Annotated in this window: 31 protein-coding genes and 1 riboswitch (1 of these 32 only partly in view); of the genes, 19 read left to right on the top strand and 12 right to left on the bottom strand. The window is 43.2% G+C overall.

The window, feature by feature from the left end:
* The first annotated feature begins 1,241 nt into the window (after window positions 1-1,241).
* The 6 genes from DWW91_RS16960 (at window position 1,242) to DWW91_RS16930 (ending at window position 20,259) form a co-directional block, all read left to right on the top strand.
* Window positions 1,242-6,371, top strand: coding sequence for a DUF6383 domain-containing protein (locus DWW91_RS16960; RefSeq protein ID WP_122328415.1), 5,130 nt, complete (start codon window positions 1,242-1,244; stop codon window positions 6,369-6,371).
* A 309-nt stretch (window positions 6,372-6,680) separates the two neighbouring features.
* Window positions 6,681-13,367 carry an MBG domain-containing protein gene (locus DWW91_RS16955; protein ID WP_122328414.1) on the top strand — a complete coding sequence of 2,229 codons (6,687 nt, stop codon included), beginning with the start codon at window positions 6,681-6,683 and terminating at the stop codon, window positions 13,365-13,367.
* Between the two features lie 19 nt (window positions 13,368-13,386).
* Window positions 13,387-17,100 carry an MBG domain-containing protein gene (locus tag DWW91_RS16950; protein WP_122328413.1) on the top strand — a complete coding sequence of 1,238 codons (3,714 nt, stop codon included), beginning with the start codon at window positions 13,387-13,389 and terminating at the stop codon, window positions 17,098-17,100.
* 110 nt (window positions 17,101-17,210) lie between these two features.
* Window positions 17,211-18,182 (top strand): T9SS type A sorting domain-containing protein, encoded by a 972-nt coding sequence (locus DWW91_RS16945; RefSeq protein WP_122328412.1) that lies wholly within the window; start codon window positions 17,211-17,213, stop codon window positions 18,180-18,182.
* Window positions 18,183-18,275: 93 nt separating this feature from the next.
* Window positions 18,276-19,400, top strand: a complete 1,125-nt coding sequence (locus tag DWW91_RS16940) for an aldose epimerase family protein (RefSeq protein WP_007654855.1) — start codon at window positions 18,276-18,278, stop codon at window positions 19,398-19,400.
* 499 nt (window positions 19,401-19,899) lie between these two features.
* Window positions 19,900-20,259, top strand: coding sequence for a hypothetical protein (locus tag DWW91_RS16930; protein WP_007654854.1), 360 nt, complete (start codon window positions 19,900-19,902; stop codon window positions 20,257-20,259).
* Between the two features lie 6 nt (window positions 20,260-20,265).
* Here DWW91_RS16930 and DWW91_RS16925 read toward each other — a convergent pair whose 3' ends face one another.
* Together DWW91_RS16925 and DWW91_RS16920 are read right to left on the bottom strand one after the other, a co-directional pair.
* Window positions 20,266-22,257, bottom strand: a complete 1,992-nt coding sequence (locus DWW91_RS16925) for an OmpA family protein (protein ID WP_122328410.1) — start codon at window positions 22,255-22,257, stop codon at window positions 20,266-20,268.
* A 70-nt stretch (window positions 22,258-22,327) separates the two neighbouring features.
* The gene (locus tag DWW91_RS16920) at window positions 22,328-23,545 is read right to left on the bottom strand and encodes an S-adenosylmethionine:tRNA ribosyltransferase-isomerase (RefSeq protein WP_010801999.1); all 1,218 of its coding nucleotides are present in this window, start codon (window positions 23,543-23,545) and stop codon (window positions 22,328-22,330) included.
* A 118-nt stretch (window positions 23,546-23,663) separates the two neighbouring features.
* Here DWW91_RS16920 and DWW91_RS16915 point away from each other — a divergent pair, with 118 nt between their 5' ends.
* From DWW91_RS16915 to DWW91_RS16905, 3 genes are all read left to right on the top strand, one after another.
* Complete coding sequence (locus DWW91_RS16915; RefSeq protein ID WP_122328409.1) at window positions 23,664-24,737, top strand: DUF2027 domain-containing protein; 1,074 nt, start codon at window positions 23,664-23,666, stop codon at window positions 24,735-24,737.
* A 203-nt stretch (window positions 24,738-24,940) separates the two neighbouring features.
* Window positions 24,941-25,417, top strand: a complete 477-nt coding sequence (locus DWW91_RS16910; protein WP_010802001.1) for a CYTH domain-containing protein — start codon at window positions 24,941-24,943, stop codon at window positions 25,415-25,417.
* 24 nt (window positions 25,418-25,441) lie between these two features.
* Entirely contained in the window at window positions 25,442-27,601 is a 2,160-nt protein-coding gene (locus DWW91_RS16905; RefSeq protein ID WP_122328408.1) for a S46 family peptidase, read from the top strand.
* Between the two features lie 123 nt (window positions 27,602-27,724).
* Here DWW91_RS16905 and DWW91_RS27865 read toward each other — a convergent pair whose 3' ends face one another.
* From DWW91_RS27865 to DWW91_RS16890, 4 genes are all read right to left on the bottom strand, one after another.
* Window positions 27,725-27,895 (bottom strand): hypothetical protein, encoded by a 171-nt coding sequence (locus DWW91_RS27865; protein ID WP_007654848.1) that lies wholly within the window; start codon window positions 27,893-27,895, stop codon window positions 27,725-27,727.
* Window positions 27,888-28,487, bottom strand: coding sequence for a zeta toxin family protein (locus tag DWW91_RS16900; RefSeq protein WP_007654847.1), 600 nt, complete (start codon window positions 28,485-28,487; stop codon window positions 27,888-27,890). The genes DWW91_RS27865 and DWW91_RS16900 overlap by 8 nt, the downstream gene beginning before the upstream one ends.
* A 115-nt stretch (window positions 28,488-28,602) precedes the next feature.
* Window positions 28,603-29,730, bottom strand: coding sequence for a radical SAM family heme chaperone HemW (gene hemW, locus DWW91_RS16895; RefSeq protein ID WP_122328427.1), 1,128 nt, complete (start codon window positions 29,728-29,730; stop codon window positions 28,603-28,605).
* A gap of 76 nt (window positions 29,731-29,806) precedes the next feature.
* Window positions 29,807-30,043, bottom strand: a complete 237-nt coding sequence (locus DWW91_RS16890) for a hypothetical protein (RefSeq protein WP_052329213.1) — start codon at window positions 30,041-30,043, stop codon at window positions 29,807-29,809.
* 196 nt (window positions 30,044-30,239) lie between these two features.
* Here DWW91_RS16890 and DWW91_RS16885 point away from each other — a divergent pair, with 196 nt between their 5' ends.
* Window positions 30,240-32,396: a translation factor GTPase family protein gene (locus DWW91_RS16885; RefSeq protein WP_122328407.1), complete on the top strand. Its 2,157-nt coding sequence runs from the start codon at window positions 30,240-30,242 to the stop codon at window positions 32,394-32,396.
* Window positions 32,397-32,484: 88 nt separating this feature from the next.
* On the opposite strand, the gene DWW91_RS16880 is transcribed toward DWW91_RS16885, so the two are convergent.
* Complete coding sequence (locus tag DWW91_RS16880) at window positions 32,485-32,967, bottom strand: YkgJ family cysteine cluster protein (protein ID WP_007654842.1); 483 nt, start codon at window positions 32,965-32,967, stop codon at window positions 32,485-32,487.
* 132 nt (window positions 32,968-33,099) lie between these two features.
* Between DWW91_RS16880 and DWW91_RS16875 the strand changes: the two genes are divergently transcribed.
* The 3 genes from DWW91_RS16875 (at window position 33,100) to DWW91_RS16865 (ending at window position 38,489) form a co-directional block, all read left to right on the top strand.
* Window positions 33,100-33,903, top strand: a complete 804-nt coding sequence (locus DWW91_RS16875; protein ID WP_122328406.1) for a UDP-2,3-diacylglucosamine diphosphatase — start codon at window positions 33,100-33,102, stop codon at window positions 33,901-33,903.
* The gene (locus DWW91_RS16870) at window positions 33,900-35,054 is read left to right on the top strand and encodes a glycosyltransferase family protein (RefSeq protein ID WP_122328405.1); all 1,155 of its coding nucleotides are present in this window, start codon (window positions 33,900-33,902) and stop codon (window positions 35,052-35,054) included. Before DWW91_RS16875 ends, DWW91_RS16870 begins: the two co-directional genes overlap by 4 nt.
* Window positions 35,055-35,462: 408 nt before the next feature.
* Window positions 35,463-38,489: a DUF6383 domain-containing protein gene (locus DWW91_RS16865; RefSeq protein ID WP_122328404.1), complete on the top strand. Its 3,027-nt coding sequence runs from the start codon at window positions 35,463-35,465 to the stop codon at window positions 38,487-38,489.
* Between the two features lie 288 nt (window positions 38,490-38,777).
* Here the strand turns inward: DWW91_RS16865 and DWW91_RS16860 are convergent, their stop codons facing one another.
* The gene (locus DWW91_RS16860) at window positions 38,778-40,058 is read right to left on the bottom strand and encodes an O-acetylhomoserine aminocarboxypropyltransferase/cysteine synthase family protein (protein WP_007654833.1); all 1,281 of its coding nucleotides are present in this window, start codon (window positions 40,056-40,058) and stop codon (window positions 38,778-38,780) included.
* A 119-nt stretch (window positions 40,059-40,177) separates the two neighbouring features.
* Window positions 40,178-40,381: riboswitch (cobalamin riboswitch) on the top strand.
* Window positions 40,382-40,511: 130 nt separating this feature from the next.
* Here DWW91_RS16860 and DWW91_RS16855 point away from each other — a divergent pair.
* Window positions 40,512-42,863: a TonB-dependent receptor gene (locus tag DWW91_RS16855; protein WP_122328403.1), complete on the top strand. Its 2,352-nt coding sequence runs from the start codon at window positions 40,512-40,514 to the stop codon at window positions 42,861-42,863.
* A 19-nt stretch (window positions 42,864-42,882) separates the two neighbouring features.
* Window positions 42,883-44,163, top strand: a complete 1,281-nt coding sequence (locus DWW91_RS16850; protein WP_122328402.1) for a hypothetical protein — start codon at window positions 42,883-42,885, stop codon at window positions 44,161-44,163.
* 296 nt (window positions 44,164-44,459) lie between these two features.
* On the opposite strand, the gene DWW91_RS16845 is transcribed toward DWW91_RS16850, so the two are convergent.
* On the bottom strand, window positions 44,460-45,023 hold the full coding sequence (locus DWW91_RS16845; RefSeq protein ID WP_007654827.1) for an ORF6N domain-containing protein: 564 nt from the start codon (window positions 45,021-45,023) through the stop codon (window positions 44,460-44,462).
* Between the two features lie 81 nt (window positions 45,024-45,104).
* The gene (locus DWW91_RS16840) at window positions 45,105-46,436 is read right to left on the bottom strand and encodes an MATE family efflux transporter (protein ID WP_007654825.1); all 1,332 of its coding nucleotides are present in this window, start codon (window positions 46,434-46,436) and stop codon (window positions 45,105-45,107) included.
* A 507-nt stretch (window positions 46,437-46,943) separates the two neighbouring features.
* Here DWW91_RS16840 and DWW91_RS16835 point away from each other — a divergent pair.
* From DWW91_RS16835 to DWW91_RS16820, 4 genes are all read left to right on the top strand, one after another.
* A complete protein-coding gene (locus tag DWW91_RS16835) occupies window positions 46,944-49,982 on the top strand; it encodes a SusC/RagA family TonB-linked outer membrane protein (protein ID WP_122328401.1) in 3,039 nt (1,012 codons plus the stop codon).
* 13 nt (window positions 49,983-49,995) lie between these two features.
* Window positions 49,996-51,720 carry a RagB/SusD family nutrient uptake outer membrane protein gene (locus DWW91_RS16830; protein ID WP_122328400.1) on the top strand — a complete coding sequence of 575 codons (1,725 nt, stop codon included), beginning with the start codon at window positions 49,996-49,998 and terminating at the stop codon, window positions 51,718-51,720.
* Window positions 51,721-51,836: 116 nt separating this feature from the next.
* On the top strand, window positions 51,837-53,609 hold the full coding sequence (locus DWW91_RS16825) for a DUF6057 family protein (protein WP_122328399.1): 1,773 nt from the start codon (window positions 51,837-51,839) through the stop codon (window positions 53,607-53,609).
* Window positions 53,610-53,612: 3 nt separating this feature from the next.
* The gene (locus DWW91_RS16820) at window positions 53,613-55,121 is read left to right on the top strand and encodes a PD40 domain-containing protein (RefSeq protein ID WP_122328398.1); all 1,509 of its coding nucleotides are present in this window, start codon (window positions 53,613-53,615) and stop codon (window positions 55,119-55,121) included.
* 157 nt (window positions 55,122-55,278) lie between these two features.
* Here DWW91_RS16820 and DWW91_RS16815 read toward each other — a convergent pair whose 3' ends face one another.
* Complete coding sequence (locus tag DWW91_RS16815) at window positions 55,279-57,078, bottom strand: hypothetical protein (RefSeq protein WP_007654823.1); 1,800 nt, start codon at window positions 57,076-57,078, stop codon at window positions 55,279-55,281.
* A 9-nt stretch (window positions 57,079-57,087) separates the two neighbouring features.
* Window positions 57,088-57,671, bottom strand: partial view of a tetratricopeptide repeat protein gene (locus DWW91_RS16810; RefSeq protein ID WP_122328397.1) — the final stretch only. It continues 2,416 nt past the right edge of the window; 584 of the gene's 3,000 nt are visible here — the last part of the coding sequence; the start codon falls outside the window, past its right edge; it ends in the stop codon at window positions 57,088-57,090.

The raw sequence follows: 57,671 nt of genomic DNA, 5'->3' as shown, positions 1-57,671 counted from the left end.
GGAACGAAAAGAGATTCATTTTTAACCTCCATTGAGCGAGTCCATCGTTCTGTAAACCACCCTCCAATAAAGTTTTCAAACTTCACCTTTCAGATTTCAGGATAGATAACTGGTTGAAAAATAGCGGACCCGCCTGAAGGATGCCTTACACAGGAAGTAGATTCCGATAAGTAGGCATCCGTTCGCCAACGAATAGTTATCCGTTGGCCGGCGGGAAGTTATCCGTCCTAAAAGCATAGATGTTCCGAATTGTCAAGACAGCTTTTGGGATGACAAGTGTATATATTTGAAGACAAAAGTCTTCTATTTTGCCGGCAGCTATTTAACCTTGAATTCTCGTATATATTTTTTAGCAGTTTCCTCCCTTCAGCCGGACGTATTGAAAAACATTCCATCCGGAACATCTGAAAGCTGAAGGCAATAGTCTGCAATTCATAAGGAGGGCGAATCGGATAACAAACAGACTTGTATTATAGACTCTTGTATTTGATTCCGGGAATAGTTGTTTTCCGAGTATAGAAATCGTTGAATCTACTTTTCCCTTGATCTTTTGGTTACTGACAAATCTTGAACCAACCCGTATCTCCGTTAGCATGTTGAACTGATTTATTTGATGGGAGGTGACAGAATGATAATCGGGAGATGTAGTCATAGTGTGCATATTACATTTATATAAATGCAGATAATTTTTTATTATACTGCTTGGAGGTATGGATAATTTTGGATATATATTTATTAATATTAAAGTACAGGTACGTTAGTTTTATGTACTTACAGACCATTTTGGTTGAGTAAAAAAAGATGCTTTAACAAATAGGCTGAATCCTTTGTGTTGAATATGAATCAAAGGCAGAGGTCGAATTTTGAATGACTAAAAAAAACGTTCCTTTTTTTCTTGCAGCAAAAATACGCATTCCTTTTGAACCTGCAATTCTTTTCAGAACTTTTTTCACTTTTCTATCTGCTTTCTTATCAGTACGATACGGAAACAAGGACAAAATACCCTATTCCTGTTACAAAAGTAAAAGAATCTTAAACGCGTGGCGAGAAAAAAGGAACGTTTAAACTCGCCAAATCGGTAATCGATGAGTAAAAAAGATGCCTATATACAGGCATTTAACAGTTCCCCTGAAATGCTTTTTCTTGTGTCCTACGGGTTTAGGCGGTTGAAATGAGCTAAATGGACGAAAAATAGTCAATTTGAGTATAGATCATAATTTTATTAATTAAATGTTTTACGTATGAGAAAAAGTACTTTGGTAAAAGGCGGGTCGGCCGCTCTTTTATGTGCTATGGCTTTTTATGGCTTGTCTCCGATGCTGAATGCAGCAGGTGAAGACTATGCTAATATAAAAGCAAAATGGTATGAAAATGTGAGCTCCGAATCCGCGTGGAATGACGAATCGGCACTGGTTGGTGAAGGTTTGTATAATTTCAAGCCACTCGACAAGGTGAATGTGCACAATCATTGGGAAGCTAATTCAACTTCTTATGGTAACTATGAGTCGTTGATCGACTTCACAAAGATGAATGCAGGTTTAATGAACGGTGCTTTCGTGACCTTCTTCAATCTGGATGACAGTGATGCTCCTAACTATTTGAAGCCTTTTACCGGAAAGTATCTGGAAATGGCTTATTCGGATATTAAGAATCACGAAGAAATGAACACTGCCGAATATCTGAAATTTACGGATGATAAAGGCAATACAGGTTTGGGTATTTATCAGAATCAGACAGCCAGTTCACGCGTAGACTTCCTGTATAGCACAAAAGGCTTGACAGGTGTTGAAAGCGTAGAAATGGACGTTCGTGCTTTCGGTAATGTTGATCTGGTAAATCGTAAGATCGACTGGACATATGACGTATATGTTTATGATTTGTCAGGTGAATATGTAGGCCAGATGGTTAGCGACCGTGCAATTTTCACGGCAAGCAATCATGAAGTAGCTACAGCGCATACACATCATATTAAAGCGCATGTTTCTGATGCTGATAATACAAATGCTAATTCCTGGCAACAAGGTTCTCTGGATAACAAGATCATTCTTGTTATGTTCAAAGGAGCTAAATCGGTTGCTGACGATGCAGTTTCTTCTACAGGCTCAAAGAACACAGAACCGTTGACAGTATTTACAAATGCTCGTTTGGCGTTCAATCGTCCTGATGTTGCTTTTGGTGCTGCAAATACGAAAGTGTTTGAAGCGGGTGCCGGACGTAATACTTCCTGTGTTGCCGATACATTGGTAACAACTGTGGAATTGTGGAATACATTGTATAAGAATAATAAGGATAACAATGAGTATACAGCAACTTTCAGCGGTGCAACCCGTGATGTCCTTGCTACTATAGACGGAACTCAAGGTCCGAAAGACGAATTAGCCTATTACGAATTGAACGTTGAATATCCGTTTATCGTCGATGAGATGGAAATCTCTCAGGCAAATGATCTGTCGAAAGTTCAAGGATGGGTTTCTCTGAATGAGATGGCTACGAGCAGTCCTGCAAAAGTCATCAGAAAAGGTACACCGGGTGTTGATAAGAAAGTTACTTATCTGATTCCTCGTGAATTCTTTGTTCAGACTGATGCTTCAGACGATCGCGATTGCAAATCAAGCGCTCGTTTCACTTACTATTTCGCTCCGCAGGAAGTTGCGAAGTTTGAAAAAGCAAATTATATCTGGTCTACAATCACAGCTGAAGCTTCAGATACAGCTCGTTACGAACTTCAGGGTTCTTCTATTCCTGAATATAGCGAATTGAACGATCTTCATTTCGACGAATATCTGGACTTCAAGACTGCACAGGTTAGCTTCAAGAACTTACCTTACTTTAATTCGGTAATCGGTCGTACAGACAATTATACTTTATCGGAAGATCTGTTCGGTGGATTGACGTTGGAAAATCGTACCAAAGCTCCGAAGCATTCAACAGGCCGTTATGATGACGATGTGAATCTTAAGGGTTGGAAGATCGTCTTCATAAATGAAGAAGGTAAGAAGGATTCAACTTATTACGAAGGACGTTTCTTGCCTATGTCTCTTTACGGATATAGCTATACCGATTGGAAAACATGGTTGGAAGCAAATGGTTGCCCTGACTGTTGTATCGAAGACGGTCCTGAAGAAGTTGGTAACTATGCAGAAGTCGATGTAATTGATTGTGACGGTAATATCAACAAGAATATCATCAGTATCAATGCAATCTTTAAATATCACCGTGGTGATGTAAACATCGGTGACGACGAGTCTAAATATGTAAATGAAACATATACAATCGCTCCGCGTCTGGTTTACGATGCTTCTGTTGCAAGATATAATGTAAATGAAGATGTACTGTCTGGTACGACTTATACTTACAGCGGTCAGGATCTGATCAACAAAGTAGGTGATGCAGTTTACTCAGGCCCGATCAAGATCTTCGGTAACAATACATTCGTATGGTTCCAGGATACCGACCAGTCTCTGTTAAGCCACGCTATGGGCGTAATGAGCTCTGAATTATTGAAATATTTTGAAAAGATCGACCGTAAGGACTTCTTCTTCGCTCCGTACGATGAGTGGGATGGTTACAAATATGAGTCAAGACCTCACACTGTGAAGGTATTTGCTACAGGTTTGAAACCTGATGTAGAAGGTGGTACAGTTGCTTCTATCAAGATCTTCAAAGAACAATTCTCTAAGACTGAAGGCATTGACGATGCAGTTTATCATACAAATGCATTCATGTTCTCTGCAGAAAGCCTTGATTTTGCAAAAGTATATGTGAAGAAAGGTTCTCAGGAAAAACCGATCGAAGAATATAACGGTGCCGTATTCGGTAAGTTTATCGGTATGAGCGTTGGTGATACTCTGGTTTACAAGGTTGACCTGGATGACGACTATGCAGTACAGTATGTAGAAGAAACAGGTCTTGACATGACTGTTAAGTATGTACCTTACAATGACGTGAACCTGGTTCCGATCGTTGCTGAAAGCTGGAACTCTTGTTTCGAAGGTACTCCTAATATCTTCCACCATGTAGCTCAGTTCGGTGCAACTACAGCTAACAATAAGGGATGGAACGAATTCTATACATTCGGTACTACCGACAGAGGTTTGGTAACCACAATGAATGCAGATAAAGTGATCGGTTCTTATACCAGCTTCTATTCATTCCTGACTCAGCAGTTCGGTTCTTGCAACACTTGTGGTGGCGGTAGTCTGCCAACTTTGAATTCTTCCAGCAGTTCAAGTGAAAACTGGGTTCCTGCTCCTAACTTCATCTATAACGAAATGTTCCGTAAGGATTACAAGACCCGTTATGTAAATACTTGCTATCCGGTACGCGACGGTCAGTTCATCATCGCAGGTTTGAACATCGTTGATCCGGTTGACATGGAGGTATTCTCTAACAAGAAAGGCGCATTCGAATATGAAGTAACAGTTCTGGGCGACATGAACGGTGAGGCTTATGGTAGAGTAGATACAGTAGGTACTATGGTTCAGATTTCTCCGAACAAATACGGTGAAGTATTGGCTCTCGTTTCTGCTAAGTTCGATCCGAAAGATCGTAACGGTATTGAAATGACTATCGATACGATTACCAGTGGTTCTGAAAAGGGCATGTGGGCTCGTTACTATGCGAAAGACTCTATCCGTCTGGCTCCGCAACAGCATGGTGCCGACGTAGAAAAGTATAACCGCGTATACTTCTTCGACCTGGATGATTACAAACATAATCTGACTGTTAACGACGAAAGATGGGCACATCTGGGTGTTTGGGCTCCTTACGGAATCAATGTAAACGATACGCTGACTGCCGGTATCAAGGGTGACGTGAAAGTTCCTGAAGTATGGTTCAGTTCTGACGCTGCCGGTAAGAATAAGATTGATGCCTTCCAGTTCGGTGTTGTAAATGGTGGTGCTTCTAAAGATTCTGTATTCTATATCCAGGGTCGTGACCTGCCTCATTACGGTACTACTGTAAGTGGTGAAGAATCTAAGATAGAACAGGAAATCAACTTGTTGAGTGCTTCTGACTTGTTCACATTCGGAACAAACAAAGCAAAAGAAGTGAAACTGTTCATCCGTGAGAAATCTATGGAACTGGCTGCAACAGCAGAAGAAAATCCTTATACATTCAAGGGTGGTGAAAACGACCTGGTGAACGATGTTCTTCGTGGCGACGTAGCTGCTAAGATCGATGTTCGTGCAACTCCGAATGTAGAAGATCTTTGCGATGTAGAAAACGCATTGTCTCTGTCGGCTGTATGTGATGTACAGAAGGATCTGCCGCTGGCATTCACTGCCGGTCTTGAAATGCCGTATATTAAAGATATGGAACCAGGTGACGTAGGTGGTAGCGATGCTCGTATCAAGTGGACAGCCACTCCGGGTGCTCAGTACTATCAGGTTGCTGTAGGTCGCTTCACTCCGAAGTACACTTCTGAAGATGTATTTATGTCTGAAGTACGTGCTGACGATGCAAGCAAGACTATTTGGGTTGAATTGTTCAACGCAACAGGTGATGTTATCCACCGTGATAACAAAGTTAACTACTGGTTGGAAGTAACTAAAGAATATACAGATGCAGCAGGTAAACCGCAGAAAGAAGTAACTAAGGTAAGTGTAGACAACTTCGAATTGCAGGGTAATACGCAGCCGATCGACAGAAACTGGGGTTATGCTCCGATTGCCCACCAGATGGACAACATGGAACTGACTACAGACATCACGAAACCGGTTAAATATACGATCCGCCTGATGGAAGGATTCCAGACAGATGCACATCAGATCGATATCTATCTGTTCGATACTCCTGCAACATGGATGGTTAGAAAACCTGTTCCGGGTATGCCTATCAACGGTGGCGAGTTCAATACAGGTGACTGGAGAACAGAAGTAGGTTCATTGCCTACAGCATATTACGAATGGCAGGATGATATCAACTTCGACGGTGAAGAATCGTTCAAGGTTTCTGCAACATCCACTTCAATAGCTGTTCATAACCTGATCCCGCAAACTGCTTACACGGCACGTGTACGTGCATTCAACGAATGTGTAGGAGGTGAAGAAATGATTCCGTCGGAAGATTATTATGACTTCGCTACATCTAAGACTGCTACCTCTACAGGTGACATCTACTTCGATGAAGCTGACGAACATGATCCGGTATCCAACGAATCTATCAATACAACTGACGTAACAGTTCTGGGTGGCCAGGGTAAGGTAACGATCCTGAATGCTGCTAACAAGAATGTTGTCATCAGCAACGTATTGGGTCAGACAATTGCTAACACGACAATCAATTCCGACAATGTTACATTCAATGCTCCGGCAGGAATCGTAGTTGTTGTAGTTGATGGAACAACAGTGAAGGCTGTCGTTAAGTAAGACAATGAATAACTATTGATATAAAGAAGTTTATAATCAATAATTTAAAATAGATAACCGCGCGGCGGCAGTAGAGGTGTTGCTTGCAATGCCTCTACCTGACACCAACTAATCCGTGAGGACGAAAAAGCGGGTATTAATACTAAAGTAATGAAATATAAATTCTTCCGCCCTAGCTCTGTGAAGAATGAAAGCGGATATAAACCCTGGCGGAGTTTCTTTTGTCAGGGTTTATATTATGTTATATAACTTGATTATAAGCACTTACTATCTATTGATTGAAGTATAAACTAATAAAAATAATAGCGTATGAAAAAAGTATACTTGATCGATGTGAGTAGGCGACTACTTATATTCGTGCTACTATTGGGAGGGTATATTACACAAGCGGCTGCAGCAGACATTTATGTCCCCGTAAAAGATGTCCTGTCATATTATGAAGGAACCAGTGACGCTAATGCGGAGCAGTTAAAATCCCATATCCAAAGTTTATTGCAGGGAGTTGTCGATCAGAGTGATCAGGCAGCGATTATATCCGATGTTACTATCAGAGGTAACGGTGGGGATCAGACCGGTGATTTGGTGGCAGGAAGTTATAACTACACTTTTAAAGTGACTTCCACCAGTTCCATTACGTTAAATTTTGAACGGACGATCGGTACAGGGAATATAAATCCTGCAACTCTGTTCGGCGAACTGGATCATGATCAGGTAGTTGTATCAAATGCTATCGAGATCAAAGCCCGCCAGGCAGTCGGTGATTTGAAATTCCCGGCTAACTGGGGGAATTATGTGTATGGAACATCTGTTAGTGATTTACATTCTAAAATACAGGTGCTCGATATGCCCGGAGTTTCATTTAATGATGCTTCGGTTTTTCTGGTTAAAGACGGCGTTTCCGCTCAATATACCGGAAATAATATGTTGGAAGCCGGAAAGTATGATGTGGTTATTACATTTCCTCCGACAGATCAGTTTGCTTATGAACCCGGTTTGACCAATTGTACCAAGCAGGCGACAGGTTCTTATATTTCAACCAAGCAACTGATTGTAAAGGAAAAGCCGATCGATAATACGGTATTCCCTGTGTTTGCGGAAAAGGTTGGAGGCTTAGGCGAACTGGATCCGGCATCCAATCTTAATTTGAACCGGATAAAGAATCTGATCAGGAATAATATAACTTCATCCGATGATTTTATTTCCGAGATAAAAATATATTCAGGTAATGGTTTCACCAGTGAAATAACTACGGGGCGGTTAGTTCCGGGTAATGTATATAGTTATCGCGTGGTGCTTCTACCGAATTATGGTGCAGGCAGCAATGTCTCTGCCGGCGTAGGTGGAGCAAGCGTTTCTTTAAATACTACTGAATGGAGCTATGATATTGTAAGCGCGATTGCGATTGGGAAAAACACGTTACAGGTGAAGCTTCCCGATTTTGTTTCAAGCCCGATCCGTATTGGCGACTATGCTGATAACACTGCTACGGCTACGATGCTGAAACGTCTGATTCAGGATATTAATCCGGAGATGGTGGACCAAAACCTGGTTCCTCAGGTTGAGGTAACAGGTGGTACGGTATCTTCCGGTATGGCAGATAACACCTATCTGGGTTATAAAGTGACGGTCCAGGGTGATCTGGCTCAGACAAATTCGAATTTTGTAACAAATGGGAATGTCTCATCTGCTAATCTGGTTGTAAATGGAAATGTTTGTACGTTTAGTAACTCTCTGTTATTCGTAACAACATTGCCAACCACCCATTCATTGATTTATCCGGGTAACTATCAGATCGACTACGAAAAAGATATGCTGCCGAATGCGGTCATCCGCCGTATCAAGAGCGATCTGTTGGTTCGTAATGCCGGCGTTTTAGGAAATGAAACGTTCGTTGTTCGCCTGATCAATAATGACCTGAGCAATAAAAATGCGATAGCGGAAACAGACGATTCGTTCGGTTATAAGATCATCATCACGAAGAGCGCAACCTTGCAGGAAATAGAAACTCCGACTAATCAGCGGATCAATATCGTTGATAAAGGTACGACAATCGAGATCACTTATTCTAAAAGCATTGCTATCGTTCCCCGTCCGGCGATCAACTTTACATTCGGTGAATATACCGTTCAGTATGTGAAGGATATGACCCGGGAACAGGTTGCGGATAAGGTTCGCGAATATATCTATCTGGCAAATCCGTACAATATTGAGTACATAGAAAATGTACAGATCACGAATAACCGGATTAGGGAAAATATGGGTACGGCTACTTACCGGGTAACGTTAAGTGGCGACCTGGATGCCCTGTTCTCTGAAGTAACAGTGAACGGACAGCCGCATAGCCCGACAACGTTTGAAGGAACAGTAAATATCACGCCGCGTCCGATCGCAAAAGTGAAACTTTACAAATATGAGTTCAAGAAAGAAGGCGCTTCCAATGAAATGATCGAAAAAGCGATCATGGCTGACCTGCTTTTGAAGAACCCGGATATGCAGGGGGCTTACATTTCCAGCCTGACATTGGTGCCGGCAATCGGTAGAGATCTTTACTCTTATACGGTAGTATTCAATCCGAATGATAATATTCAGAAGATTGAAGTAACGAATGAAGATGGAGGTCTTATCATCCCGATAGAATTGTTCGGTTATACAACAGCTACTTATCTCCGTTCTGTACGGTTGACCGATAACGGCCAGTCGCTGGCTGAATATCCGCTTCCGATCAATGTGCAACTGCCATTGTGGGAACGTCCGTTCGGACAGACGGCCGATGAGTATGCACTGGCTCTGCTGAGTGACTTCAGACTGACTCCGGGTGCCGACCGTGTAACGGTTCCCGACCTGAATAACTGGGGAGTGAAGACCTATCTGATCAACAACGAAACTTCTACAGGCGATGTTCCGGTGCGTATTGCCGGCGAAAGCTATCCGCAGGTTTCCGACTTGTATGGTTACGAAGTGGTGACAAGTTCAAATACTCAGTTCTCGGAATACTATACATTAAATTATATAGCACCAAGCAGTATCCATCTGACTAAAGACGGTAATGATGTAATTGCGAAACTGGCTCTCCGCATCGTGAAAGCGAAACGTACGCTCACTTTGCCGGAAGTAAATGTGACTTATAGGGATATCAATACAAAAGTCGCTTTACTTGACTCTGTAAAGAAGGCTGTATTGGAAGACCCGGCAAACGAAGAGTTCTTTGAACTGGTAACAAAGACGGGTGTTAAGCCTCAGAAGAGTTTCACCGTTACTATTAATAATATAGAAGAAGAAGGAACAACCGCTGTTAAGACATATACTTATTCGGTTGCATTCGTTCAGAAGGTAACTGATAATATCGAAATAAGAGAAACCGGTGCGAAGACATTGGTCGTAAATGCAGCTCCGGTTGTATTCACTTTCCCGACGGATATCTCTTATCGTTACGGAAAACGCAAGGTTGCTATCGAAGCAGACATCCTCAGTCAGTTCCTGGCTGCCAACGAAGGTTTGTTGAGTAGTTATACTTGTTTTGAAAATCCGGCCGACCTCTTCAAGGTAATGCTGACAACAGCTGATTGTCAGGCTGAAGCAACGGAAACGATGCCGAAGAACGGTGATTACGGTTACAGAGTGGATGTGCTCGACCCGGCATTGTTGTCAAACTTCCAGCTTGACAATCAATTCGGAAGCAACTTCCATAACGTACAGAATTCTGTGCAGATCGGTCAACGTAAACTGACTATTACTTTGCCTACTTATCTGGCTGCAACAGCTGAAGAAGAAACTGCAGCGAAAGCTGTGTTCACCTTCGGTAAGGCGACAAAAGCCCAGATCGTTCAGCAGATCTATGATGATATCGTGGCTCTGAACGGAAGTAAGATCAAGAGTGACTATACATTGGTTGTCGACCTGGTGACTGCCAAAGCTCAACTGGATAAACAGAATCCGGTAATCGGCGAATATGACTATACAGTAGATCTGACATCTGCCGACTATACCTTCGTTTATGCAATTGAGGGTGCGGAAGTTACAACAGAACCTGATACCGAGGTTATTACTGCCGTTAAGGCTGTGAAAGTCGTTGCTCCGGGTGTTGTGGTGACATTCAACGAAAAAGAGCTTAAGGGTATCTGGACGATTATGAGCGGTGCTCCTGTTTATGATCTGACTAACCTGACGCTGGCGGCTGATGATTATGGTTTTAGCCTGGTTTCCCTGGTGGAAGATCCGGAAACCCCGACCGCTGCAATGACGAAAGCCCGTTGGGATAAGCTGTTCAGTACGAATAAACTGCACTGGGCATTGTACCGCAACGATAAACTTCAGTTCCACGGCAATACGTTGAACAGTGTATTGGTTGACTCAATCAAAAATAATGTAACTCAGGGAACATTCAAACTCCGTATCATAGACGCTTCTACTTTGAAGGCTGCTATCGGTAACTTTGAAATCCAGCTGGATACCGATCTGGCTAACCTCAAAGTGACTCCGGCAACCGTAGAAGTGAAAACTGCAAAGGATACGTATACAAAAGTATATGGTACAGAGGTAACAAAAGACTCCGACCTGAATGCAAAACTTGTATTTGCAACAGAACCGAAGCTGACTGCTGCAAAATTGCTGGCAGACAAGAATGTAATTGACTTGTTCGAAACGCTTCTGCCGAGTGAGGTGAGTGTCTACGCGGCTGATGCTCCGGTAGGAGACTATCAGATCCGTGCAGTCGGTGCAATGGTGAAAGAGATGCTTACTCCGGTTATCGGTGTTAAGTTTACCGCTAGTGAAACGCAGGCAAAAGTAACTGTGACTCCGGCTCCGTTGACAGCAGCAGATTTGACTATCACTCTTTCTGTAACCCGTGAATATGGGGAAGATGCAACAGATGCCGACGTTTATGCCGCTGTGACAGGTGAATTATCTGACGCATTCCAGGCAGAGATCAGCAAATTGCTGAATGCAGAAAATGTGAACCGTACAAGCTGGCTGGATTTGTCGGGTGTTAATAAGAAAACAGATGTTGGTACGTATGAATTACGTCTGACTTCTTCGGCTGCCGCACAGATTGCAGCATTGCTTCCGAACTTCGATATCACAGGTGCTACTATTGTTAATGCAGGTCTGACGGTTACGAAGGCTCCGTTGACAGTACGTGCGAAGAGTTATAGCCGTCCGTATGGCGGTGGTAATCCGGCTCTTGAAATCGAATATATCGGTTTGAAGAATAATGAATATGAAAATCTGGCAGACGTATTCTCGGTAATGCCGAAGATCGCTACGGATGCTAAATCCGATTCACGTGGTTCTTACGATATCTACTTCACGACAGAAGGTGTTGCACGCAACTATACGGTAACGCATGAAAACGGAACATTGTCTATCGACAAGATCCGCCGTACGATCATCTGGCCGGAAGATCAGCGTAATCTGGTCATACCGGTTGGTGAAACAGTTGAGTTGTCTGCTTATCTGAAATCGGAAGCTGACGGCAAGCCGTCTATCAATGATATCCGTTACGAACTGTCGGGCAACGACCGCGAACGTGTTATCCTGTCTGAAGTTGCCAGAGGCAAGTATGCTGTAACAGGTCATGTACGTACGGAAGGCGACGATTATGTAACCATCACGGTATATGCAGACGGTGACGATACGTACGAAGATGCAACTCCTGTAACAGGTACGATCAAAGTGATCGCTCCGGAAGGTGACGCAGCTAAAGTAAATGTAATCGTTTCCAACGTAACAAGTATTTACGACGGCAATCCGAGAACTGTCAGCGTGAAGGTGACCGACGTAGAAACAGGTGAAGAAGTGAAAGACTTCAGTATCTATTATGAAGGCGACCAGCTGGGTTCGGTACCGACAACTTATCCGTCATCACAGGATGCTCCGACAGATGCCGGCGTATATACTGTAACGGTGAAGGCTACACTTGGTTCTGTCACTTATGCTTACACTGCTAAGAATAAGATGGTGATCGCTCCGAAGGCTGTTGTTGTAACTGCCCGCAGTTTCGATATTAAGTACGGCGATGAATTGCCTTCTTATGCGAATGCTTACGATTATAATAAGAATGACTTCCTGAATGGCGAAGACTTCAAGGTGGGACAGGCTCCGGTTGTACGTATTGAAGCATACAACGGCAAGGCCGGTTCTTATAAACTGACTCCGTATTCGGCACAGGACTTCGGTCGCAATTATGTGGTTACTTATGTTTCCGGATTCCTGAAAGTCAGCAAAGCTGCTTTGACGATCCTGGCAGATAATAAGGAATCGGTTTACGGCAAGGAGCTGGAAGAACTGACTTATACAGCTACAGGTTTCGTGAAAGGTGAGACGTTGAAAGATCTTGGTTTCGCTCCGCGTATCAGCTCGACTGTTACAAGAACATCAGATGCAGGAGTTTATCCGATCACATTCTCTGATAACTATACTTCAGACAACTACGAAGTTTCTTACGTGGACGGCAAATATTCTGTTATCGCCGCTTCGCAGAAGATTACATGGAATCCGGAAAGCGTGATCGACGTAGAAGGTGGTGATGTTATTCTGACCGCTTCTGCTTCAAGTAAACTTCCTGTAACATTCAATTCGTCTAACGATGCAGTAGCCTATGTGAACCAGATTGGAGATGCATGGATTCTGACTCCGGTTACTTCCGGAACCGTAACGGTTACAGCTATGCAGCATGGTAACAAGAACTATAACGCAGCTGAACCTGTAGTGGTAACATTCCTTGTAGACGACGAATATCTGTCTGTCGATAACGAAAAGATCACAGTAACAGACTACATCGAAGTATATCCGAGACTGTTTACCCATTCTGTAACAGTGGCCGCTCCTTCTGAAATCAAGCAAGTTGAATTGCTGTTGATGAACGGTACGTTACAGAAAGTAATTCGCAAACCGGGATCTGTTATTGATCTGTCATCGTTTGGATCAGGTATCTATCTGCTCAATGTAACATTGGAAGACGGAACCTTCAAATCTGTGAAGATCATTAAGAAGTAACCTGTAAAACTAATTTAGTATGAAGAAATATATTAAATCAATATTAACATCGAGGAAGCAGCTTATGCTGCTTCCCCTGATGCTTGTTTCAGGCGGTATCATGCAGGCGCAAACGGCTGTTCCCGATACCATATATGTAAGTTTCAATGCCGCTGATCCGGTAACGATGACGTATGGACAGGACATGAATACGGTTGTTTCCGATGCTGGCTTGACAGGTAGCAGTTTTAGTTATCTGTATGTGAAAGCAGAGGACGGAACGACCAGCGGTTTGAATGGAACCGTATCTTTCAAGGACGGTGCTACCGTAGCCAGTGTATTGAAATTTTCTGCGACGCCGACAGTCGGAGGCGGACAGGCTCTTGGGTTTGTAGCCGATAATCTTTCGGATTATTTTAGCTATACGGCAAATGGTGAGAATGTAGTTTTCTTTACCAGTAATCGGAGTGATGCTACTATAACTCGAACATTGACAGTGAATAAGGCTACATTGAGCATTGCAGCCAAAGACACCAGCCGTTTCTACGGAGACGAAAACCCGGCGACTCCCTGGTCTGCCAAAGACTTTGTGTTCAGCGGGTTCGTGAATGATGATACGGAGGCTATCTTTACTAATTCACAAGTGAATGTATTGCCTACGGTTTCTTATTCGGGAGCAGATAAAAACTCCGTTCCCGGTACCTATGTAATCGAATTGGCCGGTGGACAGGCTGCTAACTATAATCTGGATTTGCAGGTATGGTCGAATAGCTGGCCCGATAGAGGTTTATTGATTGTAAAGAAGTCGCCTTTGACATTGGCTGTTCCCGACAGTGCACGTTTGTATGACGATGCAAATATCGCAACAGTTCCCGGTAGTAAACTCGTTATTACCGAAGGGGTACTGAAAAATGAACAGACGCTGGAAGGTTTATTCCAAGGAGATAATCTAGCGGTAACTCATACGGCTATTTCTGCTGCTGTGAATAAACCGAAGAGTGACGTAGGAACATACAGTTATGAACTGAATGAGGCTTCAGTAACTCAGGTTGCCTATCGATTGTCAAACTACGATATCCAAGCTATCGCTGCGGGTAAATACGAAGTGAAGAAAGATACGATTACAATCACTGTGTTTGATGCTTACCAGGAAGTTCCTATCGATGATAAGAATGTAAAAGTTATGCAGAAAATTTATGGTGAACCGAATCCCGACGGATACTTCTGGTTGAAGAAGAGAGCGGAAAAGCCTGCTGCTGTAGCTCCTTCTTATGCATTCTCGAAAACAGCTGAGGCAGTAAATTATATTTCTGCGACAGCCGAAGGCGACAAAGGCTTCAAAGTAGCTCCGCTTGCCGGATACTTCGATTATGAAGGCAAGAAAGCAACTGAAAAGACTGAAGTAAACCTGAAGCGTGAGAAACCGAATCAGAAAGAAGACAGCCTGTATGTTGCCAAAGTGGATAACATCGACAAAGTATCTTCATTGAACTACGCATTCAAAACCGTTGACGGTTCGTTCCTTATCAACCAGCGTCCGCTGGCTATATGGAAAGTAATTGTTGACCGTGTATATGGTGAAGCCGATAAGGATACGACCTGGACATTCGAACCGAATGACGCTGACAAAAAGCGTGGCTTAGCCATCTTCGATGCGAAATATCAGACAACAACAACTCCTGACGATATCATCGACTTCATGCCGAAAGTTGTCGTTAAGCCAGTTGCTGCCGATAATACGTTGCATGCAGGTTCTTACAACGACACACTGCATATCAAGGTGGTTACTGAAGATAAGTCCATCCAGCCTCCGTTCCAGGCAAAGGACCGTAACTATAAGTTGATTATGAACACTCTGGTTCCCGGAACAATGACCAACGACAGTGTCCGCCTGGAAGTGATGAAAGCTCCGTTGATCATCCGTCTGGATACAATCAAGAGAGCATACGGTTCAGCCGATCCTGAATTTAATAAGGCGGAAGTTCAGAAAGAGTTTATCTCTTACGAAGGCTTCAAGCTCGACGAATCGGCTAACAGCCTGGATTCGACTGCTACCGTAGCTGTCGGAAACCGTATCAAGAATCTGGTTCTAAATAACCGTCCGGCAGGTATCTTACCGGTAGGCACCTATGAACTGACCGGTATCACTGATATCAACAAGGAAAATCCGAACTACGAAATTACAATTGTAGGAAAGGCGCGCTATCAGGTGTATCCGGATAATAGTTATGTCATGGTTTGGACTCCGATACAGAATGAATTGATCGTGGGTGACCTGGTTCGTCTGAATGCCGTTGTAAAACAAGGATCGACCGTGATTGCCGAAGGTTCACAGATTATTTACGAATCATCCGATCCGGCTCTGATCCAGGTAGAGAAGGTGGAAAGCATCTGGTATCTGCGTGCAAAAGCGCTGACAGAAAACGACGGTGTTACCATTACTGCCCGTTACAATGCAGAATCCGGACAGGAAGAAGCGTTGAAGTCGGAAGTATTCAAGGTGGTACGCCTGAAAAACGAAGCAGATTACAATGTTGTATTGGGTAATATGGTCTTTGATTACGATGGTAAAGGTAAAGCAGCCGATGTAAAACTGACCGATCTGAAGGGTATTACCGAATACACTCCGATTGTCACTTATAACGGTGATTACGATCTGCCGGTCGATGCGGGAACCTATAACATCTCCATCTTTGTGAAACATAACGGTTCCGAACTGCTTGTTCGCAAGGAAAAGATGCAGATCAATCCGCGTGAAGTATATGTGAAACCGAAGGATGCACTGATTGCTTATGGCGAGGCTTTGCCGTCTACATTCGAATATACTTATTCCGGCTTTATCGGTAGCGATGACTTCAAGGCGGCTTCTGCTCCTTCTGTAAAAGTTTCCGGCGACATAACCGGTGCCGGTAGTTATACATTGTATGTAGAAGGTGGCGATCCGGGTGCGAACTATACAATCGTAGGAGGTACGGGAACACTTTCTGTATCGAAGGCTTTATTGAAGATCAGTGCCGGTACCGTCAACATCGTTTACGGTGATGAAATACCGGAATTTAAACCTGTATATGAAGGCTTCGTCGGTAACGATAATCCGGATGCCCTGAACTTCCTTTACACGGTGAAAACGAATGTGAAACCGGTCAATGCCGGCACTTACGATCTGGTTATCGACTGTCTGAGTTCGGATGAAGACAACTACGCCGTGACACTGGTTCCTGGCAAGTTGAATATAGCGAAAGCAGCAGCCGGATTACAGTTCTCAGTCGAATCGACAACGATTACAGTTGGTGATTCCGTTCTGCTGTATGCGAACTGCGAATCTCCGGCGAAGATATCTTTCGCTGCTGAGCATATTGATGTTGCCGGCCTGCGTAACCATGTAGAAGGCGTACACGTTATCGGTAAATCCGAAGGTGTAACCAAGGTATATATCACTATACCGGAATCTACAAACCACTTGTCACATCGTGATTCTGTGACTTTCAATGTGAAGATGGGCGCAGTAGGCAATGAGTCGATCACTTTACAAGGTGTCGGTTTGTATCCTACAATCGTAGAATACAATGCGACAGTCGTTTCCGAAATGCCGGTAGAAGCAATCTATGTGATTGACGCATCCGGTAAACTTCAGAAATTGTTCAGGAATCCTGAGCAGGTTATCGACCTGAGTCAGTTGCGTAGCGGTTACTATCTGGTACGGATCGTCCTGACGAATGGTGAAACGAAGACTGTGAAGATTGTTAAGAAGTAATATTTCCTGTCTCCCTTTCGGGAAGTGGATAAAAAAATCGGAGCCCCTCGGATATTATTCCGGGGGGCTTTTGTATATTTGTCATGTAAACCACTATAAAGTAATGTATTATGAGTAAATTTCTACTAAGGATTTTGTGCTGTGTCCTGATTATTAAAGGAGCGGCTTTTTTTAGTTATGTGAGTGCCCAGTCTGTTCCCAATGGCGATTTCTCTGCTGAATGGGAGACCGGCTATAATGGGGTCGGCAAGCAACCGGCTTTCTGGAAGGCATCGAATGTCAGTCAGATGGGTGTAAAGAAAGAGTTGGTAACCCGCAATTCGGATGGCTCCGTGCAGTTGACTAACCAGTTTGTCGGTTTGTTCGGAATCGGGTCGAATGCACCGGCTTATATCTCTCTGGGAACTCCCTGGGTATATGCCAATATTTCGGATATATCCAAGAGTGATGGAGGAACAACCGGAGGAATAGAATTTACCCATCGTCCGGATTCTATTGTCGGTGTATTCAAACGTAAAGTCGTTGCGGAAGAAACTGCCTGGATGGTCCTTTATCTCTGGAAAGGAACAGTCGTTTCCCAAAGTCCGGATGGCAAAGAGTTGATCGATAATGAGAAAGACGTGCTGGCGGAGAATGGTTCTGTTACCCTGATCGGTAAAGCTGAATTTGAAATAAAAGACGAGTTATCCGACTGGACGCGTATCTCGGTACCTGTCGACTACCTGTCGGAAGAAACCCCGGAGAAGATGAATATAACCATATCCGGTGCCGATTACCGTAATCGCAGCCTGATAAAGGAGAATAATACCTTATCGGTGCAAAATGTGGAACTGATCTATAAAGACCCGGTTTCAACAGAAAAAGTACAATTGCCATCCGATTTGATTTCCGTCGTTGACAATATCCTGTATCTGAATGGTAATTACAAAAACCTGACAGTCTATGCAATGAGTGGAAAACAGGTCTACTATTCTGCCCGTCCGGGAGAAACCGTTTCCCTGTCCTCCCTTCCTGCTGGAATTTATTCCTTGAGAGTCGAAGGAGAACAAGGTGTACAGACGATGAAGTTCCGGGTTCGTTAAAAGATATTATTATTCGGAGGATGAAGGAGATTCTGACTAGAATGGCGTATATTTGCCCTATATCCAACAAACACTTTAATTTATCAATTTGAAATGAAAAGACTATGTATGGCTGTTATGGCAATGTGTTTATTGCTGTCATGCGGCGAAAAAAGAGAAGAGGCTACACTCTCCGGGTTAATGAAGTCTGATTTTGTATCGGAAGTGGAAGGTAAGCCGACCGCCTTGTATGTGTTGAAGAATAAGAATGGGGCAGAGGCTTGTATTACAAACTACGGTGGACGCCTGGTTTCTGTAATGGTTCCGGATAAGAATGGAAAAATGACCGATGTCGTGCTGGGTTATGATAATATCGGGCAGTATGTGCAGTCGGACGGAAACTATGGTGCTTTGATCGGACGTTACGGAAACCGTATCAATCAGGGTAAGTTTACTTTGGATGATATTGAATATACGCTTCCTCAAAATAACGGTGCGCATTGCCTGCATGGTGGTCCGCAGGGTTATCACGCTCGCATGTGGGATGCTAAGCAGCTGAACGACCAGGCGCTGGAGTTAACTTATCTTTCAAAAGACGGTGAAGCCGGCTTCCCCGGAAATCTGGATATCAAGGTTACTTATACGTTGACGGATGACAATGCTGTCGGTATCAAATATGAAGCAACAACCGACAAGAAGACGGTTGTGAACCTGACAAACCATAGTTACTTCAATCTCTCCGGTGTTCCCGGTTCCGATGTGTTGGACCAGTTGGTTATGATTAATGCAGACAACTACACTCCGGTTGACAGCACTTTGATTCCCGTAGGTATCAGTCCTGTTGATGGTACTCCGCTGGATTTGCGTACTCCGGTAGCTATCGGCAAACAGATTAACGACCCGTTCCAGCAATTGCAGTTTGGGCGTGGGTATGACCTGAACTGGGTGCTGAATACAAACGGCGATAAGAATGTTCTGGCAGCCAAGGCGTATTCTCCGACCAGCGGTATCGCTCTGGAAGTATATACCAATGAACCGGGTATCCAGTTCTATACCGGAAACTTCATGGATGGAAAAGATACCGGAAAACATGGTGTCTTATATCCGCATCGTGGTGCTTTGTGTCTTGAAACACAGCATTATCCGGATTCACCCAACCATCCGGATTTCCCGAGTGTAGTGCTTAATCCGGGAGAAAAGTACCTCAGTGAATGTATCTATAAGTTTACGGTGGAGTAAGTAGTTCCAGTTTGTAGTAAGGAATGCAGACGAAGCGCAGAATAACGCAGATACTATTTTTATTAATAAGTCTGCGTTATTCTGCGCTTTCTGCGTCGTCTGCGTCCGGTAATATCCTTTTGGTATATCTTTTTTTCTTGTTAATAATTCTTTGCAAAGAATATATATTCTTCCTTTTAGCTATCTTTGCTTCGTTCAATGGGGAAGCCGTCCTTTGAGTTTCGGTTGCTCTCCTTGGGAACGATATGTAAGCGTTTAAGATATTATCTTTGGAACTGAAAATCGCCAAGTTTCTAGTCGGACAAAGATGATAGACAACTGAACGCTCACGCTTGTTATATATACTCCTGTATGTAGAATAGAGCGTGGGCTGTTGTCTTATTATTTGTTCGATGGGTGTTTGGCGATACCTCAGTTCCGAATAATGGATTAACAGTTTCCACGCTTCTTTATGATATAAAAATGCCAAACGAGGGAAACGGGGCGGCTTGATTGACGTATGAACCCAAAAGAAAGAGAACGGATTGCTGTTTGCCGTGTTTTACTGGATATCGCCGAAGGAACGGATGGCTATGCCTCCGTATCTGATTGTCCCCATTATCAACAGTTGCAGAATAAAATCCTTTTGACGGAGCAGGATTTTGAGAAGGCACGGGATACTTCGGTCCTGGAAAGCCTGGTAGTCCTGAAAGGGGCGCATTACAACATCAAGATGATGCTGGCACTGACCGTATGTGACCTGTATTCAGAGTATATGGTTATTCCGCTTAACTACCGCCTGGTTTTCGAAACATTGATGAGCGCGATTGACTGGCCCATCTCTTTTTCCGAAGTGCTGGCGAAGAGTAAAACGGAATAACGACTTTTAGAACAGGTTATAGTTTGTTCTGAGTACTTTAAATTCTGTGCGGCGGTTTATCTGGTCTGCTATTTCCTGTTGTTCGGGAGTCAGCGTCAGGATAAACTCTTCCGTCAATACATCTCCTTCATTCAGGAAATCGTAGTTCTTTGCCATCTTCTTATTGATAACTTTCGGTACGCTTTCGCCATAGCCTTTGGCCTCCAGGCGTTCTTTTTCGATACCTCCTGCAATCAGGTAATCCACTACTGATTGGGCACGGCGTTGTGCCAGGCGTTCGTTATACTGGTCGCTTCCTTTACGGTCAGTATGCGCTCCCAATTCGATTGTTACGTTCGGGTTGTCGTTCAGCATCTTAATCATTTCATCCAGTGCCTTCTGTGATTCGGGGCGCAGGGTTGCTTTGTCGAAGTCATAGAAGATGTTTTCGATAACTACCGGTTTGCTTATCGGGGAGAGGTAGAAGTCTACGATATACGTCTCGTTCTTTTCTTCCGGTCCGGTTTTCAGTTCGAAATTCTGGTTGAGGTAACCGCGGGCGCTTGCCATCATTACGTAACGGATATCACGTTCCAGTTCTACGCGGTAGGTACCGTCTTTTTTTGCCAGTACTTTTTCGTTCAGCCCGTCTTTTCCGACGATGCGGACTGTTGCGTCTTCAATCGGATTCTCGTCCACATCAGACACGATACCTTCGATAAAGATGGTTATGACAGGAAGCTCGAATGAGTACAGGTGGTCGTAGCCGCGGGCGTCATTGCGGTTGGAGCTGAAAAAGCCTTTCTCCTTATCTCCTTCGAAGGTGATGCCGAAATCGTCACCCATCGAGTTGATGGGTGCTTTCAGGTTCTCGACATGCCATTTGCCGGTGCTGTCCTGGGTTGCTTTGAACAGGTCCAGTCCGCCCATGCCCGGATGGCCGTTGGAGGTGAAATAGAGTGTGACGGAGTCGCGTACGTACGGAAACATTTCGTCGCCGGGTGTATTGATGTCCGGCCCTAGGTTTTCCATGGGGCCGAAGTCATTGCCTACGAGCCGGGAGCGGAAAATATCTTTTCCTCCGAAACCGCCGACAGCGTCCGATACATAATACAGGTATTTTCCGTCGGGCGAGACTGCCGGGTGTCCCAGGGCGGTAACCGAGTCTTTCACGATGCTGGCACGTGTCCCTTTTCCCCATTTGGCACTGCTGCGGGTGGATACATATATTTCTGACGTGCGCGGTCCTTCCGGGTCCTGTGCGCAATAGGTGTAATACATGGTGTTGCCGTCTTTCGAGAAAGAAGGGGTTCCTTCATCAAATTCGGTATTTACTTCATCCTCCAGTTCGACGGGGGCGAGCCAGTTGCCCTGTTCATCCTGTTTGACCAGGAAGAAATCGTTGTTTCGCTGGCCGGTGATGGCACTGATCGTTTCGTCTTTGTCTTTGTTGGCTCCTTTCGGTGTACGGGAAGAGGTGAAGTAGAGCTGGTCGTATTTCTCACCGTAAAGCATTGGGCTGAATTCGCCTCGGCGGGAGTTGAATTTCTCCATCCGCTTAACGATATAACGGCTCGGGTTTTGTTTCCATTGCGGGGCCAGTTCGCTTCCTTTGATACCGTTGAGGGCCAGTTGGCTTTCCGGGTTTAATAACAGGAAGTCCTTGTAATGGCGTATGGCGTCCATATATTTTCCGCTTTTCTGGTACATCTGTCCCAGACGCAGGCTCACGATACTGTCGGGATAATCATAGCGCAGCGCATTCATATAGGCACTGGTCGCCCTCGGAGTGTTATTGATAAGCCGGTTACATTCAGCCATCCGGTAGGCGATATACCCGCGTAGATCCCGTTTCTGCGGAGACGTTTTCGTATACACTTTCCGGTAAATAGCCGCCGCCTCAAAGTATTCACCAATCCGCTGCTTCTCTTCTGCATCGCTCAGCTTCGCCGATTTGCAGGAAAACAGCAGTAATGCGGTTAAAAACAGTAGTATATAGGGAGTAATCTTCTTATTCATCACCGGATAATCTTTATATTATGTAATAACGAACGGATTGATAGGATATTGCCCGGACCGGGATTCATTATTATAATAGCAGCGAACTATCCCCATAACTCAAAAAGCGGAAATCATGTCCCAGGGCATAATCATAGATGTTCTTCCAATCGCCTTTTACGAATGCTGAGATTAACAGCAGCAAAGTGCTTTTCGGCTGGTGGAAGTTGGTGACGATTCCCTTTACAACTTTGAATTCATATCCCGGGGCAATGATAATCTGCGTGGCTGTAATCAGCGTATTCAGCTGGTGTTTGTCCAGATAATCGAGTATGTTTTGCAAAGCCTCGGTCGGTGTCAGACGGTTATTGGCGTCCTCATACGGCATCCATTGTCTGACAACCAGCTCTTCGGAAGTCGCATCCGGATGGGTGGCAAGCGTGACGCCGATATAATACAGGCTTTCGAGCGTGCGGACGGAAGTTGTGCCGACTGCAATGATCTTGCCGAAATTCTGCATCACCCGTTCGATGGTGCTGCGGCGCACGGAGATATATTCGGTATGCATCTCGTGCCCTTCTATCGTTTCGCTCTTGACCGGTTTGAATGTCCCGGCCCCGACATGCAGCGTCAGTTCTTCACGACCGAAACCTTTGGCATCCAGGTCGGCCAGTACTTCCGGAGTGAAATGAAGTCCGGCTGTCGGTGCGGCAACCGAACCTTTTATTTTGGAGTAAACAGTCTGATAAGTCTTTAGATCACTTTCTTCCGTTTTCCGGTGAAGATACGGAGGTATCGGAAGTTCTCCCGCAGCATCCAGTACTTCGGCAAAGCTGAAACCGCCATCCCAACTGAAACGTACCTGATGCGTCTCTCCGTAACTCTGCACTTTTTCGGCAGATAGTCTGACCGTCTGGCCAGCGACGGTAATTTCCCGGGAAAGAACCGGCTCTTTCCATTTTTTCGCATTCCCTATCAGGCAAATCCAGTTACATGCTTCTGTCTGCTGAAAGATAAGTTCATAATCGTGCGGGGCGGCTGGGTCGAGGCAGAACACTTCGATTTGTGCCCCTGTTGCACGCTGGAATAACAGCCGTGCCTGGATTACGCGGGTATTGTTGAATACCATCAGTGAGCCTTCCGGCAGATAATCCGTAATATGCTTGAAGACGCTTTCGCTGACCTTTCCGTCACGGTAAAGTAACAATTTGGACTCGTCCCGCTTGGGTAGGGGAAACTTGGCGATTCGTTCATCAGGCAACGAATAATTATAATCTTCAATACTTATCTGTTGAGTTTTTGTAACCATTGCTATCTCTGTTTATCAGGCACATTCTTGTTGAACCCGGGTGCAAAAGTACAAATTTGTATGATATTATGGTATAATGAAGTATCTTTGTCGATACGAAATATAAACGACAAAAGCTATGAGTAATATAAAGGTAGGTGATAAAGTCCGCTTCCTGAATACAACGGGAGGCGGTATCGTGCGTGGTTTTAAAGGAAAAGACCAGGTACTGGTGGAAGATGAAGACGGATTCGACATTCCGGCGCTGATTCGTGAATGCGTTGTGGTTGGCGGAGAGAATGAGATGCAGGTGCATAGTTCGAACCGTCCGAAAGTACAGCCGCAACCGCAGGTGCAACAGTCGGCTCCTAAACCGCAGCCGAAACAGGAGGAAGTGAAAATTGAAGAAACAGCCGAGGGGGAACGGATGAATATCTACCTGGCTTATCTTCCGCTCGAACCGACAAAGGTCATGCAGCAAAGCGGTTATGAAGCCTATTTCATCAACGACAGCAACTACTATCTGTTCTTCAACTATATGAACCGCCATAACAACAGCTGGGTCAGCCGTTACAATGGCCTGATAGAACCGAATACGAAAATCTTCTTGGAAGAATTCGGCAAGGAAGACCTGAACGACCTCGAACGGATATGCGTGCAGCTGATTGCTTTCAAGAAGGATAAGCCTTATTCCCTGAAGAACTCCATCTCCGTAGAGTTGCATCTCGATACGGTCAAGTTCTATAAGCAGCATTGTTTTATGGAAAACGATTTCTTTGAGGAAGACGCAATGGTATATCCCATCGTTCGTAACGACGTGCCGGAAAGGGAATTGCTTGTTTCTGCGGCTGACCTGAAAGAGGCGATGTATCAGAAAGTACAGGAAGACCGCCGTACTCCCCAGACTATCGTGAAGAAGAAATCGGACAGCGCCGTATTGGAAGTCGATTTGCATATCACGGAACTGCTGGACAATACAAACGGATTGAGCAACGCGGATATGCTGACCTACCAGTTGGATAAATTTCATGAAATACTGGGTAAGTACGCAAATCATAAAGGACAAAAGATTGTCTTTATCCATGGCAAAGGGGATGGCGTTCTGCGTAAAGCGATAGAAAAGGAACTGAAAACAAGATACAAACAATACTATTATCAGGATGCATCTTTCCGTGAATACGGTTTTGGTGCCACTATGGTGACTATCAAATAAGAATTACCTCCTGATAAACAGGCGATAACAACCGGGTAAATCTTATTTACCTTTGCAGGAAATCTGTTGCCGACAGTGTCGAAAGCTTTGCCGACAGCGTCGACAATTTTGCTGACAGTGTCGACAATATTGCCGACGTCGTCGGCAACAACTTCCCTGCTGAGGAAAAAGGTATTAGCTCCGGTTTATAACAGCAACAAGCTATGGCAACCGAAATAGAAAGGAAATTCATTGTAAAGGGAGACTTCTCTAAAGAAGTCTGCGATTCCCAGCGTATCGTGCAAGGCTACATTTGTTCGCAGCCCGGTCGTACGGTGCGTATCCGTATAAGAGGTGAGAAAGGTTTTCTTACCATTAAAGGCCCTTCCGATGATAAAGGCCTGAGCCGTTACGAGTTCGAGCAGGAGATTCCTTTGCCGGATGCCGAACAGCTTCTGACCCTCTGCGAACCCGGAGCTATCGACAAAGTGCGCCATCTGGTTCGCGTCGGTAAACATACCTGGGAGGTCGATGTCTTCCACGGAGCCAACGAAGGCCTGGTTATGGCCGAAATAGAACTGGCTTCCGAAGATGAACCGTTTGAGAAACCCGACTGGATAGGGGAAGAGGTCAGTGGAGACCGTAGATATTACAATTCGATGCTGACTAAGGAACCCTATTCCCAATGGACAAAGAAATAATAATAATTTAAACAATAAAACACCATGAAGAAAATCTTATTATCCGTTCTGGCCGCCGCCCTGTCATTGCCCGCTGTTGCGGACGAAGGCATGTGGTTGCTTCCGTTACTCCAGCAGCAGAAGTTTCCGGAAATGCAGGCGCTGGGACTTAAATTGCAGGATTACGATATCTACAGTCCTGATTCCGCATCCCTGAAAGATGCGGTCGTTATCTTCGGCGGAGGCTGTACAGGTGAAATCGTTTCGCCGGACGGCCTGTTGCTGACAAACCATCATTGCGGATATGGCCAGATACAACAACACAGTACGCTGGAGCATGATTATCTGACCGATGGCTTTTGGGCGACAACCCGTGAGCAGGAATTACCGAACCCCGGACTGACCGTCACCTTCATCGACAAGATAGAAGATGTAACCGATTATGTAAAGAAAGAACTGGAGAAAGATACAGACCCGCAAAGCATGAACTTCCTTTCCCCGAAATACCTGAACGGGTTGGCGAAAGCCAAAGTCGGAGAAAAGTTCCTGCAGGATAATCCCGGTACGGAAGTAGAGATTAAGGCTTTCTACGGAGGTAACGTATATTATATGTTCACGAAGAAAATCTATTCCGACATCCGCCTGGTCGGTGCTCCTCCTTCATCTGTCGGTAAGTTCGGTGCGGATACCGACAACTGGATGTGGCCGCGTCATACCGGCGACTTCTCCGTCTTCCGTGTCTATGCCGATGCGAACGGTAATCCGGCGGAATATTCCGAATCGAATGTCCCGTTGCGTCCGAAACGTTGGTTTAAAATCTCCGTCAAAGGTGTTGAAGAAGACGATTATGCCATGATGATGGGATTTCCCGGCCGCACAAACAAGTACTATACCTCCTGGGAGGTGGCCGAACGTCGCGACATAGACAATACAGTTCGTATCAATATCCGTAACCTTCGCCAGGAAGTCATGTTGGACGAGATGCTGAAAGACCCATCTGTCCGTATTCAGTACGCCAGCAAATATGCCGGTTCGACCAATGCCTATAAGAATGCTATCGGAAGCAACTGGGCAATAAAGAAACGTAACTTCGAGCAGGTAAAAAAAGAAGAACAAGACCGTCTGATTGCCTGGGCGCAAAAGAATAACGAATCAAGCTACCCGGAAGCCTTATCGACCCTCGAACAGATAGTTTCCGACCGGAAAGACCTCCGTTTCCGTAGCTGGATGCTGGATGAGGCTATCCTGCGTGGGATTGAATTTACAAAAGTACCGACAGAGGTGCAGTCCGTCAGTGATGCCCTGAGAGGAAAAGACCGCAACGAGCAACAGAAACAAATCCGTCTGCTGGATATGGCTTACCATCGTTTCGCCGATAAGGATTATGCCCCGGAAGTAGACAAGAAGATTGCAAAGGTCATGCTGAAGGAATACCGCCGCCTGGTTCCCGCAAAGTCCCAGCCTGCTTATTTCTCTTTGATTGACAAGAAATTCAAAGGTGATGTAGACCGTTTTGTCGATTACCTGTTTGATAAATCTATCTACGGAAGCGAAGAGAACTTCGATAAGTTCAAAACGCGTCCTTCCGTGAAAGCCCTGGAGCAGGATCCGATGATCTTGTTTGCCAAATCCGTGCAGGAGGAAAAAGCGAATCTGAATGCTGCTCTGGCCGATTTCGATTCCGGATATGCGTTGGCTCATAAAGAATATGTAAAAGGATTGCTGGCAATGTATCAGGATAAAGCCAATTTCCCCGATGCCAATTTCTCTCTGCGCCTGACCTATGGACAGGTGAAAGGCTATCGTCCGAAGGATGCCGTTTATTATAACTGCCAGACCACTCTGGACGGTGTGATGGAAAAGGAAGATTCAACGAATTGGGAGTTTGTTGTACCGTCCCGCCTGAAAGCGCTTTATGAAGCCAAAGACTTCGGCCGCTATCAGATGCCCGACGGACGAATGCCGGTAGCTTTCAGTGCAACTACCCATACTACCGGAGGTAATTCCGGCAGTCCTGTCCTGAATGCGAACGGCGAACTGATCGGTATCAACTTCGACCGTAACTGGGAAGGTGTAGGCGGCGATATCCAGTACTTGCCGGACTATCAGCGCAGTATCATCGTCGATATCCGTTATGTCTTATTCCTGATCGACAAATATGCCGGAGCCGGCTATCTGCTGGAGGAGATGGATTTGGTGGAATAATAGGAAAGAAATCTGAATTCCGGATAGCTGGATGTGAACGTCTGGCTATCCGGGATGGGATTAAAGCCATAAAAAAAGCGAATGATTGATACAATCACTCGCTTTTTTTATATTCTGATATAATTAAAACATGCCTTTTTCAAGTTCAGCTGCTTTTACGCGGAAAATATATCCGTTACGTGAGAATACTAATTCTCCGTCTTCTTTCTTTTTCTGGTTAACTAAGCGTTGAAAAGCTATATTGGCTCCTTTAACTATATTCTCTTCAAATTCTCTTACTTCTTGTTCACTCATGATGTTCAAGTTTAGTGTAAATATCCGAATTATATATCTCTTTTTTTTCATTCTTGAATCCTTTGGCGATTACTTCCATCGGAGACATAGAATTGTCTGTTACCATCCAATAATCACTAATGGGGATATATAGTTCAAAAAGATTGTGAATACCCGCCTCGTATCTGCGACGGATAGTACTTTCCGGTATGTTATGACCACCGGCAGCCACTCTCATTTTTACCCGTTCCACTGCCAAATCCGGCGTATTCAACCAGAAATATAACAATGTCACATAATATCCTTCCCTTTGTGCTTCCCTGATCAGGTTTGCGACTGATCGGGTGGCGAGCGTAGTTTCCATTGCAAAAGTCTCACCGGCTGCGATGAGTTCTTTGATGCGCTTATACATAATACGGCTTGCTTCTACAGCTACGGCGATACTATCTGCATTAAAAGGGGAAAGCCCCTTGGCTATCTCGTCGGAATTCACGAACTCCTTACACTTCAACATTTCTGGAAGTATTGTAAAGGAAGCCGTTGTTTTCCCTGCTCCGTTGCAACCTGATATTATATATAAATATGGCACTATTTGCTGCTTTTGACAGGGCAAATATAGATAATAGTTTTATATGTTGTACAATTTATTTCTCAAAAATCGTGAAAATGTGCAGAATTTGTACGAATAACCCCGCATTTCGTTGTTTCGGAGGGCTGTTTTGTTAAAATTAGACCCATAAAAGGTCGCTCATGATACCATCGGAGATAAAAATCCCTTCCCTGGAAAGGAGTAAAGTTTCGCCTTTTTGAATAAGCAGGCCCTGTTTAAGGTAAGGAGCTGCCTGCTTTTGACAGTAGGCAAGTTTCTCTTTTTCGAACTGTCTTTGAATTTCAACTAAGCTAATGCCCCACATGGTGCGAAGTCCGGTGATAATGAAGTCGTTGTAGCGGGTGTTTAAATCCAGTTCCTCTACTTCTATGTCGGGTGAACCGCTATCGATTCCCCGGAGATAGGCCGGGAGTGAGGATATATTCCATTGGCGGCTTATTCCGTTATAGGAATGGGCGGACGGACCTATCCCCAGGTATTTCCTGCCGGTCCAGTACGAACTGTTATGGCGGGAGAGCATTCCGGGACGTCCAAAGTTGGATATTTCATACTGCTGATATCCGTTTGCCGTCAGCCGTTCTATCAGTGAGGTGAAAAGGGCCACGCTGATCTCTTCTTCTACGGGAGAAATCTTTCCGGCTTCCTTTAGTTTATATAAAGCCGTACCTTCTTCATATATTAAATGGTAAGCGGAGATATGTGGAATGTCGAGCCGGATAGTGGTGTCGAGATTGGCTTCCCATTCTTTTACAGTCTGTCCGGGCAGACCGTATATCAGGTCGATGCTGATATTCGATAAACCGTTCTTCTTACATAAGTCGACTGCTCGCAAGGCCTGTTCCCGGTTATGGCGACGGTTCAGGAAGTGGAGGTCCTCTTCCTTGAAACTTTGTACTCCCATACTGACACGGTTAAAGGGGAGTGAGCGCAGGGAGGCCACATATTCGGGTGTCATATCGTCCGGATTGGCTTCCAGGGTGATTTCCTGACAATGGCTTACATCGAAAAGCCGGTGGATGGCATTGAATATACGGTCGAAATCTTTCGCCTCCAGTTGGGAGGGGGTCCCGCCACCGAAATAAATGGTTTCGACAGGTTCGCCATCCGTATACTCCTTGCGTAATTCCAACTCACGGATCACGGCGGCAAGGTACGGTTCTTTGTACTTCATCTCCGTATTGGAGAAAAAATCGCAGTACAAACAACGTTTTGCACAAAAGGGAATATGGATATAAAGGCCTGCCATTATTTGAGTATTGTCCATAGTTTTTGAGGGTCTTGACGGGTATTTTGTTGTTTTACAAGAGGATCCCAGATTATTTTCATTGTAAGGATTTTATGAAGTCACTCATTTCCTGCTCTTCGATATAGTTTCCGCTCTTTTTATTATTTTCGGCTCGGTTTAACAATGCATTCAGGAGTTCGGAAGGCATATCATACGTTTTGGTCGGAGAGTCGGATAGTAACTTTTTAATGTACTTCTCGGCTTTAGCCAGTTTCTCGTTATCCAGTTGCATCAGAGCTTCAACCAGATCCATTTTACGTGCTTTTAATTCCATAGTTGTCATAGTAATAATCTTAATTTATATCTATTATACAAAGGTACGAAAAAATATCCCAGAAGAGGCCTGTTACATAACATAGTTCTCAAACACGGGGCAGATAATTGTTTTTTTCCTGTACATTCTCTAATTTGCGGCCTCGTGAGTAATTCACGTAATGATATTTATTGTTAAACTCAAAATACCTGATATCATGAAAGTATACCAAACAAACGAAATTAAGAACATCTCTATCTTGGGAAGTTCGGGCTCTGGGAAAACCACTCTCGCTGAAGCAATGCTTTACGAGGGTGGAGTTATAAAACGTCGTGGCTCTGTAGACGGAGGAAATACAGTGAGCGACTATTTCCCGGTTGAGAAAGAGTATGGATACTCAGTGTTCTCAACCGTTTTCAGTGTTGAGTGGCAAGACAGGAAGCTGAACTTTATCGATTGTCCGGGTTCGGACGACTTTATCGGTGGAGCTGTTTCAGCCCTGAACGTTACCGATACGGCACTGATGGTGTTGAATGCCCAGTATGGTGTGGAAGTGGGAACAATGAACCAGTTCCGGTATACAGAACAATTTCATAAACCCGTTATCTTCGTTGTCAATCAGTTGGATAACGATAAAGCGGACTATGACGGAACAATTGCCCAGCTGAGAGACCAGTTCGGTAGCAAGATTGTTCCTATCCAGTATCCGGTTAGTACAGGAGCATCTTTCAATGCCGTTGTCGATGTATTGAAAATGAAGATGTATCGTTGGAAACCCGAAGGCGGTGTGCCTGACGTTCTGGAAATTCCGGCAGAAGAAATGGACAAAGCGATGGAACTTCACAAAGCGCTCGTTGAGGCAGCTGCCGAAAATGACGATATGCTGATGGAAAAGTTCTTCGAAGAAGGCACATTGAGCGAAGACGATATGCGTGCCGGTATCCGTGCCGGTTTGGTTATCCGCGGTATGTTCCCGGTATTCTGCGTTTGTGCTGGACGTGATATGTGCGTTCGCCGTACGTTGGAATTCCTTGGAAATGTGGTTCCTTGCACCGACAAGATGCCTCGTCCGGTAACGACCGAAGGCGTGGAGGTTACTCCTGTAGCCGATGGCCCGACAAGTCTGTTCTTCTTTAAGACTACTATAGAGCCGCATATCGGCCAGGTTTCTTATTTTAAAGTGATATCAGGAAAAGTAAAAGCAGGAGACGATTTGCTGAATGCCGACCGTGGTTCGAAAGAACGTATCGCACAGTTATTCTCCGTAGCCGGACAGACTCGTAACGAAGTGTCTGAAATGGTGGCAGGCGATATCGGTGCAACAGTGAAGCTGAAAGATGTACGTCGCGGTAATACCCTGAATGGTAAGGGATGTGATTATAAATTCGACTTTATCAAATATCCGGACCCGAAATACCGCCGTGCCGTTAAGCCGGTTAACGAATCGGATGCGGAAAAGATGATGGAAATCCTGAACCGTATGCGTGAAGAAGACCCGACATGGGTTATCGAACAGTCCAAGGAATTGAAACAGACAATCGTTTCCGGACAGGGAGAATTCCACTTGCGTACGTTGAAATGGAGAATTGAAAATAATGATAAGCTGCCGATTGAGTATCTTGAACCGAAGATTCCGTATCGTGAAACCATTACAAAGGCTGCCCGTGCTGACTATCGTCATAAGAAACAGTCCGGTGGTGCAGGCCAGTTCGGTGAAGTTCACCTGATTGTGGAACCTTATTACGAAGGTATGCCGGCTCCGGATATGTATCGTTTCGGCGGACAGGAATATAAAATTAGCGTACGTGATACGCAAACTATTGATTTGGACTGGGGTGGTAAGCTGGTATTTATTAACAGTATCGTTGGTGGAGCCATCGATGCCCGTTTCTTACCGGCTATTCTGAAAGGTATTATGGCACGTATGGAACAGGGACCGTTAACCGGTTCGTACGCCCGTGATGTGCGCATCATTGTCTATGATGGCAAGATGCATCCGGTAGACAGTAATGAAATTTCTTTCATGTTGGCCGGTCGTAATGCCTTCAGTACTGCCTTTAAAGAAGCTGGTCCAAAGATTCTCGAACCTGTTTATGATGTAGAAGTTTCTGTTCCGGGTGATTATCTGGGTGATGTAATGAGCGACTTGCAAGGACGCCGTGCCATCATTATGGGTATGAACAGTGAAAAAGGCTTTGAAAAGTTGTTGGCTAAAGTTCCTTTGAAAGAAATGTCCAACTATTCAACATCTTTGAGTTCTATTACCGGTGGTCGTGCTTCATTCACAATGAAGTTCTCTGCTTACGAACTTGTACCGTCAGATGTACAGGATAAGCTGTTGAAGGCTTACGAAGCTACTCAGTCAGAAGATTGATTAATAAATTAGTATCTAACTATAAGGCATCCTCTTTGGGGGATGCCTTTTTTGTTTCTTTAAGCTGGTATCGCAAGTCGCTTTTTCCTTAAAACTCTTGTTTTAGCTGCTCTAACGTATGGAATACTGCCGGGCAGGTTTCTGCATTCTTAATTGTCAGTGCATGTATCTGGTAGAACTTTTTCCGGTCCGTATGCGGATATTCCCGGCAGGCTTTCGGACGGTCCTCATAAATACTGCAATAATTGTCGCTTCCCAGGAAGGGACAAGGCATTGAACGGAATACATACTCCTTATCTTCATCGATATGCAAATGTCGTTGAACAACTTCATGTGGTTTGATACGCAATGCCTGTGCAATACGTTCGATATCACGGTCCGTGATGCGCGGTCCCAATGTCCGGCAGCAATTCCCGCAGTCCAGGCAATTGATTGAATCGAATACCTCCTGGTGGATGGCATGTATCGTGTCGTCCAGTTCCCGGTGACGGTTCTTCTTGATAGATTTGAAAAAAGTCTTTGTTTCCTTTTCTACTTTTTTAGCTCTCTCAGGGAGGGAGTTAATATCCATAAAATGATTATGTTTTAATTTGAAAGGGCAAATGTAAGCATTTACGGTGGAAAAAGAAAAAGTATCTTCATACGGTTGTTGCAATGCTGTAACAGCGGTTGCGTTTCTTTGTGTAGTGTAAATATCTTACGTATGAAACTAAGAAAATATTATCCGACCGTTGTGCTTTCTGACATTCACCTGGGTTCTGAACACTCCAGGACGAAAGAAGTAACCAATTTCCTTAAACATATTGACTGCGACCGTCTGATCTTGAACGGTGACATCATTGATGGCTGGCAACTTCAGAAATCCGGCAAGCGATGGAAACAGGCACAAACCGATTTCTTTAAAGTCCTGATGAAAATGATGGAGAAGAAAGGGACGCAAATCATTTATATCCGTGGTAATCACGATGATTTCCTCGATAAACTGGTTCCTTTCCGGTTCTCCAATATCTCTATCGTAAAAGACTATTTGCTGAACAGCCACGGGAAGCGTTACCTGGTGACCCATGGCGATATCTTTGATACGATAACAACGAATATGCGTTGGCTGGCGATGCTGGGCGATATCGGTTATACCTTCCTGTTGTGGCTGAACAAGATTTATAACAAGAATCGGGAAAAGCATGGTAAACCTTATTTTTCCCTCTCGCAGCATGTGAAACACCGGGTGAAGAGTGCCGTCTCTTACATCTCCGATTTTGAAAAGGAACTGGTAAAACTTGCACAAGTCCAACGGCTTGACGGAATTATCTGCGGTCATATTCATCAGGCGGCAAATGTCCGGTACGGCAATGTTCATTACCTGAATTCCGGCGATTGGGTAGAAAGTATGACCGCTTTGGTTGAAAATGAACAAGGAGAATGGAATATTCTGACTTACAATAAGGCAGAGTATGATATGGAGGAAGAATCTGTTTCAAAACCTGTATTATATGCTGAAGTGATATGAAAATGCTGTTTATCATACAAGGGGAGGGTAGAGGCCATCTGACACAAGCCTTGTCTCTCCGGCGGAAGCTGGCAGACGAAGGTCATCAGGTTGTCGGTGTGCTTGTCGGGAAAAGTCCGGCTCGTCGTATCCCTGATTTCTTTATGGAGAAAATCAATGCACCGGTCCATTCTTTTGAAAGTCCGAACTTTCTGCCTACGGCAAAGAATAAACAGGTTAATTTGCTGAAAAGTATAGGATATAATGTATTGAGACTGCATAAATATACGGCTAGTATACACTATATTAACCGGATGATAAAGGAAACAGGTGCAGATGTGGTAGTCAATTTTTATGAGTTGTTGACGGGGCTGACTTACTTGTTTTGCCGTCCGAAAGCGATGATGGTTTGCATTGCTCACCAGTATCTTTTTCTGCATCCTGATTTCTCTTTTCCCAAGCTGAATGCAGTCTCTTTATCTTTGTTGAAATTTTTCACCCGTGTAACGGCTATCGGTGCTACGAAAAAGCTCGCCCTGTCATTTCGGAAAATGCGCGAAGTTCCGGCAGATAAGATGGTGGTAGTACCTCCTTTATTGCGTAAGGAAATAATAAATAAGACTCCCCGAAAAGGAGACTATCTGCATGGCTATTTGTTGAATAGTGGATTCAGCGAAGAGGTAAAAGAGTGGCATGCTGCTCATCCGGAGGTTCCGATGCATTTCTTTTGGGATAAGCGGGGAGCCAAAGAAACCACAAAGATTGACGATACACTTTCTTTTCATCAGTTGAACGATATCCGTTTTGTCAAATATATGGCAAATGCCAAAGCGTATGCAACGACAGCCGGTTTCGAATCTGTTTGCGAAGCAATGTATCTGGATAAGCCTGTCCTGATGGTTCCAACCCATATTGAACAGGCCTGTAATGCTCATGATGCTTCTTTGTCGGGAGCGTGTACGGTAGCCGAACACTTCGATTTGGATGCTTTGCTGCATTTATCGGAAACCCACCAGCCAAATCCTGTATTCCGCCATTGGGTACAGCAGGCGGATTGGTTAATCCTGCGTGAATTCCGTGAAGATTTGCTGATGGAGGAGATGCCGTCATCCGTTTGGCATCGCTTGTCTATGCATTGGGTGTATAGGGTGGCGAAGACATTTTCGATTTAACCGGTATCGCATTTTGTTATAAGTTTTTATTGCGTTAAAGCGGTAATGGCTCTTCGCCATTATTTATTCCGGTTAGTTTATATATAATATAATGTACGTGTACATTTTATAATGCTTGCTTATAGCTTTCCTTATCAGGGTTCCCTTTTCATGTTCCTGGTTATAATCTGGAAATGGGAAGGGAAAATAAGGTTTGTCATTTTTATCCCCGATTTTGTACAAACTATCGTATTCAATTGATAAGAAAGGATATGACCTGATAAAAAAATCAATGAAAATAATTGTGGATAAAAAACTATTGTTTACTTTTGCTGAAGTATTTGACGATCGTATGAAAAGCCGGTAGATAAGGCCGGTATTATTAGATAGAACTTTAAATTACTTAGTATTAATATTAAATTTTTGATTATGAACAAAAAGTTTTCTACTTTTTTGGCAGGTGTTGCGTTACTAAGCGCTATGTCTGTTTCTGCTGCTCCTGGTGATGCAGTTCAGTCATTGAAGCTGGGCAAAAATGCTGGCTTATATCAACTGACTGTAGCAGGGGATAAAGTACTTTCTATGGATGCAGATGGTAAGTTGACAGTTGTTGCTGCTCCTACTACTTCTACAGGTTTGGCTAATACTCTTTGGTGTGTTGAAGTTGCAACACAGGTTCAGGGTCAGGCTCCTAAATTCGATTTCGTAAATAAAGGAACAGAACGTCGTTTGGATATTACGATGGCTGGTTTGGAAGGTTTAGCTGAATATGAACATTCTAGCTCTCCTATCGAAGTTGGTGGTGAAATTTCAGGTTGGGCATTTTCTAAAACTTATGAAGAACTTGTACCAAACATGCCTCTTTTCTCTTATTTTAAGGCAGACTCAGTTGTTGGATTTGTTTTAGATGGAGAGAAAGTTGCTGTTGCTAAATCTAGCGCTAAAGATGCTAGTGTAACTACTGCTGACTTTGCAAAGTTTACTTTGAAGAGTTCAAAAGTTGTTACTCTTAATGCGGAAGAATTGAATACAATCTTAGGTATTCAGACTGCAGATAAGGGTGTTAAGTTAACTTTCAAACCGGATACATTGGGTACTTCTTTAGAAAACCCATTCAGCTCACAGAAATTTGTTGCTGAAGAATCTGGTGATCCTACTTATTTGAATGTTAAGAGAGGCGATAACTATTTGAGAGTTGATACCACTTTCACAAATGAAAAGGGTGCTCGCTTCCTTGCATATAAATGGACTACTGCTGCTGTTAAGGCTACTTCTACTATTGCTGAACAGTATAAATTCAAATTTACTTACAGTCCTTCAAATGACAGCTTGACAATTCAGGTTAAGAAAGCTAAATTTGATAATGGGCGCGTTCTTGAAGCATTTGTTTCATTGCAAGACTTGATTAAAAACGAAGCTCGTATCTTAACTGTTGATACATTGGCTCAGAATACAATGATCTCTTTAGGCTTTAAAGGTTGCAATGAAGTATCAAACAGAACTTCAATTGCTTCTGATCTGTATGTTATCAAAAATGCTGCAAATAAATATTTGGCAGTTCCTTTGTATGGTGATAGCACTGCTCAATGGGTAACTCTTGATAAGAATATGGATCCTTGGCACATGCCTGCATTCCAGTGGGTTGTAGAAAAAACTCGTACAAATGCAGAAATGGCTGAAACTTCTCCTATCAAGATTACTAACCGTGAATTTGAAAATGTAGTAGTTGACGCTTCTTTACAGTTATATACTGATGGTCCATCTACAGTAGTTGGATCTGAAATTTCAGCTTCTAATTTCACAAAAGACCCTGCAAATGTAAAAGCTAATCCTTATGTAGGTTACAGATTCCTGGATAAAGATTCTTTGACTGTTACTACTTACAAATTGAGATATTTACATGAATTTGCAGATGACAAATACATGGGTACTTCAAGTGATGCTGCTGATTCAGTTTTATATGTAGGTGCTAAATCTACTTTCGAACTGGCTGCTATGGATGAAGATGGTGTAGGATATGGTTATACTACAAGTGCTATCGCTTCAATGAAAAAGCTTGTAAGAAAAGCTTATACATTGAAACTGAAATCTACAGGTAAATATATCATGGCTGATGCTGAAAAGAGATATGCAGTATCTGCAACAGGTAAACCTGCTGTATTCTATCTGAAAGAAAATAATGACAAAGCTACTCATTACTATGCTTTGATCGATACAGCTTCTTACACTGATGTTCGTAAAGTTGGTGTTGATGATAACAATGTTTATCTGAAAGTTCAGAATTTGAAAGAAACTCGTACTTCTGCATTCTCTGTAGAAATTGATGACGCTCCTCTGTATCGTCGTTTCAACAATGTTGCATTAGGTGAAAGCGCTGTTGATGGTCCTGATAGCTTGAGATTCTACGAAAATATTCGTCACGAATATCTGATGGATGAAACTAACAAAGAATTGAAGAATGAAGGTGTTGCTTACTTAGGTATCTGGACTGCTGATAAGGCAGAAGCTGGTTTGTCATTCCGTATTGATGCAGTTAATATAACAAGCGGTCTTGGTTATATCAAACCTCAGTATTTGATTTCTGTATCTCGTCAGGATCAGGAAGCAGTTGAAGGTACTCCTTGTACTGAAAATTCTCATCACGTAGATGCTGATGGTAATCCAACAGATGCTGCACATTGTGTTCATGCTACTCCTGGAAAAGCTGGATTCGAATATGGTAAATATTTGGTAAGCTTTGCAGATTCTGTTGCTACAGTAGGTCAGGATAAACCTTATACTGATGTTAAAGCAGGTTACACTCGTGTTGGTTTTGTAAAAGCTATCAAGACTGGCGACAGCTTGATCATATTGGTTAATGGTTTTGAAAACATGGATCCGAAAGATCTGAATGTAGAAGAAATTGTTAAGGCTTATACTAAAGCAGGTATTAATACGAAATACATCAATAGTCTGAAGGGTGATAACCATAAGAACTATACTTGGTCATTCCGTTATACAAATCCTGATGGCGCTTCTACTGTTACAGAAGAAGGTGTTGGAAATTCATTCCTGATTGAGTCTAACAATTATGAAGGTAAAATTATTGCTCCTGAAAAAGCAGCATGGATCAAGATGCAGAATGGTTGCATTGTATTGACAGACGAAAAATCTGAATTCAACAATGCTAAGACTGGTGGTGACGGTGCTCTTATTTTCAATGTTGAAAACATCGAAAATGATGAAATGGCTACAGATACTGAGGATATCACAACTTCTGCTGTAACTGTAATCGCTGGTAACGGTGACATCACAATCAAGGGTGCTGCTAATAAGACTGTTACTATCAGCAACGTTCTTGGTCAGACAATTGCTAGCACAGTTCTTTCTTCTGACGAAGCAACTATCTCTGCTCCTGCAGGTATCGTAGTTGTAGCTGTTGAAGGCGAAGCTGCTGTTAAAGCAATCGTAAAATAAGAATTAAAGAATAATTAAACAATATAAAGCTTCTCTGCCTTTCCCCTATGGGGAAGGGCAAGTAGCCTGTGAAGGCGAACAGATTGGAAGCGTAATTTTAGTAATAAAAATAAAATAAAGTTCATCCATGAGTATCCCTGCGAAGGGAGGAAATGGACAAAAAACAACCCCGGCGGTATCTAATACCATCGGGGTTTTGTTTTTAAGGAGCTCCTGGAAATGGAGTTCATTATGTTTAATAGGAAACCGTATTCTATACAATACGATTTCCTGTTGAATAACTATTGATTACTGATTTAAAGCCTGCTCGATATCCGCTATGATATCATCCGCACTTTCGATGCCGACAGAGAAACGGATCAGGTCCGGAGCGATACCGGCTTCCTTCAATTGTTCGTCGGTCAACTGGCGATGCGTATGGCTTGCCGGATGAAGCACACAAGTACGGGCATCGGCCACATGAGTAACGATAGCAGCCAGCTTCAAACTGTCCATAAACTTGATAGCTACCTCGCGTCCGCCTTTCAGTCCGAATGACAGGACACCGCATGAACCGTTCGGAAGATATTTCTTTGTCAGTTCGTAATATTTATTTCCTTCCAGATCCGGATAGTTTACCCAGGCTACCTTGTCGCAATTCTGAAGCCATTTAGCTACGGCCAGTGCATTTTTACAATGCTGCGGCATACGCAGATGCAATGTTTCCAGTCCCAGGTTCAGCAGGAAAGCATTTTGCGGAGACTGGATAGAACCCAGGTCACGCATCAACTGGCTGGTAGCCTTGGTGATATATGCCAGTTTCCCGAATGTCTTTGTGTAAGTCAGGCCATGATAGGAGTCATCCGGCTGGCAGAGGCCCGGGTATTTGTCTGCATGCGCTTCCCAATCGAAGTTACCGCTGTCGACGATACAACCTCCGACGGCAGTCGCATGTCCGTCCATATATTTGGTCGTAGAATGCGTAACGATATCGGCACCCCATTCGAATGGGCGGCAGTTGATCGGTGTGGCAAATGTATTGTCGACGATCAATGGAACGCCATGTTTGTGAGCGATACGGGCAAACTTTTCAATATCCAGTACCATCACTCCCGGGTTGGAGATCGTTTCGCCGAACAATAACTTCGTATTCGGGCGGAACGCTTTGCTGATTTCTTCTTCACTGGCATCCTGGTCGATGAATGTACATTCGATGCCCAGCTTTTTCAGGGTAACGGACAGCAGATTGTATGTCCCGCCATAAATACCGGTTGCGCTTACGATATGGTCGCCGGCTTCGCAGATATTGAAACAGGCAAAGAAGTTGGCAGCCTGTCCCGATGAAGTCAGCATTGCTGCCACACCACCTTCCAAAGCGGCGATCTTGGATGCTACGGCATCGTTGGTCGGGTTTTGCAGACGGGTATAGAAATAACCACTCTCTTCCAGATCGAACAGTTTCGCCATTTGTTCGCTGGTCTCATACTTGAAGGTAGTACTCTGATAGATAGGCAGAACGCGAGGTTCTCCTTTTTTAGGTTGCCAGCCACCCTGCACACACAAAGTTGCCGGCTTGAATGAATTGCTCATATTATTAAATGTTTGCTATGTAATTATATTCTGCTGACAAAAGTAAAGAATAGTTCGTTCCATTAATACAAATCTACGATCATTTATAAAAAATAGGGTACTGTTTAAAAATAATCTTTACCTTTGTCCTCGGTTTTGGTGTCACAAATCCAGTTCTACGGAAAAGTGATGAAAAGGGAATCAGGTGAAAATCCTGAACAGACCCGCTGCTGTAAGCTCCGCCAAAGTCGTTGAACACAACTCAATCCACTGTTCGCAATGAATGGGAAGGACGTTCAATGATGGAGTAAGTCAGAAGACCTGCCAGAATCAGTAGTTTTAAGCTTTCGAGGAATAAGGCTGAAAAACATGTAAGTAAGGACTTGACTGTATTTGGTAGGGAGTTCCGACTGTTCATGTGGTCCATTCTGTTTTATCGAAAGCCTGTCGTTAATATATAATGTTTTTGATGGGATGAGAGGTTTCATACATGTATTTTTGTTGTTTATTTGTTTGTTCCCTGTAAGTCTTGCGGCGCAAGACAGGGTTACGCTGTCCGGAGAGGTGAGGGGAGAAGATGGTGCTCCGCTTCCTATGGTTACTGTTGCCATCGAAAATACGACGGCAGGGACATATACCGACGACCGGGGGCGCTATTCACTAAGTCTGAAACCCGGAAAGCATACTCTTATAATTACCTTGTTGGGTTATAATACAATAAAAACAATTCTCGATATCCGTAGAAACAAAACGCTCGATTTCGTTATGGAAGAAAATTCCGTAACCCTGAACACTGTTGAGGTGTATGGCAAATCGAAAACACAGAAGGTCAAGGAAGGTGCCCTGACCGTCAATGCGTTGGATATAAAACCACAGATCAGTTCCTTGAAGAACCTGAACGAAATGGTTAACCGGACAGCTGGCATCAAGATCAGGGAAGAAGGAGGGGTAGGTTCCGATTTTGACCTCTCCATTAACGGGCTGTCGGGTAATTCGGTGAGATATTTTATTGACGGTATGCCGCTGGATGCAAAAGGTAGCGGTATTTCACTGGCCAATTTGCCTGTAAATATTATTGACCGGGTCGAGATATATAAAGGAGTAGTTCCTGCCAGCCTGGGGGCCGATGCTTTGGGAGGAGCTATCAACATCATCACCAATCAAGACAAGAAAAATTATCTCGATGCCTCTTACGGCATCGGCTCGTTTCACACGCATCGGGCTGATCTGAATGGTCAGTTCGTAGAGCCGAAGACTGGATTGATCATGAAACCGACTGTCGGTGTCAATTACTCGAAAAATGATTATATGATGAAAGGTGTCGAGGTCTGGGATGCAGATAGCCGTAACTATATTGAAGTCAACCGCAAACGGTTCCATGATGATTATTTTTCCTTGCTGGGGCAACTTGAAGCCGGCTTTGTCGATAAGTCCTGGGCAGATGCTTTCTTTGTTTCCGGCTCTTATTCCAAAGTAGATAAGGAGTTGCAGACCGGTTCTATCCAGACTAAGGTCATCGGAGATGCAGAGCGTCGCGGCAGTGCTTGGAATATTTCAGCCCGTTATCAGAAGCGTTTTGATAAGATCAATACCAGTGCATCGTTATCCCATACCTGGGATCGCTCGCTGACTGTTGATACTGCCTATCGTATTTATAACTGGGACGGCGGTTTTACCCCGTCGTCCCGTAATGAGATCAACGGTCGCGGACGATCCATGCGTCATTATGACCGGCCTCTGACAATTTTCCGCGGAGGTGTTGATTATACTATCAACCGCCATCATTCCTTCAGCCTGAACTATTTACTCAACCGTACCGGAAACAATCGCCGCGACGATATTGATGAAACATTTGAACCGACCAATGATGTTTTAACCAAACATATCCTCGGGTTGACCTACAACCAGTCGTTTTTCGACGGAAGATGGGAGAGTACGTTATTTGTCAAGGATTATATCAACGCAACATCTGTCGAGCAGAATGATCTTTCATGGATAACAGGTTCGGATGAGGTTGACAGGAATGCGACTAAAAATTACTGGGGAGGCGGATTCGGCTGGCGTTTTATATGTTGGGAAGCGTTGTCTGCTAAAGCCTCTTTTGAACATAGTGTGCGGCTGCCTCTGTCTCGGGAGTTGCTTGGAAACGGAACGACTATCTATCCGAATCTCGCCCTTAATCCGGAAAGCAGTGACAATATTAACTTCGGCCTTTTTGGTAATTGGCATCCTGCTTCCGGTCATTCATTTTACTATGAGGCGAATGGATTTTTACGCTTTGTAGACGATTTCATCCAGGCAACGGTTTCTGAAAAAGAGGGGATGATGCAATATGAAAATATACCGGCGGTACATATCAAGGGAGCTGAAGGCGAAGTCCGATATAACTGGAAAAACAGCCTCCGGATAGTGGTCAATGCCAGTTACAATGAAGCCCGCGACCAGAAAAAGTACAAGACAGACGGTAAACCTTCGGCTACTTATAAAAACCGCGTACCCAATCGCCCCTGGTTTTATAGTAATGCGGATGTCAGTTATACATTTCATGATCTGGCCCAGAAGGACGACGATCTCCGTATCGGGTATTCCTGGCAATGGATACACTGGTTTTATCTTTCCTGGGAGGCTTATGGTGCTATCGAGAGTAAATCGCGTATCCCGACCCAGAATATATCGAATGTAAATGTGACCTATTCGTGGAATAAACAGCGTTACAATATATCGTTGGAATGTAGCAATCTATTTGACTCTACCGCTTATGATAATTACAAACTCCAGAAACCTGGACGTGCGTTTTTTGCCAAATTCAGATTATTCATTAATTAATAATTAAATATTCATACAAATGAAAAAGTTTCAGTTACTATTTTATGCATTCATTATGGCAATGGTTACATTGTCTTTCAATGCTTGTTCTAACGATGACGATCCTAAGCCGACCCCGGAACCTACTCCTGAGCCAAAGAACTATCACTTTGACATCTGGATTGCTCTGGATAAACATGGTGGCATGGGACGTGATGTTCAAACGCTGGTTAAAAGTATAGATTCTCTTACTGCTGGCTCAACTCCCATTGACTTTAAAGGAGATGGCACTGAGGTTCACTCGGTAATGTCTCTGGAAACCATTGTCAAAGGGAAATATTATTATCAGGTACCTGTATCAGGTGATCGTATATCAAAGTACATATTGTCTGATAATACCATCAAGAATATTCAGTCTTATCCTTTTAGCGAAGGTACGAATACTTATGATACCCGTAAATATACACATGCCTGGATTGACGACAATACGCTGGTGATTATGGCTTCTAACGGGGATGGAGACAAGATTATCTGGACGAAACTGAATACTACTAATATGTCTTTAATTGAAGAAGGTATTCTTGATATACCTCTTCCAGAAGGTGATAAGTTGTTCTCGACTTCCGGTATTTTGTCTTATCGTAAAAGCGATAATAAGCTGATATATTTCTATTTGGGTAAGAAAAGTAAACGTGGCGATACAACACCTTTCTTCTTTACTACTGTGATTAATGTAGAAACAATGGCAGTAGAAAGCAATATCCAGAACACGATAGCTCACCAGATGGTAGGTAGTGCTTATGGTGAATTATTGCAGAAATGTACATTGGTTGATGAATCCGGAAATCTTTATCTGGCTTGCTTCTCTGAAAATGAAGATGGGACGGAAAAGAGCCATCTGATTCGTATTAAGGCCGGTGAGAAAGACTTTGATCCTACATACAATGCTTTCACCAATGCCGGAAAACTGATTTCTCTTGAATACCTGGGAGACGGAAAAGTGCTTGCTTATGCCCGCCAGGATGATCTTGGCATGGATATTGACAGCTATAGCCATTATTATACAGTCATCGACCTTAATACGAAAACCAGCAGCCGTGTACAATACAACGGAAAGGATCTTCCATACAGTGGTGGCCGTTTCTCTCAACGTACGGCAATTGTTGACGGTAAGGCTTATATCGGTGTTAATCCGGAAAACACCAACCCTTGTATCTATATTTATGATATAAAGACAGGTAACGTTGAAAAAGGTGCTGATATTGCTGAAGGCTATTACTTTGAGCAGATCCGTGTACTTGATAACGAAGATGCTGAATAATTATCTTTCAGGTTCAGCCGGTAGTCATCCATTGGACAAAGGGTAACTACCGGTTACAAGGTATAGGTGTTTTGATTTGTAAATAAGGGACCTTTGATTACAAAACATATATGTTTTGAAGTCAAAGGTCCTATGTTTTTTTCGGGGGTGTCCTGATCCGGCATACTACAAGTTTAAATGTAGGACAGTAGTGTTATTGTAGATAGCACACCGTGTTAGTCATAGTGATACTATAGTGCTGTTATAGCCAGGTCTATAGTGTTAGAGAGAAAATGTTCGAAATGACTGCACCACAATCACTTCGGCTTTACGAATCCTACCGGATTGCGCGGTTTATCAGATAGCTTCTTTTGTACCTGCAATTCCGCCAGTGTTTTATTGATCAGATCCAATTGTATCCGGGTATCTTCATTGATATCATTGTAGTCGGTAAATACCTCTTCGATGTATTCTTTGAGTTCATTGACTTCCTGTTGAAGTTTTGTTGTTTTATCGACTGTAGGATTGGCTATCATTTGCCGGACAGCCACAAAAGCACGCATAATGTTAATATTGACCTGTATGGCTATATCTGAATTTAACACACCAGAGAGCATTGCCAATCCTTGTTCAGTAAAAGCATACGGCAGTTTGCGGGTACCTCCCCATCTTGATGTCGCAAATTGCGATTTCAAGATTATCCACTCATCGACATTGAGTTGGAACATAAAATCTTTAGGGAATCGCTTTATATTCCTTTTCACAGCTTCATTAAGTCTTCGTGTTTCTACTTGATAAAGTTCAGCTAAATCAAAATCCAGCATGACTCTTTGACCTCTTATTTCATAGATCTTACTTTGAATAATTCGTATTTCATTCATAGCAGGTTTATTTTATGATTATTACTAATCGCAAATGTAATGATATAAATCAATATTACTTCATTTATCAAAATAAACTTCTCACTTCAATATCTTCTTTTGTAAGGCCCTGAACCAGATAAAGGAAACGATTCCTTTCAGCATGCTGGAGATACTGATTGCCCACCATACACCGACGATTCCCAATCCCATGGCGGATAATACAATAGCCATCGGTATACGCAGCGAGTTGAAAGTAATGCTGATGATTGCAGGGGGAACCGTCCGTCCTGTTCCGTAGAACAAGCCCTGCATAGTGATCTCCAGCATCATGAACAACATCGAATATCCGTCTATTCGCAGGAAAATACCTCCGGCCTCGAAGGCTTCCTTCTGGGGGACGATCAGTGAGAAGACTTCGCTGCCGTAAAAGACGAATAATAAGGTACACAGAATACCGAATACAGTCGTCATCTTCAATGTCGTGTGATAGGCTTCCAGCACCCTGTTCTTTTCGGAGGCTGCATAGTTCTGGGCGACGAAAGCACTCAGTGCCGTGCTGAATCCCTGGGAGGTGTTCCAGGCTATCGCTTCAATCTGTCCTCCGGCGGTGAGTGTCATCAGGCCGATATGTCCACCGTAAGTGGAGGCTGTGCGTGCCATGAAAATGTTGATGATGGCAAATAGCGTGTTCAGCATGGCTACCGGCAGGCCCAGTTGCAGAATTCTTTGTGAATAGTTTTTCTTTAGTCTGACGAAGAAGGAGAATCCTCCCAGTAACCTGCTTCTCCATTTTAACTGATATACAAAAATGGCACATACCGTGGCTTGCGATAACCAGGTTGCCCAGGCGGCTCCGGCTGTTCCCATATCGAATACAAAAATGAATACCGGGTCGAGTATCATATTAATGATAAGTCCCGTTCCGCTGATGTAAAAGGGTATTTTACTTAGCCCTGCCGCATTATGGATGCCGGTGAAGGCTGCCGAGAGGAATATAAAAGGAAAGGCGGTCGATACGATCCGTAAATATTCGACAGCACTATCTGCAATAGGAGCTTCCAGTTTATAGACACCGATGATCGGATGGGCAAAGACAAAAAGAAGCAATCCCCAGCAAACGGAGATGATCAGGGCAATGGTAAGGTTGTGGGATGAATAATTCCGTGCATCCTCTTCATTTCGTGCACCTATACTTTGCCCCACACTTACTTCCGAACCGACTTTATTCAGCAGAGAGATCGAATTGGTCATCCAGGTAAGGATGCCGACAGCTCCGATGGCGGCAACGGCTTCACTGCCCAGCCGTCCTACCCAGGCCATATCGGTGATGCTGTAAGCCATTTGAATAAAAGAAGTACCCATGATCGGCAATGCCAGATTGAATAGCTGCCGTTTGATAGGGCCTTGTGTCAGGTTTTTTGTTCCTTGCATGTTCTGTCTTATTTGGGTGCAAAAGTAGGAATAAAGTAAATATAATTTAGAATTAAAGCAGTCAATAGTCTGGTTAGAGTGCCTGAGTTTTAGTAGAACTATGGTGTTTTAATATACAATAATATAATTAACAAAAAAACAATCAAAATATATCGCAAAAGTCTTGCCTTTGAAATATTTAAACAATAACACCATTCTATTGAAAGCAAAATTAAACAAAAATATCCAAATATAAAAGTATTACTTAAAAAAAGTGATATAAGAGATTAGAGATAACTCAATATAAACCATAAGAATTCAGAAATAAACACCATAGTTCTACTAAGACTATAGTCATTTTAATAGCTTTAATTAGTTAAAATTAATTTATATAGATAATTTAAATATATAGGCCTATGATATAAAGATAGAAAAAACTTACAAGAAAAATTAAAGTGGTGATTTACATAATGATAAGTTACGCACTTAGAACTATTCATTTTAACCTTTTTATAATAATACAAGAAAATGCAACAGACAAAGAATTATGACTATCCTTTGAGAAGGAAAGGTTCAATATTTCGAGTATCAAAAGTCACTTGCGGATTGCTGTTTTGTTTAACGACAGGAGTATTTGCAACTGGTGAAAATGTAGATTTGTTAACCTCAAATCGGAATGAGAATATTGCGACTAACCAAGTCGGTAAAAATATAACGATTATGGTTCAGGATGAAACGGGACCGATAGCAGGAGCCAATGTTGTCGTAAAAGGAACTACAAACGGAAATACTTCAGACATGGACGGAAAGGTTGTTTTGCATAATGTTCCTAATAACTCGACTTTAGTGATTTCTTTTATCGGTTATATAACTCAGGAAGTGAAAGTAAACAATCAGGGGATTATCCATGTGAAACTGGTGGAAGATACTAAAGCCTTGGAAGAAGTTGTAGTAATCGGCTATGGTTCTTTGGATAAGAAGCAGGTTACTAGTGCAATCACATCTTTGAAGGCTGAAGATCTGATGGTTGGTGTAAGCGGAGCGGATATTACAACTTCTTTACAAGGTAAGATTGGTGGTTTGGTGATGAACAATTTGGGAAGTGCCAATTCTGGAACGACGATTCAGTTGCGTGGTATGACTTCTATTAACTCAGGTAGAGTTCCTCTTGTTGTGATTGATGGTTTTCCAGGTGGAGATATTCGTTCGTTGACACAAGAAGATATCAAATCTATTGATGTTTTGAAAGACGGTTCGGCAGCTGCGATCTATGGTACACGTGCAGCTTCGGGGGTAATATTGATTACAACTAAAAGCGGTTCTGACACAAGTGGAAAAGTGAAATTGACTTATAGTAATGAGTTTACTAAAAAACAGAACTATAATGCACCCGAGATGTTGTCCGGACGTGAATATGCTGAATATAATATCGGTACGGATTACGGATCGAATACAAACTGGTGGGATGAGTTACTCAATAAGAATAACTTCTCCCAGAAACACCATTTGGCATTGGAGATGGGTACGGAAAAGGCCCAGTTGTACACATCTTTCTTCTATGAAAAAAACGAAGGCATTGCTAAACAAGATGACCGACAGGATTATGGAGGCCGTATCAATGTAACGTTTAAGTTGTTTGACGACTGGTTTGAAGTTCGTCCGGCAGTCGATTATCGCCAGGCCAAACGTAATAACCATTATCCGAATTTTCAACAGGCGATGCGTAACAACCCGACTCGTTCACCTTACGATCCGGAAAGTGAGACAGGCTATAATGTGTGGACGAACGAATCATTGGACTACAACGTGGTAGCTGATGCCATGTTAGAAGATTATTTTGGCATGGATAAATGGTTCAAGCCGGAAGTCAATTTAAAATTGAATGTGAAATCGATTCCGGGATTGAATTATCAACAGACTATTGGATATGAAAACCGTCAGTGGGAACACCATTTGTATTATCCGAGTACGCATCGTGATGAGATCGAAAATTCTCGTAAAGGACATGCTTATTTAGGTTTTAGCAAAACAGAAAACTTGACTTCCGAAGGTTACTTCTCTTATGTAAAAGATTTAAATGACAGTCATAGCTTAAACGCTACAGCTGGCTATTCTTATTTTGAAACAAATGGAGAAAGTTTCGGTATGGATAACTACAATTTCTCGGTCGATGGTATCAAATATTGGGATATAGGACAAGGTAGTTATCTGTCGGATGGTAAGGCAGGCATGAGCTCCAGCAAATCGGTTACAGAACGTCTGTTCTCGTTGTTTGCCCGCGCCAATTATTCTTATCAGGACAAGTACATGGCTTCAGCTGCTATCCGTCATGAAGGTTCTTCCAAGTTTGCTTCTGATAATCGTTGGGCTAATTTCTGGTCTGTAACAGCTGGTTGGCGTATTTCTAACGAAGAATTTATGAAAAAGTTCGAATGGCTGGACGACTTGAAAATTCGTTTCGGCTATGGGGTGACTGGTAATAACGACTTTAGTGCAACTTACATGGCAAATATGTTAGGTTCGGATACGAACTGGATGATGCCTAACGGAACATGGGCTTATTCATACGGAAAATCACAAAATGTCAATCCTAATTTGGGATGGGAAGAAAAGAAAGAATGGAATTTGGGAGCAGACTACTCGTTCTTTGATGGTCGTCTGTATGGTAAGTTTGACTACTACCGTCGCAAGGTGGATAATCTGCTGTTTAGCGTGAAAGTTCCGCAGCCTCCATATACCCAAGGTAGTCAGATGCAGAATATCGGTTCGATGGAAAGTAAAGGTTGGGAATTTGAAGTAAGTGGCGATATCATCCGCACAAAAAATTTCACTTGGTCTACCAACATGAACTTAAGCCATAATACAGGAAAGATCCTGACTTTGGAAGGCGACAATTCATATCATAATGGTAACGGTTTCGTTGCTCCGGGTTCTCCGGGTGATGCTTCTCGCATGGAAGCCGGTTCCACGATAGGTTCTTTTTATATTTGGAAGTTTGCAGGATTTGACGACGAAGGCAAATTTTTGTTGTACAACAAGGACGGAGAAGTGATTCCTGCTGCACAAAAGACGGAAAATGATAAGCAATATATTGGTAACTATACTCCGAAACTGATTATCGGTTGGAGTCATACGTTGACGTATAAAAACTTGGATTTGGGTATCAACTTGCGTAGTTGGATTGATTTCGATGTGTATAATACGATTAATATGTATTACGGTATCCAAGGCCAGGGTAATTTGAATGTGTTGAAAGACGCTTATGGTAAGTTTGACCATATCAGAGGAGAAAAGCAGATTTGTGATTATTATCTGGAAAACGGTACTTTCTTAAAAATTGATGCCATCACATTGGGCTATACACTTCCGATGAAGAAGTTCACAAACAACTTGATTGATAGGATTCGTATTTACGGTACGGTTGGTAATGTTTGTTCGATCACTGGCTATAGCGGTATGAATCCGGAAGTCAATATCACTGGTTGGGATCAAGGAACGGAAAGATTCTGGAGCGATTTCTATCCGGTTGTTCGTACTTGGACATTAGGTATGCAGTTTAACTTCTAATACAGATTGTAAGATGAAAAAGAAAAATATATTCCAATTGATTTTATCCGGACTAATCTGCCTGTTGGGTGTTACTTCTTGTAGCATTGAACCTGATTTTTATTCGCAAGTGGTTCCGGAAACATTCTATGGTTCTCAGGATGCCGTATGGCAGCGTTTTAATCGCCCATTTACTCACTGGCGCTGGTATATCGCTCATGATGAACCTCGTTGGGCGTTACAAGAACTGGGAACTGACGAATATTGTCTACCGACACGTGGTAGCGACTGGTATGATGGGGCAAACTATCAGAAGTTTCATCATCATGAATATACGGAAGACATGACCCGTGTGGAAACAGGCTGGACCAACTTTGCGATGGGTGTTGCTTTGGCTTGGGATGCATTAGAAGATTTGGAAAAAGTAGATTTCGATGCGTTAGGATTTCCCGAAGGCACACGTGAATCTATGCTGAACCAGCAGCGCGTATTGGCTGCGTCTTTCTATTTGGATGGTTTAGATTTCTTCGGTGGCGTACCCTTGTACACGACTACGCAGAGCGAAGTAAAAGGACGTTCAACAGATGTCGAAACGTTCAACTTTATCGATTCATTGTTGAAAATTGCCGTTCCCAACCTTCCTGTCAAAGAAACATTAGGTGCGATGGAAAACGGTTCGATTAATCAGGCCGCCGGTGCAGCTTTGCAAGCTCGTTTATATTTTAATGCTAAATCTTATATCGGTAAGGAGATGTATACGGAGGCTGCTCAGATCTGTCAGGATATTATTAACGGTAAATATGGTCAGTATGCTTTGGAATCGGATTGGACAAATATTTTTGGATTCAACAACGAACGTTGTCCTGAAATTATCTGGTCCGTACCAAGTCAGAATGCTAAAACGGAAACAGATGCCGGATATTGGACATGGCAAGTTCCTTACAATTATAAGAATTATTTAGGAGGCTTGGAAGGTTCAGGTTCCAATAATGGTATAGGTTTGATTCCGAGTCTAGACCCAACTGGCAAGCGTTATTCCTACAAATTAGGTGGTGCTTATGCCAAGTTTAATGACAAAGACATTCGTAAACAACCATATGTATACGAAGGAAACGGTAAATTTCGTGGTATGTTTATCGTAGGCAAACTGGTAAATCCATTGAACTCGGAATGGACTTGTACGGGTACACGTGAATATGCGGGTGAGGTCATCACGGTTGTAGACCAGGTTGCTTATTTCTCCAAAGTAGGAAAAGATCCGAATTATCCGGATTTAGCATCCTTGCCTTCGACTATCGCGACTGCAGAAGAAAATTCTTGTGTGCGCGTAGTGAAACGCAGTCCGCGTCCGAATCAAGATGAGTTCAAGCGCAAAGGCGATCCCGACTGTCCGGTAATTCGTTTGGCCGAGATCTATTATATGCTGGCAGAATGTAAAATGCGTGCGGGTGACAAACAGGGTGCTGCAGATCTGATCAATACAGTTCGCAAACGTTACTTTGAAGACGGAGTCGATCCCGATCCGGTAACAGTTGCAAATCTGGATAAATATCGTATGCTGGACGAATGGCAATTGGAATTTTTGGCCGAAGGCCGCCGTCGTACAGACTTAGTTCGGTGGGATGCTTACGTGACAGAAGACTGGTGGGATCATAAAGCAACTAATAATCCAAATTTCAACCGTTTTCCTGTCCATTACAGTCTGATCGGTGCTAACAATCTATTGGAACAGAATCCTGGATACGGAAATAAGCAGTAATTTGGTTAAGAAAATATCAAAATTCTTTCTTTAGACCTTGAAAAAGAGAGGAATAGTAGCTGATCGGTTACTTCCTCTCTTCTTTTATTTCTTTATTATAAAAAACGGTTTTACTTATGAAGTGGAAAATAATTTGTTTCTGGTTGTTTGTGTTTGCCGGGCTTTGGTTTTTCTTTAACTCGTTCGGTACTTCCACATTTCAACGGCAGGAAGAGGTTCAACTGTTTATTCCCGAATGGGTGGTGATCAGGGATATATTATCTGTTCCTGGTGGTTTTTGTACGCTAGCTGGACAGAGTTTGGTTCAATATTATACCTCTCCCCAGTTTGTGTTGTGGGTTAACTGTTCCTTCATATGTGCAATTGGTTTTTTATGTTATTTGCTTTTGCAAAAAATCACACCTCAGGGATATAATTTGTTACTTGCTTTGTTTCCGGTTCTAGGACTGGTGAAAGCGCATACCAGTTTTTTTTACGTATTGGACGGAACGGTCGGGCTTTTCCTACTTTTATTTTTTTCTATTATTTTTATCCGTATCCGGCAAACGGCGGTTCAATTACTTTATGGCATGGCTAGTGTGGTTTTTATCTATGGTTTAACTGGGCAGTTAACAGCTCTTTACGGTTTAGTTGTGATTTTCATGAGTCTTTTGTGTCGGAGGGAGAAATGGCTTGCTTCACTTGTTACGTTTTTGATAGGATTATTTTTGACTTATATCAGTATTCGTTTAGTTGTAAACATTCCATTGACTGACGGAATATACTCGGAAAGATATCAGGAGTCTCAGTTACAACCGGACTCTTATATATATTATATCTGGATTCGTTTTACAACTTTACTTCTGATTCTGTTTGCAACATCTTTCGCAATGAAGTTTTTCCAGGGAAAAAAACGTCCTGTAAAAATCGTTATTGCAAGCTGTTTGTGGGGTACTTTGGTTTGTTTTTCTGAATTTTGTTTACCCGGACCATCGGAAGTACGGAACAACCATATGAATGAATTGTCCATTTTAGAGCAAAAAAAAGATTGGGATATGATTATTCGCGAACATTCAAAGAAGGAAACAACGGATTATGTCAGTCTTAACTATTTAAATATGGCGTTGGCTCAAAAAGGTATTTTGGGCGATCAATTGTTTCATTATGACCAAAAAGGACCACAAAGTCTTTTGGCTTCCTGGGATCGTACTTATTATATGAGTTGCCTATTAAGTGATATTCATTATATGATTGGGGACATTAGCCTTTCAGAAGGATACGCGATGGAAGGACTGACACTTGCCAAGCGAGGAGGAAGCCCTCGTATACTTCAACGTTTGGTTAAGATTAGTTTGATACGAAAAGACTGGGCTTTGGCTAATAAATATCTGGGTATACTCGGTCGATTACCGAACTATCGTCAATGGGCGAAACAATATACCAGTTACATTCACCATCCCGAAAGAATAGAACAAGATGGAGAACTTGCCATGAAAACGAGGGCGATCTTTCAACCAGACAATTTACTTTGCCTGATAGATCTTGACAGCCTTTGGACAGGGCATTTTTCGGAACCAGGAGTAAATCGGCTTGCATGGGAATATTTAGGATGCTCCTATCTTTTGGCAAAGAAAATGGAGAAGTTCAAAGCATATCTGTTGCGTGCCAATACGTTTTTGCAAGGACACTCCCTTCCTGTTCATTTTCAGGAAGCAGCACTCGTTTTAGCTGTCAAAGACCTTTCTGTTCTTAACATGGTCTCTGTCCAGCCTGAAATAGTACAGCGCTATAAACAGTTCCAGAAAGATATTTCCAAGATCCAAAATAATGGTGATGAGCTACCTTGGTTCTATCGGCAATATGGAGATACTTTCTGGTTCTATTATTATTGTAAAAAATTGAATGAATAACCTATGAATTATTTATATTCCATATTGTGGTTTTGTACGATTTTCTTCTTGTCTTGCAATGAAGTGTTACCTGATGCGGAAGAAGCGGAAGGAGAAATAGAAATCTTTCCCGATTATAAAGAGGTCACTATCCCTTGCAATATCGCTCCGCTGAACTTCAAACTGAAAGAACCTTGTAAAACAATTGCTCTCTTGTCCTGTAAAAGTCAACAAATACGTGTGGATTCGGATAATGGTTCTTTCCAAATCTCGGAGAAGAAATGGCATCGATTGTTGAACGCATCGGCAGGAGGGAATATTTCGATCGGAATCTATATCTGTAAAAATGGTAAATGGTTTCGATATCCTCCTTTTTCTATTCGAGTTGCCAAAGATAAAATCGATTCTTATTTGGTTTATCGTCGTATTGCGCCGGGCTATCGGATGTGGAATAGGATGGGAATTTATCAGCGTTGTTTGGAGGATTTTACGGAAAAGGTTTTTCTCGATAATAAATTAACAAACAATAATTGTATAAACTGCCATTCTTTTTGTATGCAAAATCCGGACAGGATGCTTTTTCACCAACGTGCATTACATGCTGGGACTTATATATTGACAGACGGTCATATTGAAAAATTGGATGTGAAGACTGAAGGAACTATTTCCAACTTAGTTTATCCCGCTTGGCATCCGTCGGGGCGATATGTTGTATTTTCGACAAACGATACAAAGCAAGATTTTCATCTATCCGATGCAAATCGGATAGAGGTATTCGACAATCAATCGGATATCGTTGTTTATGACGTGGAGAAGCATGAAATTATAACGGCTCCTCACTTGTCTTCTGACGAGAATATGGAAACTTTTCCGACATTCTCGTCAGATGGTAGACGGTTGTTTTTCTGTTCTGCTCCGACAAAACGAATGCCTGAATCGTACCGGGAAATCCGCTATAACCTGCAAAGCATAGCTTTCGATCCGGAGGAACGTAGATTCGGACAAGCAGTAGATACACTTTATAATGCCCAAGAAAAGGGACGAAGCGTGAAATTTCCGAGGGTTTCGCCTGACGGTCGTTACCTGATGTACACTGTTTCAGATTACGGAAACTTTTCCATTTGGCATAAAGATGCGGATTTACGATTGTTGGATTTGATGACACACAAAACGGATTCTCTCTTCCTTGTGAATAGCAACGATGTCGAAAGTTATCATTCCTGGAGCAGTAATAGCAGATGGTTCATCTTCAGTAGTCGCCGAGATAACGGACTTTATACGTACCCTTACATTTGTTATTTGGATGCTGATGGTAATCCTCGAAAACCATTCTTATTGCCACAGAAAGAAACAGATTACTACGAACGCTCGCTCTATTCTTTTAATATCCCTGAACTTATCCGAGATAAAATCAAAGTGAATAACTATGAATTGATTGATTTTAGTAAGAATAAGTTTTCCATCCGGATAGAAACCTCGACCGAAAACTGTGTACCCTTATCCCTCTTTCTTCAGCAGGGGCAAATTGAATGAAAGGTTTTGTGTTGATTTGTAGTACTACACAACTAGGTAAACCTTCGGAAGTAACCTGATGACACAAATAAGGGGCTGTCAAAAAGTTTTTTCGATTCTTAAGGAAGAATGAGCGACTTTTTAGGCAACCCCTTTGGGATTATGTTTCTTTATCTAATTAGAAATTGATGTTCACTCCGATCATCGCACTGAACTTCTGCAACGGATAACCGTAGTAAAGTTCGTATTTCTGGAACAGTACGTTGTTCAGTTTCAGATACAGGCCGAAGGTATCGTTGATGTTGTATGCTCCGGTGAGGTTCAGTTCGTTGATGTTGTCCATCTTTACGTTCTTTTCTCCTAATCTGGCTTCACGTCCGGTGGCCAGGTAATAGTCCAGGGAAGCAGACAGGTTATTGATCGGGCGGACTGTCACGCCGGCTGTGATCTCCATTTCGGGCATACCCCAGGCTGTAGCATCTTTACCGGCTAAATCAGTCTCTGAATATTTATCACTGTATTCGGCTGTCCAATTATTATAAACACCTTTCAGGGAGATTTCAAATAATTGCTGGTAACTATATTTCAGGTTGGCACCGACCAGTAACTGTTTGGTGTCTATTTCATTCATCATACCGCAAGCGGAACCGAAGTAATCTTTGTCACCGTAAGCAAGTGTCGGTACAAAGAAATAGTTATTGCTGACGATTTTATATCCTCCGAAAACGTCGAACCAGAAACCGGGAGCAACGCCGCTCTTGATACCCAGGATACCATCCAGCCAGTTGCGGGAAGGCGTCAATCTTTCCAACGGATTGGCATAACGGTTGATCCGGTTCACATCATACATACTGTTGGATTGCAATTTACCATTGGCATTCAGGTATAGTACGGTTTTGTCGGCAACTTCGACGTCGGCAGAGATGTTGGGGGAAGCCATAAACTTCTTCTGCTCGCCGCTGAAGAACATTGCATTTACCCCTAATTTTACATGCCAGTTGTCTCCTTCTATCTTGTAGTAAGGATTCAGGGTGGCAGCAGCAAAGTTGTCGAAGTAGGTTGACGGATCTTTTGTTTCAGGTGATTTTAATTCTGAGGGCAAGCTGTAATTGAAATATTGGAAATTACCGTTCAAGCCAACACGCTGATTGCCTCCGAAACCGGAACTTAACCCGAAGTCAAGATTGAATGTCCCTTCCGACGGTGCATCGTGCTCTTTTGAATATCCGTATTTATAAGAAAAATTGGTGTAGCTGAGATCGAGCAGGTACCCGACAGGAGCATCAGCTTTGGACTCTACGCCTACGTTCGCCTTAATGGTTTGGGCAACCTGGTTGGTTTCCATGTCAGCTGCGGGGAGAGTAGGGTTTGAGGAGGTGATAGGAGTAAGGCTTTCTATTGGCAATCCGTAATAATTAAATCCGGAATAACCATATTTAACTCCCATCTTCAATGCCAGCTTATCGAAGTTATGTTTGAAGTTTAATCCACCCATATTATCGTTCAGCTTCGCCTTAACCTTTTCATCCACTTGCAGGTATTTTACTTTTCCATTCGTTGAACGGTGCGAGAACCAGATATTCAATTGATCCTTGTCTGTGCTGAGGATATGATATCCCAGGTCACCGTTCAGATTCAGATAGGTACCGCCGCCGAAGTTGAAATAACCGCGACGCTTGTTGTACTGAATATCTGTCATGATATTACCTGAAGGAAGCAGGCTGATCTCTTTTGCCGGGTCGGCTGCAATTGTGAAATTGGCATAGTCGATCGGCATTTTCTTTACTTCCGGTTCCTTGATGACCGGAAGGGTGTTTACTTTGCTTGCATCCTGTACGGTCGGGTCGTACTCGCGTTCGAGTGTCATCTCCCGTTCCAGATTCTGTTTCTTCGAAGTATCTTCCTGTGCACTTATTGTGGCGGTAGTCCCAAGCAAAGCTACGACACACAGCGCTTTTACATTATATATAGTCTTCATTGTATTCTATTATTGCTTTAGTTTACCTAATCTGTCCTCAATCATAGCGGCGATTTCGTCATCACCCTTATAGTTGTTCTTCAGGTTGTTCAGATAAGCACGTGCCTGAAGGTCGTCTCCCTGGCGGATATAAATATCGGCCCAAAGGATGAAACCGCGTGCCAGCCAGTACTGGTGAGGCGTGCCGTTCTTGGCGAAGTCTTCCAGGATCTTTTCCGCATTCTTATCGTCGTTGGTATCGTAGAAGTACTGGGCCAGCAGGTATTTAGCTTCGGCACCGTGTACCGTACGGGTGTCTTTGCTGAGAATTGTCAGGTCTTCGACGGCTTTAGCAGGCTGTTTGTGGTCGATGTAGGCTTTAGCACGGATATAACGGGCTTCGGCTTCCACTTCGGGTGACAGTTTCGGATCTTTCAGCAATTCATTGGCTGCCAGTTGTGCTTCCTCCTGTTGTCCGGTCTGTAAAGCACAACGCATGATGCCTAAACGGGCAGCTTGCTTGTTCTCCGGATTTTCGGCTATGATCTGTAAGCGCTTGAAGCTTTCCAGCGCAGCAGGGAAGTCCTGAGTGAGGTATTGCATTTCTGCCGTGC

The sequence above is a fragment of the Parabacteroides sp. AF17-3 genome (assembly GCF_003635445.1).
Classification (GTDB): domain Bacteria; phylum Bacteroidota; class Bacteroidia; order Bacteroidales; family Tannerellaceae; genus Parabacteroides; species Parabacteroides goldsteinii.
The sequence above is the reverse complement of the archived record's forward strand: the minus strand, read 5'-3'. Positions and strand labels throughout refer to the sequence as shown.

Coding starts and splice junctions, on each gene's coding strand:
- DWW91_RS16960 (WP_122328415.1), top strand. CDS start 1,242: ATGAGAAAAAGTACTTTGGTAAAAGGCGGGTCGGCCGCTCTTTTATGT.
- DWW91_RS16955 (WP_122328414.1), top strand. CDS start 6,681: ATGAAAAAAGTATACTTGATCGATGTGAGTAGGCGACTACTTATATTC.
- DWW91_RS16950 (WP_122328413.1), top strand. CDS start 13,387: ATGAAGAAATATATTAAATCAATATTAACATCGAGGAAGCAGCTTATG.
- DWW91_RS16945 (WP_122328412.1), top strand. CDS start 17,211: ATGAGTAAATTTCTACTAAGGATTTTGTGCTGTGTCCTGATTATTAAA.
- DWW91_RS16940 (WP_007654855.1), top strand. CDS start 18,276: ATGAAAAGACTATGTATGGCTGTTATGGCAATGTGTTTATTGCTGTCA.
- DWW91_RS16930 (WP_007654854.1), top strand. CDS start 19,900: ATGAACCCAAAAGAAAGAGAACGGATTGCTGTTTGCCGTGTTTTACTG.
- DWW91_RS16925 (WP_122328410.1), bottom strand. CDS start 22,257: ATGAATAAGAAGATTACTCCCTATATACTACTGTTTTTAACCGCATTA.
- DWW91_RS16920 (WP_010801999.1), bottom strand. CDS start 23,545: ATGGTTACAAAAACTCAACAGATAAGTATTGAAGATTATAATTATTCG.
- DWW91_RS16915 (WP_122328409.1), top strand. CDS start 23,664: ATGAGTAATATAAAGGTAGGTGATAAAGTCCGCTTCCTGAATACAACG.
- DWW91_RS16910 (WP_010802001.1), top strand. CDS start 24,941: ATGGCAACCGAAATAGAAAGGAAATTCATTGTAAAGGGAGACTTCTCT.
- DWW91_RS16905 (WP_122328408.1), top strand. CDS start 25,442: ATGAAGAAAATCTTATTATCCGTTCTGGCCGCCGCCCTGTCATTGCCC.
- DWW91_RS27865 (WP_007654848.1), bottom strand. CDS start 27,895: ATGAGTGAACAAGAAGTAAGAGAATTTGAAGAGAATATAGTTAAAGGA.
- hemW (WP_122328427.1), bottom strand. CDS start 29,730: ATGGCAGGCCTTTATATCCATATTCCCTTTTGTGCAAAACGTTGTTTG.
- DWW91_RS16890 (WP_052329213.1), bottom strand. CDS start 30,043: ATGGAATTAAAAGCACGTAAAATGGATCTGGTTGAAGCTCTGATGCAA.
- DWW91_RS16885 (WP_122328407.1), top strand. CDS start 30,240: ATGAAAGTATACCAAACAAACGAAATTAAGAACATCTCTATCTTGGGA.
- DWW91_RS16880 (WP_007654842.1), bottom strand. CDS start 32,967: ATGGATATTAACTCCCTCCCTGAGAGAGCTAAAAAAGTAGAAAAGGAA.
- DWW91_RS16875 (WP_122328406.1), top strand. CDS start 33,100: ATGAAACTAAGAAAATATTATCCGACCGTTGTGCTTTCTGACATTCAC.
- DWW91_RS16870 (WP_122328405.1), top strand. CDS start 33,900: ATGAAAATGCTGTTTATCATACAAGGGGAGGGTAGAGGCCATCTGACA.
- DWW91_RS16865 (WP_122328404.1), top strand. CDS start 35,463: ATGAACAAAAAGTTTTCTACTTTTTTGGCAGGTGTTGCGTTACTAAGC.
- DWW91_RS16860 (WP_007654833.1), bottom strand. CDS start 40,058: ATGAGCAATTCATTCAAGCCGGCAACTTTGTGTGTGCAGGGTGGCTGG.
- DWW91_RS16855 (WP_122328403.1), top strand. CDS start 40,512: ATGAGAGGTTTCATACATGTATTTTTGTTGTTTATTTGTTTGTTCCCT.
- DWW91_RS16850 (WP_122328402.1), top strand. CDS start 42,883: ATGAAAAAGTTTCAGTTACTATTTTATGCATTCATTATGGCAATGGTT.
- DWW91_RS16845 (WP_007654827.1), bottom strand. CDS start 45,023: ATGAATGAAATACGAATTATTCAAAGTAAGATCTATGAAATAAGAGGT.
- DWW91_RS16840 (WP_007654825.1), bottom strand. CDS start 46,436: ATGCAAGGAACAAAAAACCTGACACAAGGCCCTATCAAACGGCAGCTA.
- DWW91_RS16835 (WP_122328401.1), top strand. CDS start 46,944: ATGCAACAGACAAAGAATTATGACTATCCTTTGAGAAGGAAAGGTTCA.
- DWW91_RS16830 (WP_122328400.1), top strand. CDS start 49,996: ATGAAAAAGAAAAATATATTCCAATTGATTTTATCCGGACTAATCTGC.
- DWW91_RS16825 (WP_122328399.1), top strand. CDS start 51,837: ATGAAGTGGAAAATAATTTGTTTCTGGTTGTTTGTGTTTGCCGGGCTT.
- DWW91_RS16820 (WP_122328398.1), top strand. CDS start 53,613: ATGAATTATTTATATTCCATATTGTGGTTTTGTACGATTTTCTTCTTG.
- DWW91_RS16815 (WP_007654823.1), bottom strand. CDS start 57,078: ATGAAGACTATATATAATGTAAAAGCGCTGTGTGTCGTAGCTTTGCTT.